The sequence below is a fragment of the Streptomyces asoensis genome (genome assembly GCF_016860545.1).
Taxonomy (GTDB): domain Bacteria; phylum Actinomycetota; class Actinomycetes; order Streptomycetales; family Streptomycetaceae; genus Streptomyces; species Streptomyces asoensis.
On the sequence record NZ_BNEB01000002.1, the window covers coordinates 2,115,802 to 2,173,103 of the forward strand.

The window sequence follows — 57,302 nt, forward strand, 5'->3', positions numbered from 1 at the left end:
CTGATGAAGGTGACGGCCAGGGCGACGGCCTGGAGGGCGGCGCAGCTCAGCACCGCTCTGTCCAGATCGGCGGCCGGAGTGAGGGCGACCAGGATGCCGGCGACGGGAAAGGGAAGCAGCAGGACGAGCATGGTCAGCGACAGTGTGGCCCCGAGCGCCGTGTAAGGGATGACCATCGAGCGCACGGTGCGCAACACGACCGTGAGGCCGCCGTCGCCCGCCATGAAGAGCGCGACCAGAATCGTGTAGGAGAGGAAGGACGACGCTTGCGGTACGCCCAGACAGGCCACCGAGGCGAGTACCGCGGACATGGCTCCCACAGCCCATAGGCCGAAGCGGCCCAGGACCAGACGGCAGCACGTGATCGCGAGCAGAGTGGCCACCGCGGCAGCGGACCACATGGTGCCGACGCTGGCAGGCGAGCGACCGAAGGTCTCCACGACGATGACCGGACTGGCGGATTGCAGCAGACCGAGGGCGAGGTTGGAGCAGGCCAGTCCTCCCACGAGCCACCGCAGAGCGGGCAGTCCCACCAGTGTGCGCAGGCCCGTACGCAGCCCGCCGGCTCCTCCCGTCCTCCCCTTGGACGCGACACGCAGCGGGGTCGGCGGGGTCTGAAGCGCGAGCACGGCAGCGGACAATGACACCGCGCTCAGACATCCGAGCATCCATCCCGGCCCGGCCAGGATGAGGAAACCGGCGAGCAGCGGACCGATGACCGTGGCCGTCTGATCGATACCGACCAGGACCGCTTGTATTCCGTCGGGCCGGGCTTCGCCCCGCCGGACGACGACCGCTCCGACAGCCTCGTTGGCGACGAACCCGAACTGGGAGAGGACGCCGGTCAGGGCGACCAGCACCAATAGGGCCGACGTCTGCGTGGTACCTCGCGGAAGCATCGTCAAGATGACCGCGCAACCCGCCACCACGGTGGCTCGGCCCAGGGACGACAGAAAACCCACGATGGCTGCCCCGCGACGGTCCACGACGTTCCCGGCAAGGACGAACGCCGCGATCCGCGGCGTCCATTCCAGCGCGAACGCGAGACCCGTCAAAGAGGCGGAATTAGTGATCGTCAGGACGAGAAGCGGCATTGCATACGTTGACATCGAAAATGCCAGCGCATCACCCGCACGCGGACCGTAGATCCGCCGGATGAGCCCGCCGGGCGGAAGGGCGGCATGGCGACCGGCAGGCCGGTCCTCGTATGCAGTGAGGGCCACGAATGGGAGGCTTTCGGCGAGGTGTGTCGAATGGGGTGGAGAACGAGAGGTATTGCACGCGCTGAAAGCGGTGCTCGTACATCAGCTGTGCCGAAAACCGTGCGGAGTGAAAGTTCGCGCAAATGTGGCAAGAACGATTAACTGACGCGCCTTCGTCGACAGTTGACGGCTTAACCTTACCTTCCCGTGCAGCTCTTGCGTATCGAGTGGGGTCCGGCTCATGGGTATGAGGTGTTTTCGGCGGGATAATGAACTCATTGCACCGGGGCCCGGATTTCGGTATAAGCCCCCTATCGCCGCCGCGTGCGGAGTGACGGCCTTTCGGGTTCGGGGTCGTTCCTGGCGAGGCTGGTTGCTCCAGGAGTTCCGCAATGCCCGGGTCGTGCCGCGAGGCCGGCGCCGACCCCGCGCAAGGTGAAGACCGGAATCCGGAGTGCCGAGCGGGGGCTGTGCCCGCTGCCGCGACTGCCGGGAGCGGCCTGGGTGCGGCGGGCCCGCTTCGGTCGGAACGAGATCCCTCATGCCCCGTGTCGGAACGTACAAGAGCTGGCTCTGTGGTGCTGGATGTATGCCTTGATTCGGGAGACCTGGGGTCACTGGAAGGCATAGAGGCTGTTCAGAGGCGGGGTGCTGCGTCGATGCGGCTGGCGGCAGGACCCTTGCCATCGACGTAACGTGCGTTACATCTAGCCAAAGATGGTCGTCTTCTGTAACTTCCTCATGCGGCCGACGGACCTCCGTCGGTTCGGACACCTGAGGGGTACGCCAACGATGAACGCTCGCCCTACCCGCTGCTACGCGGCGGTCGCCGCGTCAGCCACAGCTGTCGCACTGCTCTCGGCCTGCGGAAACGGCGATACCGCCACTCCTGCGGCCGGCAGTTCAGCCTCCGTGGCAGGCGTGGCGGTACAGAAGGACCAGATCCTGCACGACGCACTGCCTGCCGCGATCAGGGACGCAGGTGTCGTGCGAGTCGCCACCGACGTGCCGTACCCGCCGTTCGAGATGTTCGCCAAGGAGGGCGAGAGCGAGCTGACCGGTCTCGACTACGACCTCGGCCAGGCGCTCGGAGCCAGACTCGGAGTGCGGTTCACGTTCACTCCGCAGAAGTTCGACGGCATCGTCCCCGGCATTCAGGCCGGGAAGTTCGACGCCGCGATGTCCGCCATCACGGACAACAAGGAACGGCAGAAGGTGGTCGATTTCGTCGACTACTCCCAGTCCGGCTCGGGCATCCTCGTCGCCGACGGCAACCCCGAGAAGATCACCAGCCTTGACGACCTGTGCGGGAAGAAGGTCGCCGTACAGGCGGCGACCAACCAGCTGGACCTGTTGCGCAACCATCAGGACTCGTGCACGAAGGCAGGCAGCCGGAAGATCGACGTCCAGACCTTCCCCAAGGACTCCGACGCCCAGCTCGCGCTGCGCTCGGGCAAGGTGGCCGCACAGGTGCTGACCAAGCCCGCAGCCGGCTGGACGGCCAAAACGGCCGATGCCGGCAAGGTCTTCGACCTGGTGGAGGACCCCGCCGCGCCGGGCGGCTACAACGCCTCACCCAACGGCATCGCGGTCTCCAAACAACTGCCCGGTCTCAGCACCGCCATCCAGAAGGCCCTTCAGTCCCTCATCGACGACGGTACCGCCGGCAAGATCTTCGCGAAGTACGGAGTGACGTCCATCGCGGTGAAGGAAGCCACGAAGAACGCGGCGGTCGAGTGAAGATGACCGACACCACCGCAACCGTTGACCACCGCGCCCCGGCCACACCCGATCTGGAGATCGTTCCGGTCCGCCATCACGCCCGCTGGGTCGCCGTGGCCGTGTCGACATCCACCCTGGCCGGCCTGGTCGGATCCCTGGCCAAGAACGACAACCTGCACTGGGACGTAGTCGGCCGCTACCTCTTCGCAGACCTGATCTTCGACGGGCTGTCCACCACCTTGTGGCTCACCGCCGCCGCCATGGCCGTCGGCCTGGGTCTCGGCGTCCTCGTCGCGGTGATGCGTCTCTCGTCCAGCCCCGTTCTGTACGGGCTGGCCACCTTGTTCGTGTGGGTCTTTCGCGGTACCCCCCTGCTGGTGCAGATCATCTTCTGGGGCTACGCGGCAGCGCTCTACAAGTACGTGATGATCGGCATCCCGTTCACCCACGTCACCTTCTTCCAGGCCGAGACGAACTCCCTGCTCACCCCGGCGGTCGCAGCACTGCTCGCTCTCGGCCTCAACGAGGCCGCCTACGCCTCGGAGATCGTCAGGGCCGGCATCCAGTCCGTCGACCCCGGGCAGGCCGAGGCCGCCCACTCCCTGGGCATGCGGCCCGCGATGACCATGCGCCGCATCGTCCTGCCCCAGGCCATGCGGGTCATCATCCCGCCGATGGGCAACGAGACCATCAACATGCTCAAGATGACCGCACTGGTCTCGGTCATCTCCGCCCATGACCTGATGTCCAACATCCAGGACGTCTACGGCCAGAACTATCAGGTCATCCCCATGCTCGTCGTGGCCAGCATCTGGTACCTCGCCCTCGTGACGGTGCTGAGTCTCCCGCAGGCCTGGCTGGAGCGCCGCTACGGCCGGGGGACCACACGCTCCGGCCACGTTTCCCCGTTGCGGCGCATCTTCCAAGGCGTCACGGGCCTCGTCCCTCGCACCCGAAAGGAGACGGCCCGATGAGCACCCCCATGATGCACGCCGAGAACGTGCGCAAGCGCTATGGCCACCTCGAGGTTCTCAAAGGCATCGACCTGATCGTCGAGCGCGGGCAGGTGTGCTGTCTGCTGGGACCGTCCGGCTCCGGCAAATCGACCTTCCTGCGCTGCATCAACCATCTGGAGAAGGTCGACGGCGGCAAGCTGACCGTCGACGGCGAACCGGTCGGCTACCGCCGCCAGGGCGACACCCTGCGTGAGCTGCGGGAACGGGAGGTCGCCGACCGGCGACGCTCCATCGGCATGGTCTTCCAGCGCTTCAACCTCTTCCCGCACATGACTGCCCTGGAGAACATCACCGAAGCCCCCGTCAAGGTAGGCGGCGTAGCCAGAACCGCAGCCCGCGAGCAAGCCGAACTGCTGCTGGAACAGGTCGGCCTCGCAGATCGTGCCGGGTACTATCCCGCCCAGCTCTCGGGCGGCCAGCAGCAGCGCGTGGCGATCGCCAGAGCGTTGGCCATGAAGCCCAAGCTGATGCTCTTCGACGAGCCGACCTCAGCACTGGATCCGGAACTCGTCGGCGATGTTCTCGATGTCATGCGCCGGCTGGCGGCCGACGGCATGACCATGGTGGTGGTGACGCACGAAATGGGTTTCGCCCGTGAGGTCGCCGATACCGCCGTCTTCATGGACCAGGGCGTCGTCGTCGAAGCAGGAGATCCCCGGCAGGTGCTGGTGGAACCGCGACACGAGCGCACCCGGGCCTTCCTGGCCAAGGTCCTGTGACGAACCGCGAGCGCCACCAGCACCGGCTCACCGAGCTGCTGTCCCTGGCCCGCGCACACCAAAGCCAGTACCTGGACGACCTCGCCGAAATCGTCGCCATCGACTCCGGATCCTTCAGCCCCGACGGCGTCAACAAAGTCGCCGACTGGGTCCAGGCCCGCCTGGAAAAGCTCGGCTTCACCGTGGACCGACAGGCACCCACCCAGCACAACGACCCGCCGCTGGGGGACACTCTCGTCGCCCGCAAACGCGGACGGCTCACCGAGGCGCAAGGCGGACGCAGGATTCTCCTCGCAGCACATATGGACACCGTCTTCGACGACGGCGCCGCCGCCGAACGGCCCTTCTCCCTGGACGGTCCGATCGCCTACGGCCCCGGGGTCTGCGACGACAAGGGCGGCCTTGTAGCGGGACTGACGGCCTTGGCGATCCTCGCCGAACACGCCGCACCGGACTACGCGGAGCTGGTGTTCCTGGCCACCCCGGACGAGGAGATCGGCTCACCGGTCAGCCGCGCCGTCACCGAGGCCACAGCCCGCGGCATGCACTACGCGCTGGGGCTGGAAGGAGCACGGGCGAACGGCGACCTGGTCATCGCCCGCAAGGGCGTCGCCGACTACCGCCTCACCGTCACCGGGCGCCCGGCGCACGCCGGCATCGAGCCCGAGCGCGGTGCCAACGCGGCCCTGGCCGCCGCCCACCTTCTGGTCGCCGTTCAAGCCCTCAACGGACGCCGAGACGGCGTGACCGTCAACGTAGGAGTGATACGCGCCGGTACCCGCACCAACATCGTCTGTGCCGAGGCCGAACTTCTGCTGGAAGTCCGATCCGACACCGTAGCCGGCATCAAGTGGGCCGAGCAGGCCATCGAGGACATGGCCCGTGATCCCGCCGTGGCAGGAACCTCGGTCCGCCTGGAACAGACGGACCTGTGCCCGCCCATGGAAGACACCCCCTCGGCACGGGACCTGCTCACCCGGGCGAAAGCCACCGCCAAAGCCCTCGGCTTCGACCTCGGAGCCACCGCCACCGGCGGTGTCGGCGATGCGAACCTCATCGCGGGTACAGGTGTACCCGTCCTCGACGGACTCGGACCCGTCGGGGGAGCCGATCACACGCCACAGGAATGGCTGGACACCAGCACCGTCGCTCAGCGCGTGACGCTCTTGGCCGACCTCGTCGCCTTCCTCGGCGACATCGGCAACAGCCGCTGACCCTCAGAGCCACGCCCGCATCCCGCCCGACATCCGCCGTGCCCCGCTCGAGCCGGGCGTGGCGGTCAGCCCACCCCCAGCCCGTCTCAGGAGACGACATGAGAAAGCCCACCCCGCCGCGCCTTCGCTCCGGCCTGGCCGCAACCACCGTTCTGGCCCTCGTCCTTGCCGTCGCGCCCGCCACCGACGCTGCCGCCCGGCACCGTACGCAGCCACACCCCGGTTCCCTGGTGCTGGTCGGTGGCGGACTGAAGGACGACAACACCCGGATCTACCGCGAGATCATCGACCGCGCGGGCGCAAGCGACGCCCGCATCGGCGTCCTCACGGCCGCCTCGGTCCCCGAAAGCCAGGACCCCGACGCGGCCGACCCCGACACCTGTAGCAACTCGGTGTGCAACGGCGCCTACTACGCTTCGCTGTTCAAGAAGCACGGAGCCCTGGACGCACAGTGGATTCCCGTCGACCTCGACCACATCGCGAACGCCGACTCCGACGCCGTCGTCGCTCAGATCAACTCCATGACGGGCTTCTTCTTCGGCGGAGGCGACCAATACCGCTACGTCACCACTCTCCTGCACGGGGAGCGGCACACCGACTCCAAAGTCCTGGCCGCCATCCGGGCCAAGCTCGCACAGGGGGCCGTCGTCGCGGGAACCTCCGCCGGCGCGCAGATCGCCGCCGGCCATGACATGGTCACCGGCGGCGACTCCTACACAGCCTTGCGCGACGGCAGCGCGCCAGGATATTTCGAGGATCCCACCACTGCGGGCTACCTCCCCGAAGGCGGCTTCGCCTTCCTGCGCTCCGGCCTGATCGACACCCACACAGGAGCCGAGGGCCGGGAGGGGCGCGCCCTGCGGCTGGCCGCCGACACCGGCCACACCCGCGTCTACACCCTCGAGGAGAACACCGCCCTTGTCGTCGACGACCCCGGTACCGGGCACGAAGATCTCACCGTCCTGGGAGCCAACGGCGTCGGCATCTTCGACCTGCGGCACGTCCACACCCGGCGCCAACCGGCCGGCTGGAGCCTCACCGACGCCACCTACACCTACCTCACCGACGGCGACCGCTACGACGCCCGCCACTGGCAGGCGATACCAGCACGCGACAAGGACCTCCTCCTGCCGCAGACGAACACACCGGTGCCGGCGAACCACGACGTGTTCTACTCGACCGCCAACCCCACCGGCGTTCCCTACTCCTTCCGCACCACCGCCCGGGAGCTCGCCGCGACCCGCGACCCTCGGCAGGCCACGGCGACCACCTACGAAACCGGGCCCCGATTCACGGTGACCTTCACCAAAGACCGTCGCTTCAGCGCCTACAGCCAGGACGACAGCCGCACCCCGCAGACATTGATCGGCATGCGGATCAGCATCACACCCTGTTGACACCGCCTGGCTGGCCCCTGACGTCTGCGCGCGCTGAGTGCCGGATCGCTGCCTGGCCGCCCTGATCAGCCACTAGGCTCTGACCGTGCCTCGTGCATGATCGGAAAGGACACCCCCATGGTCACCGGCACACTCGCCGACGACATCCGCCGAAGGCTCGGCGAACTGAGCCCGGCCGAACGCAAGGTTGCCCGCGTACTGCTCTCCGCCTATCCGGCAAGCGGCTTCGAGACCATCGCCACCATCGCGGAACGCGCCGCGGTCAGCTCACCGACCGTCCTCAGGTTCGTCGCACGGCTGGGGTTCAACGGATTCCCCGACTTCCAGGCAGCCCTGCGTGCGGAACTGGACGAGCGCAACGCCTCGCCGCTGGCGCTCTACGAGGCCGGCGAGGCCGCTTCGAGCGATGACTCCACCACCGGTCTCCTCGCGCGCAGCAGCGGTCTGTTCAGCACTGCGGTCGCGCAGACATTGGCGGAACTGCCCGCCGCGGACGTCGAGAACGCCATCGCCCTGCTGGCCGACCCGAAACGACGCATCACGCTGGTCGGAGGACGCTTCTCCCACCTCTTGGCGCAGTACCTCGGCCTGCACCTGATGCAACTGCGCGACAATGTGCGCTTCCTGCCCGAGCGTGACGTCGAACGCACCGCCGCTCTCGCCGAGTTCACGCGACGCGACGTCGTCGTCGTCTTCGACTACCGCCGCTACGAGGACGAAACGCTCGCCATCGCCCAGCTCACTCAGGAACACGGCGGCAAAGTGATCGTCTTCACGGACACCTTTCTGTCGCCCACAAGCGCACACGCCCAGGTGGTCCTCCCCAGCCGCGTTTCCACACCTTCTCCCTATGACAGCCTCGTGCCGACCATGGCGGTGGTCGAGACCGTCGTCGCGGGCGTGATCAGCACCCTCGGGGAGGAGGCTCACCGGCACATGCAGCGCAGTGAGGAAACCGCCCGCCGTGTCGGCCTGGTCTGACAGGGCGCCCGAGAACTCATACCGGGGAGACCGCACGGCAGAGGGTGATGCGGACCTTCAGCGCGGTGCGGGCGTCCATCGCACGGTAGCCCTCGGGCACGCCGTCCAGGCCGACGCTGCGGTCGAAGACCGCGCCGGGGTCCCCGTTCGGCGACCACGTCGGTGGCACCGAAACCACGGGCGATCGCGGTCCGTGCTTCGTGCCGGCCCAGTGCGGTGATTCGGCCCGCGCCGAGCCGCTGGCCGGCGAGCACGCCGCACAGGCCGACCGCGCCGTCGCCGACCATCGCGAACGCCCGGCCGCACACCGGCCGTCACGGCCGCGTGGTGGCCGGTGCTCATGACGTCGGAGAGGGCGAGCAGGCCGGGCGGCAGCTTCAGCCGCCCTGCGGGCAGGAGGTGTGCAGGCCCTCGCGGCAGAAGTCGCAGGTGCCGTCGGACCACACGAACGGGGCACAGCGCACGAACCCGCCATCGCCGCCGGCCTCGCCGCACTTCGCGGTCTGGGTGACAGCACGGCACAAGCAACGCGAGCTCCCTGGCAGAATCCGAAAAAGATCTTGTCCTCTTTGAATCCAGCTTCCCGCCGCCGATGGAATGCGTCTCCAGCAAACCCGAGCAGCTCTCCATCGGAAAGGAAGCACCCCCCATGACCAGTCGTGTTACGGGCACCGCCCTGACCGCGGGAATCGCCGTCGCACTGTCCGTGGCCGCCGGCGCGCCCGCGCTCGCGCAGCCGCAGGCCTCCGACGACAACCAGGCCACCGTCTCGGTACTGCACGCAGTGCCCGGCCTCACCGTCGACGTCTACGCCGGAGACAAGGAGCTCATCCCCGACTTCAAGCCGGGCACCCTCACCGACCCCATGAAACTCGATGCCGGGTCGTACGACATCAAGATCTTCAAGGACGGAGAAGGGCCCGGCGGCACACCCGCCATCGAGAAGACCGTGGACGTACCCTCCGGCGCCAATGCCACCGTGGTGGCTCACCTGAACGCTCAGGGCGAGCCCGCACTCGACGCCTTCGTCAACGACACCTCCAAGGTGCCCGCCGGTAAGGCCCGGCTCACCGTGCGCCACGTCGCCGCCGCGCCCGCCGTCGACGTGCGTGCCGACGGAACTCCGGTGTTCAAGAACCTGGAGAACCCCAAGGAGGCCAAGGGCGACGTCGCAGCGGGAACGATATCCGCCGACGTGGTCCTGGCCGGCACGAACACGGTGGCCATCGGTCCCGCGGAACTGGACCTCGGCGAGGGCACCAATACCGTCGTCTATGCCTGGGGCAGCGCCGAGGACAAGAACCTGGCCCTGAAGACGCAGACGCTGACCGGCATGCACTCCGCGCCGGACGGAGTGCCGGCCGGTGAGAGCGGGCAGGCCGCCGCCCACAACGAGAGTCTGCCCATCGGCGCCCTCTCCCTGGGCGCGGTCTCCGCTCTGGGCGCTGCCGGATTGCTGTGGCGGCTGCGTTCTTCCACACGGTAAGACGAGCTACGCCGCGTGGGTGCTGCCCCTGGCCCGTCAGATGCAGCACCCATCCGGCCAAGGCAGGGAGACATGTTCTTTCTCGTAGGCAGACCCGGGTCACGACGTTCCGTCCTGGCGGGGCTGGCCCTGGCGCTCGCCGGACTCGTGGTCGCCGCCGTGCTCCTTTCGCGTTCTTCGGACGGTCCCGTCACCAGACCTGCGGACTTCGGTGCAGCCTCCGGCGGGAGCGCCTCCGCGCCTTCCCGTACAGCCCAGCCACCGGCTGCCCCGGCTGCCGGGAACAGCGAGCGGGGCACGCCATCGCCTTCCCCCTCGATCGAGCCCGAGCCCACCGGGCTGATCCTGCCCCGCCTCGGTGTCCGGGCACCGGTGGACGCGGTAGGAGTGGCCCCCGACGGGCAGACGGAGGTGCCGAAGGACCCGCAGCGCGTCGGCTGGTACAGGTTCTCTCCTGCTCCGGGCTCGGCCGAGGGGTCCTCAGTGATCGTGGGCCATGTCGACTCCACCGGGTACGGGTTGGGCGTCCTGGTCGCCCTGAACGAGGTGAGGCAGGGTGATCGGGCGATCGTGCAACGTGCGGACGGCAGCCGTGTCGAATACCGCGTCACGGCGCGCCGCACCGTGGGAAAGAAGGAGCTGGCCGGCTCCGAGGCGTTCCGCAGGGACGGCCCGCCGGTCCTGACGTTGATCACGTGCTCCGGTCCCTACGTGCCGGAAAAGGGCGGGTACCAGAACAACCTGGTGGTCACCGCCGGACAGGTACCTGAATGACCGCGCCGGCATGGGGCGGCTCAGGGGTTCTGGCGGCTAGTGTGGCTGCCGTGAACTCCGCCACCGACGAGGAGCTGGCGCGTGGCTTCGCGGACGGCGACGAGTCGTGCCTGGCCGAGGCGTACCGCCGCTTGGGTGCGTTGGTCTTCACCGTGGCGACGCGGAAACTCGGAGACGCGGAGGAAGCCAAGGACGTCACTCAGCAGGTCTTCGTCGGCGCCTGGCGCGGACGCAAGAGCTACGACCCGCAGCGCGGCTCTCTGAAGACGTGGATCATGGGTATCACGCACAAGAAGATCGCCGACGCCCTGACCCGGCGTTCGCAGCATCAAAGGAATGTGGAAGCGGCCACGGTCGCGGCCACACCAGCGACGCGGGAGCCGACCACCTCATCCGACACCGTGCTCGACCACGTCCTGCTCACCGACGAATTGGAAAAGCTTCCCGAGCAGCAGCAGACGGTACTGAAAATGGCGTTCTACGAGGACCTCACACAGGCTCAGATCGCCGAACGGACCGGACTGCCGTTGGGCACCGTCAAGAGTCATACGCGACGCGGGCTGATCCGCATGAGGAACCGATTGGAGGTGGACGGTGGAACACCTTGACGAAGAGACGCTCGCGGCGATGGCGCTCGGGGAGAGCCCGCCCTCCTCCTCCGCCACGCAACACCTGAGCCGGTGCGACCGTTGCAGGCGGCAGCTCGACGCCTACGCCTACGTCATCACGACCGCCAAGCCCACCTCGGTCCCTGATGACGAACTGCTCGAACCTCCAGCGGGCCTGTGGGAGTCCATCGCCGAAGAGCTGCACATCGCTCCACACCATGAACACCCTGCCGACCCCGGTCACGGCACCCACCGCCCCAGCCCTCCGCACGAGACAAGGAGACATCTCTCGGCGGCCGATGACACCCGTCAGGGCGGCGCGACAGCCACGTCGGCTGCGCGCCGGTCACGCCGGACGGGGCGCTTCGCGGTGACGCTCGCCGCGTGCGCCGCCCTGCTCGGCGCGGGCGCGGGCAGTGCCATCACGTGGTGGGCCACCCAGAACAGTGCGACCAGTGCCCCGGCTGCCACGGACGGCTCCAGGCTCGACTCCTTGCGGACCGGCTCGACGGGTTACGCCCGCCTCGACGAAAGCGACGGGCACCGGACCCTCGACGTCGCCGTGAAGGGGCTGCCGCCGAACCCCGGCTACTTCGAGGTCTGGCTCATGGACCGCTCCCACACCAGGCTCATCTCCATGGGAGTACTGGGACCCGACGGACGGGCCGCTCTGCCCGTACCCGACAACGTCGACCTCTCGGACTACTCCGTGGTCGATGTGTCCGTCCAGCCCTACAACGGCAAACCCGACCACTCCGGCGACAGCATCGTCCGAGGCCCCTACGCCGGCTGACTCCTCCCTGACATGATCCTCTCCGACCCGTGCGCGAACTGGAGAGGATCATGCTGCATCTTCTGTCACTGCACTACACGGCCCCGGAACGAGCCGCAGAGCCCTTCATCCCTGGCCACGTCGCCTACCTGGAACGGCACCACCAGAATGGGACCTTCCTGATCTCCGGTCGGACCGTCCCCACGTCGATCGGCGGCGTGATCATCGCCCACGGCGTCGACCGCCCCGCAATCGAGCAGATCACCGCGCAGGACCCCTTCGTCGTCAACGGCGTGGCGGAATACACCATCACCACGATCACTCCGGGACGAGTCCACCCTGCCCTGGACTCACTGCTGGCCCCGGGCTGTTGACCATCGCCGGCCCTCGCCACCCGGCCACGACGCACCGCGCAGCCGGACGGGAAACGCGAGGGCACAGCCGCTGGATCGCGTGCTTTCGCCCGGCGTCATCCGCACCCACACCCTGGCCCCGCTCCGCGCGAGCGCGTCGGCGCGGGTTCAAAGGAGGTGGTGCCCCGGTGGTCGATTCCGGCCCCAGGAATCAGGGCGGCCGGACAGGCACACGACTACGGCGATGTCCTCACGCCGAACCGAACGCTCAACTTCCGCCCCGAGCGCGGCAACCAACGCCGATCCACATCGTCGTGTCGGCCGTTGTTGGACTCCCGGCGTTCGAGCTGAATATCCATCAAGGGACGTAACTACCTTGCGCAAAGCACGAATAGCCACTGTCCTCGGTGGCATCGCCGCCGCAACCTTGCTCACGATCGGCAACGCCTCGGCCGTCAACTTCGAAATCGACGAGGCCGACGCCACACCGTTTGACGGCAGTGTTCCGTCAGCCATGGCGTGCGCCCACAACTCCGTGGGCAAGGCCTGCTTCCGCGAGGTCGGGGACTGGTTCGAGATTGTCGACGAGAAGAAGGACGATCACGCGACCCTCGCTGCCTGGCGCCTCGTCTACCCCGAGAGCCAGGCGACCATTCGACAAGGCACCATCTGGAACACGGCCGGTTTCCAGACATACCGGTACCAGAACAAGGACCTCCACGAGGGCTACATCCTTGAGCTGCGGGTCTGCGCCGGCGAATGGCACAACAAGCATGTCATCGACAGCTCGTGCAGCGCATGGACGACGACCAAGTCCTGAATGTCGACGGTCACGTAATTCCCCGCGGCTAACTTCACGTAGTTCCCCAGGACGTCGTCCCTCCGCTGGGGGCACCGGCTTCGTGCGTCGGGAACCTGGACGATCGGCTGATCGTCTTCTTGAGCATGCCCCGCGTTCTAATTCTTGGAATCGACCCGCGTGCAGTGCCCGGGATGGACGGAGACGCCATCCGAGCGGCCCTTGAGCAGGAACTGGCCAGATTCGGCGATCACGCCATCGATGCGTCCATGACGCTGATCGAGCTGGACGAGTCGGCCGAGTCGACGATCGTTGCAGCGCTGTCCGAGCACAGCTGGGACGTCGTCGTCATCGGGGGTGGGATCCGCAAGCCGGAGCCGCTCATGCCGCTGTTTGAGCAGGTCGTGAATCTGGTTCGGCGGCATGCGCCGAAGGCGGCGATCGCGTTCAACACGAGCGGCGGTGACAGCGTCGAAGCCGCTCAGCGGTGGCTGTGAGCCGGAGTGTGTCGACGGTGATCCCTCAGGGGCTGTGGCCACGCAACTGCCCAGCCCCTGAGGTGGTTTCGCCTATTTGACCGGGGGCTTGGTCGGGTCGGTAGGGCCCTTCGGTCGTTTGTTGGGTCGGTAGCTGGGGCCGTTCATGATGACTTGGTGGCTGGCGTTGATCAGCCGGTCGAGGAGGGACTCCGCGACGACCGGGTTGGGGAAGAGGGGATACCAGTCGCTGGGTGCCCTGTTGCTGGTGATGATCAGGGACCGGCCCTGCCGCTCGGAGACGAGTTCGTAGAGGTCGTCGGCCTGGGCGGCGGACAGCTGGCGCATGGCGAAGTCGTCGAGGATGAGCACGTCGGGCCGGATCAGTTCGCGGATGCGTTTGTCCCAGGTGCGGTCCGCGTGACCGCCGGCGAGCTCGGCCAGGATGCGGCTGGTCTTGGCGAAGCGGACGTTGGCGCCCTGGCGGATAGCCTGGTGGCCGAGGGCCTGCGCGACGTGTGTCTTGCCGACCCCGACGGGGCCGAACAGGATGACGGACTTGCCGGAGTGGAGCCAGCGCTGGGCGGCAAGGTCGCGGATCTGTGCGGCGGGCAGCTTCGGGGAGGCGTTGAAGTCGAAGCCCTCCAAGGTGGCCTGCTGTTCGAACTTCGCTCTGCGCAGGCGCCGTTCGAGGGCGACGGACTCGCGGCGGGTGATCTCGTCGTGGCAGAGGACCTGGAGGAAGTCGAGGTGTCCGAGCTCGCCTTTCTGGGCCTGGGTGAGGCGGGCGTCGAGTGTTTCCAGCATCCCGGACAGCCGCAGGGTCTTCAGCGAGTCGCGCAGGGCGGTGGTCATCACGCTCATCGCACGGCCTCCTCAGCGTCACCGTGGTCCTGGTCGTCGTGAAAGTCGCCCAGAGTCTGGGTGGGGACGGTGGTGGCGAACAGGCCTTCGGGGCCGTGCAGGAAGGCCGCGGCTCCGCCGTCGCCGGTCTCGGGCTCCGGATCGGTCTCGGTGCCGGCAACCAGGATCCCTTTGACGGTGCGGTAGGAGGGGTCACCGACCGTGATGGCCTTGATGCAAGCGGCTTCCAGACGGGCATCGCCGTACTTCTTCCGCAGTCCGAGGACCCCCTGGGCCGCGCGGAGCCGGTAGAGAGCGTTGACTTCCAGCAGCTGGTCGATGACCTCACGGCAGGCATCGCCGACCTGTGATGCCTGGCCGCGGCACCAGATCGGCGTCCGCATCTGGAAGGCGATCTTCTCGGGCGGGTAGTCGTTCTTGTCGGTCCGTTTGCCCTGCTCCAGGGCGGCGTGGGTCTTGACCAGCTCACCCTCGTGGAAGATCTGGACCATGGTGGCGGTGGAGCGGACATCGCCCCGGCGGCCGATGAGTTTCCAGGGCACCGAGTAGAGGGTGCGGCCGACCTTGACGTGAATATCCGTCCCCACCACAGCAGTTGACCATCTCGCCAGAACGAACGGCGTCTCGGGCAGCGGCACAAGAGCCTTGGCCTCCACCGCCTCGAACACCGACAACGGCTTCGCGCCGCCCAACGGTCGGCACTGCCGTTGGCCTGCGACATTCGTCGCCCAAAGCAGGGCCTCGGCCTGCATGTGCTCCAGCGAGGTGAACCGGCGCCCGCTCCAGAACGAGTCACGGACATAAGGCATGGGCCGCTCGACCCTGGGTTTGTCCTTCGGCTTCGAGGCGCGGGCCGGATCGACCAACGTGCCGTAGTAGGCGGCAAGTTCGGCGTACGACTTGTTGATCTGCGGGTCGTAGAGGTCCGGCTTGTCCACCCCGGTCTTCAGGTTGTCCGGGACCAGACGCCGTGGGACGCCACCGAAGAAGCGGAAGGCTTCCGCATGCGCGAGGGTCCAGGCGTGCTGGTCCATGTGCACCGCCGGGCGGACGAACATGTGCCGCGAGCTGGGGAGCACCATCACGAACGCCCAGATCCGGTGACGTTTCCCGGTGGCCGGGTTGATCCACTGCCCGAGGAAGCCGTAGTCGATCTGGGCTTCCGAGCCCGGCTCGACAACATCCCGCAGCACCGTGATCTTCGAGCGGGCCGCCTCGTCGGGCAGGTTCTCATGCACCCAGCGGCGGAACGTCGACAAGGACACCTTCAACTTCCCCTCGTCCCGGAGCCGTTGGTGGATCGTGGTGACCGTCGTGGTCTCCAGCAGCGACTTGACGTAGTCGCGGTGCGGTTCGATCTCGCCCCACCTGACCTGGTTCAGCTGTCCGGCTGGCCAGCTCTGGGAACCAGCTCTTGAGCAGCTTGGCCCAGTCTGTCTCACTCATCGGCGGGCCGCCCGGGGTGATGCCGGCCTCCTCGGCCGGGGCCAGGTACTTCCTGACCGTCTTGCGGTCCACCCCCAGCGAGGCGGACACCTGGCTCTTGGAGCGGCCTGCGTACCAGTGCACGTAGATCTCGACGATGTCGATCACGGTGAATGTTCTCCTTGCCATCCGGCGTGTCCGTCGACCTCTCGGTTCGCAGGTCGAGGGACCGCGACGTCTCCGAGAGGGCCAGGACCCTCAACCCGAGCACCGGCATGCCCCCGGATCGCGGTTGTCTCCTCTGCCAGGGATGCGCAGGAGCTCGGAACGACGATTGCCGTGGTGGAGGAGCCAGGCGACTGCGCGTTCGACCGGTGGTCTCCAGCGCCGGTAGTCGGCTTGCCAGCCGGGGTCGGTGGTGGCCTGGCGGCGGGCAGCCGCGAGCAGGTCGTGGTGGGGGCGGACGGTCACGATGCGGCCGGCCTTGGCTTTGGTGCACCGCTCACGCAGGGGACGTCCGGTGCACAGGTTCCCGAAAGCCGCCTTGCGCTGGTTGTGCTGCCCGCCGGGGTCCGACAGCGCAACTGTGTGTCCCGCGGGGCAGGTCACCGTGGCGGCGGCGGTGCTGATGACGAAGTCGTCCAGGGTGAAGCCGCCCAGGACAGCCGCCCGTAGCGGCGCGGGTTTGAAAAACAGCAGGTGGCCTGCTGCTTCGAGGGCCTGGCGGGCCTCGCCGGTGGAGTAGGCGGTATCACCGAAGGCGTCCACCGGCCTGTCTTCCCCGGCGAGCAGGTCCACGCCGACGGTGGCCTCGTGGTGCTCGGGCCCGACGCCGGGAGTGAGGGCCACAGCGGTGTATAACGCGGTCTCCGGCTCGATGGCCAGGAAGCGGGCCTCGACGCGACCGGAACCGTGCTGGTGGACGCCGTTCTTGGGGTGAACGAGGTCTGCGCCCAGCGGCCGGTGGGGGCGGCGGCTCCCGCACCACCCCGTGGCGGCCCCTGGTCACCGGTGACCTCGCCCAGCGAAATTTCATGGACCCGAAGGCGCAGACTCCGACGCGGCCGAGGTCGGATCTGGGTCCTGGTCGCTCAGCCTTTCGCCCATGTCAACTCCTTGACGAACTCCGACAGCTCCGGGCGCAAGGCGGCCAGTTCGCGCAGATCGGAACAGAGTTCGTCCGGTTCCCACGGATACCGCATCGCCGGCAGCGCCCGGTTGTACCAAGCACGGGCCTGGCGCGGGCCACCGAGTGCCGCGCAGTACACGGCGACCTTGCCCGCGCCCAACCCGTACCACCGCTCGCTGGTGCCGAGGTCACCGCGCTCCAGGCGCAGCGCCAGGCCGATCTGCCGCCGTCCGTGCTGCTCCTCGCCCGTTGTCAGGAGTGAGAGGCCGTGCTGGTAGCGATACCAGGCCGTGTCCGGCTCCGCCGCGCTGGCCGCTCGGGTGTCCGCGGCGGCCTCTGAGAGGCGGCCGAGCCCGCGCAGTGCCCGGGCGCGGCTCAGCAGCAGAAGGGGCGTGTCCGCTTCCCGCAGCAGGGGCAGAGCCTGCGCGTAAAGCCCCTGGGCCACCATCGCCTCGGCCTGCCGGGCCGACACCTGGGCGTCGTCGGGCCGCAGGTCACGGGCCCGGGTGAAGACGTCGAGCGCTTCGTCGAAGCGGCGCACGCGCAGCAGGAATCCGCCGTGGGCCAGCAACGCGAAGACCGAGTCGTGGTCGAGCTCCACCGCGGCGGCGAGGTCCGCCTCGCCGAGGTCGCCGCGGCCCAGCTGCCACAGCAGGGCGGCCCGTTCGTGGTGAACCGGGACGAGGGCCCGCTCCCGCTCCGCCGGGCCGAAGAGGCGGAGGGTTCGCGTCGCGATGTCCACGGCCGCCGGGCCCTCGCCCAACGCGTCGAGGTGGCGCATCACCGTGAGCGAGGCCCGTACCGTTGCCGTCCGACGCGAGGGGCCTGCGTCGCTCTCCGCCGCCGCGGTCAGCCGGTGACTCGCGGCTTCCACCAGCGCGGCCGGAGCGACGGCCGGATCCTGGGTCACCAGGATCCGCGCCCGGTGCAGCAGCACTTGGGCGAGCAGACCGTCGAGGACCGGGTCGTTCAGCCAGAGGGGGGCGGGTGAGCGCAGGAGTCTCGCGGCGTCGTCGTAGCAATCGGCCGCCGTCGCGTCCGAGCCGAACTCCCGGTGCAAGGCCCCGATCCTGGCGAGAGAACCGGCCAACCGTGCCGGTTCGCCCGGAACACGCGCGGCCACCACCCGGGCCCGGACCGCGGCCTCCTCCAGGGCACGGGGCGCCGCCGGGCACGGCCCGTGGTAGCCGGCCGCGGTGATCAGCTCGTCGGCGAGGCGGGGTTCGACAGCCACGCGGTCGACCCTGACCAGGAAACGAAGCATCCACATCCACGTGGCGTGGGCGGTCCGCGCAGCCGCCGGGTTCGACGCGGCGAGTGCTCGTCGCGCCCGGTGGGCCTCCGCGGCGATCGCCTGGTCCCACTGGTGTGCTTCGGCCAGCGAGGTCAGCGGTCCATGAGCGGCGCGGTCCTCCCATGCCGGCCGGGGCGACACGGGTCGCCACAGAAGCGGAAGGGCCCGGCCCACATCGGTGGCCTCCCACGTGGTGCGGCCCTCGGCGGCCGCGGACCGGGCGGCCGTGGCCAGTGTCCGGGCGGCCAGCGGCGTCAGGGGGAGCGGTCCCCGGAGCGTGTCGGCGGGGTCGGTCGAGCCGGCCAATGCCGCCGCGAGGTGTTCGGGGCCGATCCAGGCCGCGCCCGCCCCCTGTGCATGGGCCTGTGCGGAGGACGTCAATGCGTGTACGGAGGAGGCGGCCGGCAGCCCGGTCGGGGACTGCCGCACGAGGTGCTCGATGTCCACACCGGGGTGCCCTTGTACGCGGGCGGCCTGTCGAGCGGTCAGCAGAAGACGGACGGCGGCCGGTGTGGCGCGGCAGCGGAGCACACGGTCGGCCGCCGTTTCGCCCGGGTCCCCGGACGCGACGGATGCAGACGGGTCCACTTGGGCGAGGATCCCCTCCGGCCCGAGCAAACCCGTGGTCGCGGCCGCATGCCGGGCGGCACGGGCCACGGCGCTGCGGGCGTCAGGAGTGAGCAGTTCGAGAGGGAAGCCGGGACCGCTCCAGCGGATCTCGGGGACCGGGCAGAGGGAGGCGGTCGGGCTGTGCCGGTGCCGAACCCGAAAGTACGCCTCGTCGAGGTCCGCTCCCCCTGTGCCGAGGAGTGCCGCGAGGCCCCCTCGGCGGGAAGCTGTCAGGGTTTCGAGCAGTCGCTCCGCGGCGAGACCGGTCTCACCGGCGTGTGCGGCGGCCGCCCGGGCCCGGCTGAGGGCCGCTCGCAGGTCGCGGTCCGGTTCCGGCACCTTCCGGGCTCCGGGACCGCCGTCGGCTCCGTACTGCGCGCGCAGCGCGCGGCGCAGTCGCCCGGCGTCGAAGCCGCACGGTTCCGTCAGCAGCGCGCACCCCGGCTCGTCGAGCAGGACGAGAAGGAGGTGCCCTGGCGTCACCTGTCCGTGTCCCAGGGCGTGGGCCTCCGCCATGGCCGACAGCACCGGCCAGCACCGCCCGCCGGTGAGCCGGTCGACACGCGTCAGCCAGCCGGGAGGCTCCACCAACAGGCGCGGCGCCACCAGGCGGGGCGGTGCGAGCTCCGTGGGGTCCCGCCGGACCGCCTCGGCCGCGTCGGGCAGCGTCGGACCGCCGGTCGGTCGGGCGGTCGGGGGCTCGGCGCCCGGCCCGCTGGCGGCCGCCGGGATCGGTGCGCGTGTCCCGGCCACGCCCCCCGGCGGCCGAAGAGGCGTGCGAGCAGACGGCGAGTGGGCCACCCCGAGGTCGCGGTGGTCCGAGGTGGCATGGTGGACGGCGGGAACGAGGGCGGGCTCGGCCGGGCCGATCCTGGAGCCGGGTACCGGGCCATGCCGAGGGTGCGTGAGCAGACTGTTCCGGACGCGGACGAGAGCGGGGGCGAACACTGTCGGCTCGACCACGCGGAGTCTCTCGAACAGCCGCTGTGCCACCTGTGTATGGGTGCGGGCTTCCTGAGGGGTGTGCCATCCCTCCCACCAGGCGGCCTCGTCCTGTCCGGCAGCGGTGTCGCTCCAGGTGCGGGTCTCGTGGCGAAGCCTGGCCCACGCGCGCTGGGCCACCGGGTCGGCGAAGACGGCGGCGCGCCTCTCGGGGGCGTGTCGTCTCCCGGAGGTGGGCTGCTCGTCCGTCTCCGTGGGCGAACGGCGGTCCAACTCGTCGCGGTAGATGCGCAGCCGTGCCGTCAGAAGCGGATCATCGAAGTGCTCCGCGAGGTGACAGGCGGCACGGCGGGCGATCCTGTCATCGCTGGCGGGTGCGTACCCTTCGTCGATCCGCTGCCGCATTTCGTCGGCCTGCGCCTCCGTCCACATCCGCACGGCGTGCCGCCAGCGCACCGGCAGACGGACGCGCCACCAGGTGAGGACCCGCAGGGACGTGAAGACCACATGGCGGTACACGCCGGTCTCCTCGGCCGCCCGGTGGAACGCGTCCGCTGCCTCCCCCGGGGAGCCCGCGCGGGCCAGGCGGTGCCCGGCGGCCCGGTGGAGGGCGAACAGGGCGCGCTGGTTGCCCGCCCGGATCCGTTGGCCGCTCAGTGCCTCCGCCACCGACCTGTATTCGTTCTCGGGATCCACGGTCAGCCGCCGGTTCCGAAGATGGATCACAGCAGCCGTCGTGCGCAGCAGTTCATCGGTGTCGCGATTTCTCTGGGTGAACGACTGGGCTGCGCGCAGGGCGCCGCCCGCGCTGTCGCGATCGTCCGACTCGTCGAGGGCCCAAGCACGAAGCGTCTGGGCGCGCACCACGCGCACGGCGTCGGCTCCGAGCGGGAGGGCGGTGGAGGCGACGGCGGCTCCGGCGGCGAGCTCCGCGGCCAGCACGGGACAACCCGAGCGCAACGCGGCCTCCGCCGCCCTGCCGAGCAGGGGGCGCAGACAGTCGTCCCCCGGTGAGTGCGCCGCGAGGATCTCGAGATACTCCTGGAGAGCGGTCGCGGGCCGGCCTCTTCGCAGGTCCCGGTCGGCGTGCGCGATACGGTCGCGCGCCGAGTGGGGACATCGGATCCCTGGAGAGACGCCGAGCGACCGCAACGGGGACGCCGCCCAGAGCCGGAGGGGACGCTCCCACAGTGTGCGGCAACAGACGGCGGCGAGGAACGGCAGGTCCGGTAGGTCGAGCCACAGCCAGGCGGCAGCGGCCGCGGGCACGCCGATGACGTGGTGGCGGGGCAGCAGCCAGGCGACCGCGACCAGGGCGGCCGCGACCGGCCAGGGCAGGTGGAGGAAAGCCCACCACGCCCCCGCCGCCAGCGGAGCCAGACCGAACAGGGAGACACCTACAGTGCGAAGCGTCACGACCGGCCGCCGACCCCGCTGTACGCGAACGACTGCCATGCAAAGGGATGTCCTCTGCGGGTGCGGCGCCACCGCCGCAGGTGCGTCAGCTGCATCTCGCGCAGAGCGTCGACGGGCGCCACGCCCTGAGCAACACGTCGCGCCATGCACCGGGCGGCCCGGTTGAGCTGCTTGGTCTCCGGCACCGTGTACAGGGTGCAGATGACATGCTCCGCGCCGGAGAGCAGGAGGGCGGAGCCGAAGCCGAGCCACTCGGTGACTCCGGTCCGTACGGCCTCCGTGCCGGGCGGGGGCTGGAGGCCGAGGCTCTCGCAGCCCACGGTGATCACGTGGGACGGTACGGGGAAGGCCGGTCCCTCCGCCGGCCCGGCCTCGGTCCGGGCGGGCACCATGTCGGCCATCGCGACGCGGGCCGCGCCGCCCTCCGCTTCGGGACGGACACGTAGCCCGCCGAAGTAGGGATTGTCGGGTTCCGGGTCCACGTGGCCGACCAGATACAGCAGGCCGTGGTCCTGGTGGAGGGCACGGAAGACGGACGACAGCTCGGACTTGGTGCAAGGGCCCTTCTGGATGTGGCGGGCTTCGGGAGGCGGGTGGAACACACCCGTCACTCCGTCCTCGGCATCGGGACGCAGAACGGCCAACCTCATGGGTACCGGACCGCCCCGGGTACGGGGACGGCGGGTGAGGCAGTGGTCGACGGTCGCCCAGCCGGGTACATGCAGCACTCGTGCGGAGTCCACGACGCGGTGATCCCGGCCGGGGATCAACGGGAGGGCCGCGACAGGGATGTGGCTCAGCCCCGCGGGCAGGGAGACCACGAGCGTGGCGGGCTCGGGACCCGACTCGGCGAGCCCGGTGGCCAGCGGAGGCGGCAGGAAGGCCCGGGACACGCGGCTGAGCAGGGCCAGTTCGGGGACGGCTGCGGCCTCCGGGCGGCCTCGCGACGTGTCCTCGGCGGAGCTGCCAGGGTCCGACAACGGTCCCGCGCTCACCCGCTCGCGGAGTGCGGCGTTGCTCTCGCCGGGGCGTCGCACGGGCAGTGCCGCGCGCAGTTCGCCATCCGCGCGCGCCGCCTCGGATGCGGGGCCGATGGACCGGTCGCCGTACGACCAGCGCCCGTCGGGCGACCGTACGGCCCAGTAGTACCTGTCCTTCACGGTGATCGCGCTCCAGTACCAGCAGCGGCCGGCCAGGGCGAACAGCGCCCGGTCGAGGTCGAGAACGCCGTCGGTGCCCGTGGTGCCGGGCAGCAGGCGCCGTCCGCCGATCGCGACGGCGGGAGGACGGCGTACCGGGCTCAAGCCCAGCTCGTACAGGGCCGAGAGGTTGTCCGTCCTGGAGCCGGGCGACGGCCCTGCTCCGACCGTCGGCTCGAGCTCAGTCGCCGTGACTGCGTCCAGCAAGGCCAGATGACGGTCGAGTTCGGATGCGTCGAGCCGTCGGGGCAGCACCTCGCCGCGGGCGGTCTCCAACATCTCCGCGACCAGCGTGGCGGTGTCCGCTCCGGAACCACGGCTCGCCAGGCGCAGCGCCGTGGCGTACGCAGTGAGCTGCATCCGTTCCCACAGTCGGCGCCCGCGTGCCTCTCCCACCCGGTAGCGCGCCTCGTGGACGGCGATGAGCGCGTGGACGGCCTGGGTCAGTGCCGCTTCCTCGTCGCCGTCGAGTTCTTGCGCCCGGGCGAGGGCCAGCCGTGCGGCTACGGCGGCGAGAGGGCGGTCGGCGGCGCGCAGCATGGCGAGTGCCGCCAGCGCGTCGCGTCGCGCGTCATCCCTGGTCGACTCCGTCTCGACCAGCACGAACGCGGCCTGTAGGCGTCGGCGGACCGACTCCTCGTTTGTCTCATGGATGTCGGCGCGGGCGTCCGAGTGATGGGCCGTGGCCCGCAGCGTCTCACGGGCGCCCTCGGCGTTGCCCACCCGCACCATGAGCTGAGCCAGCCACAGTTCGGTCTCGCGCAGCAGCCGCTGGTCGAGGGTGCGCACCGCGATGAGCCGCATGGCGTGGATCTCCCCCAGGAGTTCCACCAACGGAGCCGACTCCAGATGGCCTCGGACGTGTTCCAGCCACAGCCGACGCGCGTGTCGTCGGCAGCGGCGGGGGCTCAGCAACCCGAGGGCCTCCGTCCTTGCTTCGGCGGCCGCGGACTCCTCGCCGTTGCGGAGCCGGAAGCGGGACAGGTCACCCAGACACCAGCCCAGCACGGTGCCTCCCACGTTCCGGGCCTCTTTGACGGCCTCACGGGCGGCGAGCAGCGCCTCGGACTGTTCGTCGCGCAGGAACAGCACATGTGCCCGGGCCATGGTCAGTAGGGGGACGCACTCGGCGGGGAGCCCCTCCGCGGACAACCGCTCGACGAAGGGAGCGCATGCCTGCCGACCGTTCGAAGCGAGGTCCAGTGCCGTGGCGAAGAGCGACCACCGTCCTCTCAGGACCATCGAGAGTCTGGCCCGCCACGGGATGAACCCGAAGACCGGGCCGACCGCGGTCCAGGTCTTACCGATGACACTGCGATGCAGATGCACGGCCTGAATCAAGGTGAGCGCGATGGCGTAGCAGATCGCGTCCAGCCACCACCATGCCGGGTCCAGCCATGCGGCGGTCAGAGGGGGAGCCGCCGCCACCAGTACGGCGGGCCGGGAGACCCGGACGAGGCGCCACAGGGCAGCCAGCGGGCCGCAGGCCAAGCCCATGACGACGACAGCCGGCTGCGCCAGGCCGACGAACCGCAGCAGCTGTGCGACGGCCGTGCCGATGACCAAATGGTCGAGGAGGGCGGGGAGGAGGGCCGCCCGCCAGTGGATGTGCAGGCTGTCCGCGTGCCAGAGACCGATGGTCCTGCCCGTCGTACGACGTCTGCTCAGCATGAGGGTGCCCTTGAGGGAACGAGGCAGCAGGGACAACGCATAGCTCGTGGAGATGCCCGTCATCGCGAGCAGGACGTCCTGGAAGCTGATGGTCTCCTCGGCCGCACGGTCCTCGGCACCGCCCCGTCCGGCCAGCCAGCGCTCGGCCGCCTCCTCGTCGCACATCTCCGGGGCGAGTCGTCCGGCTCGCGCGGATGTCCGCTCAGTTGACATCGCTCTCCTCGCGCCCGGTCCTCGGAGTGTGCCCACGCCGTCGCGCAAGGCCGACGAAGACGTCGTGCAGCGCCTCAATCGCCATGGCACGGTTGTCACGGGTGAAGGAAACCCTCGACAGCGCCGGGTCGGCCCGTTCCACGCGCCTGATCAACAGCAACATACGGAACCCGAAGGCTTCGAGGGCCGTCCAGGCGAGCACCAACCACACGAGGAACGGAGGGACGAGCCACGCGATCAGCACCCGCGCCGCCAGCCACACCGCGAGGGGCGAGCTGCGCAGTGATCTGCTGAACGGCGCATAGGCCAGGATGGGCCACCACCAGCCGTACTCGACTGTACGGAGACCCACGGCGAGGAAGCAGATCGCCCCCAGGGCGTACTCCACAACCAGTGACGCGGTCAGCACACGCACGCGCGACAGGGCCAGAGGTGTGCCGAGGTCCGCTCCCTCGCGCAGTCCTTCGGCCGACATCAGCCTGCTCAGCAGCGGTGAGCCTCGCTTGCCGGTGCGCACGGCGAGGTCGGCCGTGCTCGGCGGCGGAGGCAGCCGGAACGCCTCCTGCCCCGTCTCTCCCGCGCGTCCGTCCGTTCCCCTCATGAAGGCGGCGTCTCCACCGGACCCGCGGGACCGGTGCCGGGCCGCGGCGCTCAGTACGAAGTCGGCGGTGAGTCCGAGGCGGTGGAACGGGGTGCTCCCGGAGACTTCGGCGGTGGTCTCGGCCAACGCGGCCACGAGATGGACCGACGTGACGTGCGCATCGCCGGTCAGCCGTGCCCAGCCGGGCAGTTCAAGCAGGAATTCCCGTAAGTCGTCAGCCGGGAGCGGGGGTTCCGCCGGACCGCCGCCGACCGGGAAAGGGCGGGCTGCCGCCTCCCGGGACCAGCTGAGCCGCTCGGCGGGGATGCCGCCGGCGAGCAGCACCGTGCGCCAGCCGGCGGGTTCCTGCGCCGCGCCCAGAGCAGCGATCAGGTGCTCGTGGCGCACGTGAGGGGAACGGTCGAGCGCCGCCGCGTACTGGGCGCGCAACACCAGGGCGGCGATCTCGGAGCTGACGCGGGCACCACCCCAGCGTTCGCCGAGGACAACGGTCATGAGGAATCTCCCTGGGCGGGCACCGGCAACGGCTCGGGGTCGGCGATGGGATCGGGGGAGGACGGGGGCAGCGGGGGCGACGGCTCCGCCGTCTCCCGCGGCAGGTAGCTGACGGTCAGGAAGGAGAGCCGTCGGGCGCTCACCGCGACCGCGTTGACCTGAGGCAGCACGGATGCCTCGGTCTCTCCCGGGGGGCGGTACAGGATGTCCCCGCGCAGGGTCAGCTCACGGTCCCCGTGCTCCATCGGCACGCGGCTGTAGCTGTGCAGCACACCTGCCAGATATGTGCCGTCCTCCAATACGCAGCCGACGTAGACCTCGGCGTCCGGGTGTTCGCGGAAGAGCAGCCACCAGGAGGAGATCTGCGGTTCCAGCCGACGGGCCCGGTCGTCCCATCGCTGTCTCACGGTTCTCGGGAGCGATTTCGACCAACGGCCCGCACCCGCCGCGTACGCGAGGGCGCAGGCGATGGCCATGGCGACTGCTCCCCAGACCGCGACTGCGTCGAAGTGCACAGTGGCGTAGGCCTGCGGGCGGCCGACGAGCGCGCGGAAGGAGGGCGAGAACCACAGGTCCAGGCGGGATCCGGCCTCCAGCGCGGCCACGACGACGACGTCCACGACGACACTGGCGAAGAGGATCGACACCAGTTCCTGGAACGCCGTGTACACACGGCCGGGCACATGCCGGGCCAGGGCGCGGTGGTAGACGTAGCCGGGAAGAGCGAGAACGAGCAGCAGCATGAGGCCGGCGACGCTGGTGGGGATGGCTGCCTCCTCGGACGGCGAAAATCGGTGACGGATTGTCCACCTCGCCGGGTGCGTCCCGATAGTATGCGGGCAGAATCATCCCCGCTCACCCTCTTTGAGGAGAGAAGTGCCGGAGCAGTACGATGAGTTGACGTCCGTCCCCCTGGAGACCAAACCTCCCGGGGAGGCCTGCGAGCCGGACGGGCTCGAGGAGGGCCGGGACGATCCGCTGGGGGACCCGCTGGGTGATCCCGTCCCGGTGGAGAAGCCTCCCCGCGCCTCGGCGCCCCCACCGCCTCCGCCTCCCGCACGCCCCCGATAGTCGCGGCGCTCGGCGGCACGGGCTGGGGCGGGCCGGAGGTACCGGCCCGTCCACGGTCCTGGGGTATCGCTTTCGGGGGGCGGGTCAGGGCAGCTTGATCGGGGTGGAGTCGTCGCAGTATCCGGCCGTCGAGCCCGCGTTCTTGCAGCAGTAGCCGAGGTGGTGGACTCGCTCCAGCACCTGATCGACCTGGGGCACACCAGGATCGGCTACCTCCGCGGCGAGGAGGATCTGGCTGCTGATCGTGGCCCTGCTCGCCCGGAACGGCGTGCCGTTCTCCCAAGTGTCCGCGCACCGGGCGACGCTCGAAGAGGCATACATGCAACTCACCCGGGACACGGCGGAGTACCGGGGCGTCCCGGCGGGGGAGGCCACGCGATGACAGACACCCCCAACACTGGTGGCCGAGGGCGTCGCGTGCGCCGTCGGCCTGGTCTCCGCCGCGGTCACCGTTCCCCTCGGGGAAGGCAGTGCGCTCGGCAGGGGCTTCCGTGTCTTCCCCGTCACCGCGGCGACCGAAGCGCGCGTCGTGGCCGGAACCGGCCTGCTCTGCGCAGCCGCCGCCGTGCTCGCTCTCGGCGTCGGTGCCCTGCTGCGGCGCAGCGGCCCGGCGGTCGCCCTCGTCACCGCGTCGATCGTGCTGCCCTTCCTGCCGGCCACCTCCGGCGTACTGCCCCCGGACATCTCCCGGTGACTGCTGCGGGCCACCCCGCCCGCGGGCTTCGCCGTCCAGCAGACCCTGCCGCAGTACACGCAAGTGCTCAGCGTGTACGAGCCGTCGACCGGCTACTACCCGCTCGCCCCCTGGGCCGGCCTCGCCGTGCTGTGCGGATACGCCGTGCTCGCCTTCGGCCTGGCCGTGGTGCGGCTGCGCGGGAGGGACGTATGAGCCTCCGAAGCGGTGCACGACCCACGAGCACGGCCGACGGGGTGTGGCGAGAGGACTTCGCCCGCGCCCTGCGCGCGGAGTGGACGATGCTGCGCACCGCAGGGGAAACGGGCAGGTTGCTCCTGATCGGCCTCGTGCTGACCGCGGCCGTCGGCGGCGGCAGCGTCAAGGCCGTGAAGTGCCCGGACGCGGGGTGCGGCCAGGACGCCGTCAAGCTCGCCCTGACCGGCGTCACTGTCGGGCAGGCGGTCATCGCCGTCTTCGCGGTGCTGGCCGTCAGCGGCGAGTACGCCACCGGGATGATCCGGACCACGCTCATCGCAGTGCCGAACCGGACGCCCGTCCTCACCGTGAAGGCGACGATCCTCACCGCGGTCGTCCTGGCCTCCGGCACGGCTGCCGTCCTGGCCTCCCTCCTCGCCGGCCGCCACATCCTGCCCGGCAACGGCTCCACCGAGGCGCACGGCTATGCCCCACTCTCCCCGGCCGACGGCCCGACCCTGCGGGCGGCCGTGGGCTCCGTCCTCTATCTCGTCCTGATCGCCCTGCTCGGCCTCGGTGTGGCGACGGGGGTACGGGACGCGGCGAGTGCCGTCGGGATCGTGCTCGGGCTGCTCTACCTCTTCCCGACCGTCGCGCGGGTCGTCGGTGACCCGGAATGGCAGCGTCACCTCCACCAGATCTCGCCCATGACCGCCGGGCCGGCGATCCAAGGCACCGCCCGCCTGCACGGTCTGCCCATCGGTGCGTGGGCCAGCCTGGGCGTGGTCGCCGCGTGGGCCGCGGCCGCGCTGCTGGTCGGCGGCCTGGTCCTGCACAGGCGCGACGCGTAACTGAATCGGGCCGACCGCGAGTGCGGTGATGTCGGATCCCCATGACTTCAGAACGAGAAAGAGGCTGAACGGCCCGCCGCATCGTCCCGTACGACCCAAGACCCGGCCGGTCCGGTGCCCGCAGTCTGGTGCCGCAGACATCGGCGGACATCCCGGGAGGGCGACGGACATGAGTGTGCGCGTGGGCATCAACGGCTTCGGCCGCATCGGACGCAACTACCTCCGCGGCGCACTGGAGCGCGCGGAGAGCGGCACCGGAACGCCGATCCAGGTCGTGGCGGTCAACGACCTCACCTCGCCGGCCGCGCTGGCGCACCTGCTGGCGTACGACTCCACCTACGGACGGCTCGGACGCACGGTCGAGCACGACGAGACCTCCCTGACCGTGGGCGGTCACCGCGTCCGCGTGACAGCCGAACGCGACCCCGCCGCACTGGGCTGGGCAGATCTGGGGGTGGACGTCGTCATCGAGTCGACGGGACGATTCCGCACGCGTGAGCAGGCCGGTCGGCACCTGGCGGCCGGTGCTCGTAAGGTGCTGCTGTCCGTGCCCGGCAAGGATGTCGACGCCACCGTGGTCATGGGTGTCAACGAAGGTGCCTATGATCCCGACCGTCACCACGTGGTCTCCAACGCGTCCTGCACCACCAACTGCGCGGCTCCCATGGTGAGGGTGATCGACGACTCCTTCGGCTTGGTGAAGGGTCTGATGACCACCATCCACGGCTACACCAACGATCAGGTGGTACTCGACGGGCCGCACAAGGATCTGCGGCGTGGCCGCAGCGCCGCCCTCAACATCATCCCCACGTCCACCGGTGCCGCCCGCGCCGTCGGCCTCGTCCTGCCGGAGCTTGCCGGAACGCTTGACGGAATCGCCGTACGGGTCCCGGTCGAGGACGGGTCGCTGACCGACCTCAGCCTGATCCTGGAGCGGCCGGCGAGTGTCGAGGAGATCAACGCGGCGTTCCGTGAGGCCGCCGACGGACCGCTGAAGGGAATCCTGCGCGTCTCGGACGCGCCGATCGTCTCGCGCGACGTCGTCGGCGATCCGGCCTCGTGCGTCCTGGACGCTCCGCTGACGCAGGCGCACGGAGAACTGGTGAAGGTCTTCGGCTGGTACGACAACGAGTGGGGCTACACCAACCGGCTGCTCGACCTCACCCAGTACGTCGCCGACCGGCTTCCGCGCAACTGACAACTTCACCCCCGACTCCCGCGCACTCTGGAGGACCGAACCATGCGCATCGTCGTCGCCCTGGGCGGCAACGTACTGCTGCACCGGGGCGAACGCCCCGACGCCGCGGTCCAGCAGGCCAACGTCGAACGGGCCGTCATCGCCCTTGCCCCACTGGCCAAGGACAACGAACTCGTCATCACCCATGCCAACGGCCCCCAGATCGGCCTGCTCGCCATGGAGAGCGTCAGCGACCCCGCCCTCAGCGCCCCGTACCCGCTGGACATCCTCGGCGCGCAGACCCAGGGCATGATCGGGTCGCTGCTGGCCCGGTCCCTGCGCGGCGCCCTGCCGGGGAGGCAGGTCGCCGCGCTGGTCACGCACACCCTGGTACGCACGCACGATCCGGCCTTCCAGCGGCCCACCGAGTTCGTCGGCCAGGTCTACCCCAGGGATGTCGCGCATGCCCTCGCCCGCAAACGCGGCTGGCACGTCTCCAGGGACACCGCAGGATGGCGCCGCATCGTCCCGTCCCCGGCTCCCCAGGGCATCGTCGAGACCGACACCGTCCACACGCTCCTGGACAGCGGTGCACTGGTCGTCTGCTGCGGAGGCGGAGGCGTCCCGGTCACGTCCGACCGCATCACCGGCGAGCTCACCGGTGTGGAAGCGGTCGTCGACAAGGACCTCACGGCCGCCTTCCTGGCCGAGGAGCTGAAGGCGGACTTCCTGCTGATCCTCACCGACGTCCCGAACGTGTACACCGACTTCGGTACGCCGCGCCAGCGGCCCCTTCTCGATGTGACACCAGCGCAGTTGCTCGACCGGGCCGGTCCCGCAGGGCCGATGAGGCCCAAGGCCGAAGCCGCCGCACGATTCGTCGATCGGACCGGCGCTCTGGCCGCGATAGGCGCCCTCGACGCCGCGTACGCGATCGTCCACGGCACATCCGGAACTCTCGTACGACCGCAACTGGTCTTCGAATAGCGGGCATCAGTGCGGTCGGGGCAGGGGAGACGGGGCCCGCCGGCCGAGGGGCCGCGACCCATGGTCCCTGCCGGCCCCAGCGCACGAAGCGGAGACTCGAAGCACCTGACGGAGGTTCGTGCGCACATCACGGTCGGTGGCGCGGGACCCCACCTGATCGACGCTTCGCGTGACGCGGCACTGATGGTCGTGGGCCGAAGGATCCGCCGGTCGGCGACAGGCACGCACATCGGGCCGGTGACCCAGGCGCTGCTGCACCACGCGGCCGCGCCGGTGGCCGTGGTCCCGCACGTATGACCGGCGGACCGGACGCCGGGCGTTCACGCATGCGAGACGGGCGGGCAGTCCCTCAACAGGGTCTGCCCGCCCGTCTGAGCCTGCCGCCCGTCAGCCGTAGAACGCGGTGCGCATGATCCCCTGCATGTCGTCCAGCATCGGCATGCGAGGGTTGGCGGGCGCGCACTGGTCCTCGTAGGCGTTCAGGGCCTGCTGGGGGAGCGCTTGCAGGTACGTCCGCTCGTCGATGCCGAGTGCCTGGAACGTCGGCTCGATGCCCACGGCGTCCCGGAGGCGCTCCACGGCCCGGGCGAGCGACTCCACGCCCTCCTCGGGACTGGTGGCGGGCAGTCCGAGGGTGCGGGCGATGTCCTGGAAGCGCTCGGGAGCACGGTAGTGCTCGTACTTGGGCCAGCCGGTCAGTTTGGTGGGGACGGTGCCGTTGTAGCGGATGACGTGCGGGAGCAGGAGCGCGTTGGTGCGGCCGTGTGCGACATGGAAAGTGGCGCCGAGGGTGTGGGACATGGCATGGACGATGCCGAGGAAGGCGTTGCCGAAAGCCATACCGGCTATGGTGCCGGCGTTGTGCATCTTCTCCCGAGCCTCGGGTGACCCGTCTCGGTCGTTCACGGCGGCTTCCAGGTGGCCGACGACAAGGCGGATCGCGTGCAGGGCGAGGCCGTCCGTGAAGTCGTTGGCGTACACGGAGACGTACGCCTCGATGGCGTGGGTGAGGGCGTCGAAGCCGCTGTCGGCGGCGAGCGTGGGCGGCAGCGCGGTGGTGAGCAGAGGGTCGACGATGGCGACGCTGGGGGTGAGGGCGTAGTCGGCCAAGGGGTATTTCTTGCCGGTGGCCGGATCGGAGATGACGGCGAACGGGGTGACTTCCGCACCGGTGCCGGAAGTGGTGGGCACGCACACCAGCCGGGCGAGCTTGCCGGGGGTCGGGAAACGAAATGCGCGTTTGCGGATGTCGGAGAACTTCTGCCGCATGTCCGTGAAGTCGATCTCGTTGCCGGCGGCGTGCTGCTCGTACAGCAGCCACATCACCTTGGCCGCGTCCATCGGGGAGCCGCCGCCGAGCGCGATGATCGTGTCCGGGCGGAAGTCGCCCATCAGGCGGGCTCCGTGCCGCACCGAGTCGATGCTGGGCTCGGGTTCGACGTTGTCGATGATCTGGAGGGTGACCGGTTCGGGGCGGCTCCGCAGGACCCGGCTGACGCGGTCCACGAAGCCGAGCCGGGTCATGGTGGCGTCGGTGACGACGGTGACGCGGTGGACGTCGGGCATGGCAGTCAGGTAGCGGATGGCCTGCGGCTCGAAGTAGATCTTCGGGGGCACCTTGAACCACTGGAGGTTGTTGCGGCGGGTGGAGACTCGTTTGACGTTGAGCAGCTGGGCGGCGGAGACGTTGTTGGAGACCGAGGTGCTGCCCCAGGAGCCGCAACCGAGTGTCAGCGAGGGCAGAAGGCCGTTGTAGATGCCGCCGATGGCGCCCTGCGAGGAGGGGGCGTTGACGATGACGCGAACGGTCTTCATCCGCATGCCGTATGCCTCGGCCAGTGCGGTGTCCTCGGTGTGGATGACGGCGCTGTGGCCCTGTCCGTGGAAGGCGACCATGTCGGCGGCCAGGTCGAAACCGTGACGCTCGTCCCGGGCGCGGAGCACGGCCAGCACGGGGCACAGCTTCTCGCGGGTCAACGGCTCGTCCGGTCCCACCCGTTCGGCCTCGACGAGGATGACCGAGGTGTCCTCCGGTACGGAGAACCCGGCCTGCTCGGCGATCCAGGCGGGGCTCCGGCCCACGGCGGCAGCATTGACCTTCGGTTCGCAACCGGCCTCCGAGCCGCCGGAAGCGGGAAAGAGGAACGACTCCAGCTTGCCCTTCTCCTCCGCGTCGGCGAGGTGGGCGTGCAAGGTGCGGAACTCGGCCACGGCCGCGTCGTAGATGTCGGTGTCCAGGATGACGGCCTGTTCGGAGGCACAGATCATGCCATTGTCGAAGGACTTCGACAGGACCAGGTCGTTGACGGCCCGGTGCAGTTTTGCCGTGCGGTGCACGTAGGCGGGCACATTGCCGGCGCCGACGCCCAGGGCGGGCTTGCCGGCCGAGTAGGCGGCCTTGACCAGGGCGTTGCCGCCGGTGGCGAGGATCAGGGAGACGCCCGGGTGCCGCATCAGCAGGCCTGTCGCCTCGATGGACGGTTGCTCGATCCACTGCACGCAGTGTTCCGGCGCGCCTGCGGCGACGGCGGCGTCCCGCACGACACGGGCGGCCTCGGTGCTGCACCGCTGGGCGGACGGGTGGAAGGCGAACACCACCGGGTTGCGGGTCTTCAGGGCCATCAACGCCTTGAAGAGTGTGGTGGAGGTCGGGTTGGTGACCGGGGTGACCGCGGCCACCACGCCCACCGGTTCGGCGATCTCGATCATGTCCTCGATGTCGTCACGGCTGATGACTCCGACCGTCTTCAGACGCCCCATGCTGTGCGTGACGTGCTCACACGCGAACATGTTCTTGGCGGCCTTGTCCTCGAAGACTCCGCGTCCGGTCTCGTCGACCGCAAGACGGGCCAGCGCGGTGTGGTGGTCGAGGGCGGCGACCGAGGCCTTCTTGACGATGTGGTCGACCTGTTCCTGGGTGAAGGCCTCGTAGTCCGAGAGTGCCTTCAGACCGGCCGTGACCAGACGGTCCACGGCGACCGCGGTGTCCGACGGGACCGCGCTTTCGGTCGTGGCGCCGGTCCGCGCGTCGTTTCGGGTCATGGTGGTCTGCCTCCGTCGTCGGGACCGCCGTGCGAATGCGGCGGCGCAGGGCGGGAGCGTCTCCCGGGCCGGAGATCGCTTCCCGCATCCACTCTCACCTGGACCCCGGGGCGGTCGGAGGCGTCGAAGGGCCCTTCCCGGGACCGTCCGGCCCTGATCGAGCGGGGACTCTCGGCCCGGCCGCGGCTCGCCGCGCCCCCGGGTGCGAAGGGGCGGTGGCGGGCGGGTCCGGCAGCGCGCAGTCGTCCATGTCGAACGCCAGAGCGCTCACCACCCCGACCACGCCCTCCAGCCGCCATACCGAGTGCACGGCGTCCGGGACCTGGCTGCGCAGTCGTACGCGGCCGTCGAGTGTGACCACTCCGTCGTGGACGCCGACGGTGACGGCGCCGGGGCGCAGCTCCAGCCGGCCGGCCAGGACCTCCTCGGTCACCTGGTGCCCGATGTCGTCGTCCGTCCGCAGGAAGACGCGCAGCAGATCCCGGCGGGTCGCGATGCCGACGAGCCGGTCCTCCTCGTCGATCACGGGGAGGCGTTCGACGCCGCGGCGTTCCATCAGCCGTGCCGCTTCCGGGACGGTCTGCTCCGGGTGGACGGTGATCGCAGGTGTCGTCATCAGGTCGTTCGCGGTGACGGCTCCCTCGGGGTCCGTCCGCGCACGGTGTGCCTGCGCGCGGACCAGGTCGGTTCCGGAGAGGACACCGATCACCTTGTCGTCGTCGTCGACCACGGGCAGACCGCTGATGTGGTGGCGATCGAGCAGCCGGACGAGGTCCTTGAAGGACGTCGTACGCCTGGCCTGGACGACGTCGCTGGTCATCACTTGACCGACGGTGTGAGATGTCATGCCGGGTCACTCCTGAGCTGTCTTGGCGTCGCAATGGCGGGGAGCACGCGCTGGGGGTGCCGTAAGTCCCGTCACCTGCTGTCGCCGCTGTCGGTCGCCTCCAGCGCGGCCCGGCCCGCCTCGAGGCGGGCGACCGGTACGCGGAACGGAGAGCAGGAGACGTAGTCCAGTCCGGCCGCGTGGAAGAAGTGCACGGAATCGGGGTCACCGCCGTGCTCGCCGCACACCCCGATCTTCAGATCGGGACGTGCGGCCCGGCCTTCGTCGACCGCGATCCGCACCAGGCGACCCACTCCGTCTCGGTCGAGGGTCTCGAACGGCGAGGCGCTGAAGATCCCCTTGTCGAGATACGCGGAGAAGAAGGCCGCCTCGACGTCGTCCCGGGAGAACCCCCAGGTGGTCTGGGTGAGGTCGTTGGTGCCGAAGGAGAAGAACTCCGCCTCCTTCGCGATCCTTCCGGCCGTCAGCGCGGCCCTGGGCAGCTCGATCATGGTACCGACGGGGCAGTGCACGGTGACGCCGGACTTCCGGGAGACGTCGTGCAGGACCCGTTCCACTTCCTCGCGTTCGATGCGCAGTTCCTCGACGGCGCCGACCAGCGGCACCATGATCTCCGCTCGTGGGGAACCGCCGGCCCTGGTGCGCTCCACGACGGCTTCGGCGATCGCCCGTACCTGCATGGCGACGAGGCCCGGCACGACCAGGCCGAGCCGGACGCCACGGAGCCCGAGCATCGGGTTCTCCTCGTGCATGCGGTCGACGGCGGCGAGGAGTTCCGTGTCGCGGGGATCGGGCAGAGTGCCCCGGGCCTCGGCGGTGGCGATGCGCACGGCCAGGTCGGTGCGGTCGGGCAGGAACTCGTGCAGAGGCGGGTCGATGAGCCGGATCGTTACGGGCAGGCCGTCCATCGCCGCCAGGATGCCGGTGAAGTCCGCGCGTTGCAGCGGAAGCAGTGCAGCGAGCGTGTCCTCGCGTTCGCTCTCGTCGCAGGCCAGGATCATCGCCTCGACCAGCTTGCGGCGCTCACCGAGGAACATGTGCTCGGTACGGCACAGCCCGACGCCCTGTGCGCCGAAACGGCGGGCCCGGGCGGCGTCCTCGGGGGTGTCGGCGTTGGCACGCACCTCCAGGCGCCGGACGCTGTCGGCCCGCGCCAGCAGGCGGGCGACCGCGTCGGCCACGCCGGTCGTGTCCTCGTCTGTGGAGCCGTTCTCCAGGAAACGGATGACCGCCGAGTCCGTCAGCGGTACCGGACCTGCGTACACACTGCCGGTGGAGCCGTCCACGGAGACGACCGTCCCCTCCTCGACGACCGTGCCGTCCGAGGCGGTGAAACGGCGTTGCTCGATGTCGACGGCGAGTTCCTCGGCGCCGCACACGCAGACCTTGCCCATGCCGCGGGCGACCACGGCCGCGTGACTGGTCTTGCCGCCGCGGCTGGTGAGGACGGCCTGGGCCGCGATCATGCCGGGCAGGTCGTCGGGGGTGGTCTCCTGGCGGACCAGGACCACCTTTTCGCCTGCCGCCGCGCGCCGTACCGCCTCGGCGGAGTCGAAGACCGCGGCACCGACCGCGGCACCGGGCGACGCGGGAAGCCCGCGGGCCAGCGGATCGCCGGTCTGTGAGGTGTCGAAGCGGGGGAACATCAGTCGGGCCAACTGGTCCCCGCCGACCCGCGCAAGAGCCTCGTCCGAGGTGATGAGTCCCTCGTCCGCGAGTCCGGTGGCGATCGCGAAGGCGGCTTCGGCGGTGCGCTTGCCGACCCGTGTCTGAAGCATCCACAGGGTGCCGCGCTCGATGGTGAACTCGATGTCGCACAGGTCGCGGTAATGCCGTTCCAGGGTCTCCATGTGGGCGCGCAGCCGGGCGTGGGAGCCGGGGTCCAGGTGTTCCAGGTCGGTGAGCGTGACCGTGTTGCGGATGCCGGCCACGACGTCCTCGCCCTGCGCGTCGGGCAGGTAGTCGCCGTACAGGCCGGGCCGCCCGGTGGCCGGGTCGCGGGTGAAGGCGACTCCGCTGCCGGAGTCGGGCCCGAGGTTGCCGAACACCATGCGCTGAACGTTGACAGCCGTGCCGAGGTCGTCGGCGATGTGCTCCCGCCGCCGGTACAGGCGGGCACGTTCGCCGTTCCAGGATGCGAAGACGGCCAGGACCGCCCGGCGCAGCTGCTCGGCGGGCGACTGCGGGAAGTACTCGCCGGTCTCCCGGTGGACCAGTTCCTTGAACGTCCCGACCAGTCCGGCGAGGTCACCTGCCGTCAGATGTACGTCGTCACGGACACCGCGTTCCGCTTTGAGGTCGCCGATCGCACGCTCGAAGTGCGCTGACTCGACGCCCATCACGATGCTTGCGAACATCTGCACGAGACGGCGATAGGAGTCCCAGGCGAAGCGCTCGTTGCCGGAGACCTTCGCCAGGCCGAGGACGGACTCGTCGTTGAGGCCGATGTCGAGGATCGTCTCCATCATGCCCGGCATGGAGAAGCGGGCCCCGGAGCGGACGGACAGCAGCAGCGGGTCGTCCGGCTGTCCCAGCAGCCGGCCCGCGGTCGTCTCGACGGCGGTCAGGTGCGCAGAGATCTCCCGCCACAGGCCGGCGGGCTCGCCGCCGGTGCTCAAGTAGGCCCGGCACGCCTCGGTGGTGACAGTGAAGCCGGGCGGCACGGGCAGGCCCAGCCGGGTCATCTCGGCAAGGTTCGCTCCCTTGCCCCCGAGCAGGTCGGCCATGTCCCGGCGACCCTGGGTGAAGTCGTACACGTAACGGGCCATGACGCGTTCTCCTCCGACGAATGGCTTGGTCCTTCCAGCGTGGGACGGGCCCGCCGCCCCACGCGAGGTGCCGGCGGTCCCCACAGGGGAGGACGACCGGCCCTGGGTCCCCTCCGCGTCGAAGGAAGTCCGGCGGCAACGGGCCGCGTCGCGCGGACCGCCCCGCATCGCGGGAGGGCCGAAGGTCCTGGCCGGGGGTCCCCAGAGGGCCCGAAGGGCCCACCACGGTGCCCTGTCCGGCACTCCTGGACGCGCGTGTCCGGGGCCAGGATCGACAGCGAACAGGCAGATCCGACGAGAGGACCCGTGATGACGGCGACGGCGACAGCCGGCCCCCGCACAGTCGACGCCTGGCGGCAGTTCGCCGGAGAAGGGTGGCGCAAGCGCGTCGACGTGCGCGACTTCGTCCAGGCCAACTACACCCCGTACGAGGGTGACGCGTCCTTCCTCACCGGGCCCACGAACCGCACCCGGGCGGTGTGGGAGAAGGTCAGCAGCCTGTTTCCGGAGGAGCGCCGCCGCGGGATCCTCGACGTGGACGCCACCACACCCTCCACGATCACCTCGCACGCTCCCGGCTACATCGACCGGGACCGCGAACTGATCGTCGGACTGCAGACCGACGCCCCGCTCAAGCGCGCGATCATGCCCAATGGCGGCATCCGCATGGTGGAGAACAGCCTCAAGGCCTACGGCTACGAGCCCGACGCCTTCGTCACCAAGGTCTTCGGCACCTACCGCAAGACCCACAACGACGGCGTCTTCGACGCGTACACGCCAGCGATGCGCGCCGCCCGCAGGGTCGGCATCATCACGGGGCTGCCCGACGCGTACGGCCGCGGCCGGATCATCGGCGACTACCGCCGTGTCGCGCTCTACGGCACCGACCGGCTGATCGAGGCCAAGAGGGCCGATCGCGCCGCCCTGGACGCCCGCCCCTCCGGCGCCGACGTCATCCGCGACCGCGAGGAGCTCGCCGAGCAGCTCAGGGCTCTGCGGGAGCTGACCGAGATGGCCGCGGCCTACGGATGCGACGTCTCCCGTCCCGCAGCCGATGCACACGAGGCCGTCCAGTGGCTGTACCTCGGCTACCTCGCCGCGGTGAAGGAGCAGAACGGCGCCGCGATGTCGCTGGGCCGTACCTCCACCTTCCTCGACGTCTACCTCCAGCGAGATCTGGACGAAGGCGTTCTCGACGAGACACGCGCGCAGGAGTTGATCGACGACTTCGTGATCAAGCTGCGGATCGTGCGGTTCCTGCGCACTCCCGAGTACGACGCCCTGTTCTCCGGTGACCCGACCTGGGTGACGGAGTCCATCGGCGGTATCGGGCTGGACGGCCGCCCGCTGGTCACCCGCACCTCCTTCCGGTTCCTTCGGACCCTGTACAACCTCGGCCCCGCGCCCGAGCCGAACCTGACCGTGCTGTGGTCGCCGCGACTGCCCGAGGGGTTCAAGCGGTACTGCGCCCAGGTGTCCATCGACACCAGCGCCGTCCAGTACGAGTCCGACGATCTCCTGCGGCCGCGCACCGGTGACGACACCGCGATCGCCTGCTGCGTGTCGGCGATGGCGGTGGGACGTCAGATGCAGTTCTTCGGGGCACGGGTCAATCTGGCCAAGGCGCTGCTCTACGCGGTCAACGGCGGCCGCGACGAGATGACCGGGGAGCAGGTCACCCCCGAGATGCCCCCGCTGACCGGCGACCACCTCGACCACGCGGAGCTGTCGGCGGCGTACGAGCGGGTCCTCGACTGGCTGGCGCAGACCTACGTCGACACGCTCAACGTCATCCACTACATGCACGACAAGTACGCCTACGAGCGGATCGAGATGGCCCTGCACGACTACCCGGTGCACCGCTTCATGGCCTGCGGCATCGCGGGCCTGTCCGTCGCCGTCGACAGTCTGTCCGCCGTCAAGCACGCCCGGGTGAAGGTGTTCCGCGACGCGACGGGACTGGCCGTGGACTTCGCGACCGAAGGAGAGTTCCCGGCGTACGGCAACAACGACGACCGCGCCGACTCGATCGCCGTCGACCTGGTGGAGTCGTTCATGGCGAAGGTGCGCAAGCACCCCACCTACCGGGACGCCGAGCACACCCAGTCGGTACTGACGATCACCTCGAACGTCGTGTACGGCAAGCACACCGGCAACACTCCTGACGGCCGCCGTGCCGGACAGCCCTTCGCGCCCGGCGCCAACCCGATGAACGGCCGCGACAAGCACGGGGTCGTCGCCTCCGCGCTGTCGGTGGCCAAACTGCCGTACGAGGCGGCCCGCGACGGCATCTCCCTGACCACGACGATCACTCCCGAGGGCCTCGGACACGCACCCGAGGAGCGGGCCGGCCACTTGGTGGGAATCCTCGACGGCTACACGACGGCCGGAGGCTTCCACATGAACGTCAACGTCCTCGACCGGGCCACCCTGGAGGACGCCATGGAACACCCGGAGAAGTACCCGGAACTGACCATCAGGGTCTCCGGATACGCGGTGAACTTCGTCCGCCTGACCCGCGAGCAGCAACTGGACGTGATCAGCCGCACTTTCCACGGAACGCTGTGAACACGGCGCACACCACGGACCCGGGACAGGTCACCGGCCGGATCCACTCCTGGGACCTGTCCACCGGCGTCGACGGCCCCGGGACCCGGTTCGTCCTCTTCGTCAGCGGCTGCCCGCTGCGCTGCCTGTACTGCGCCAATCCCGACACCTGGCACATGCGCGACGGCCGGAGGGTGACGGTCGACGAGATGATGACCGTGATCGAGAAGCACCGGCCGTTCCTCACCACCGCCGGCGGCGGCGTGACAGTCACCGGCGGCGAGGCACTGCTCCAGCCGGCCTTCACCGGAGCCCTGCTGCGCCGCTGCAAGGAGGCCGGACTGCACACCGCCATCGACACCTCCGGCTTCCTGGGCGCCCGAGCCACGGACGAACTCCTCGCCGACACCGACCTGGTCCTGCTGGACATCAAATCCTTCGACATCGCCACCTACCGCAGACTCACCGGCGGTGACCTCGCCCCCACTCTCGCGTTCGCGACGCGACTCGACCGGCTCGGCGTCCCCATGTGGATCCGGTATGTCCTGGTGCCCGGCTGGACCGACGACTTGGTAGCGGTCGACGGCCTGGCCGAGTTCGTCTCCGGCCTGGAGGCGGTCGACCGCGTCGATGTCCTGCCGTTCCACAAACTCGGCGCTGCCAAGTACGAGGCGCTGGGCATCCCCTTCCCGCTGAAGGACGCTCCGGCCCCGGATCCCACTCTCACGGAGCGGGTCCGCGAACGGTTCGGCGCACACGGAACGGCGGTCTACTGACCGCGCGTCCGCGTGCACCCGGGGGAGCGTCGCGACCCCGGGTGCAGGGCGAGCGGCGCCGCCCGGGCGCTGGTGACAGCCCCTTCGCGCCGACCGCTCCCTCGTCGAACGTGTTCGTTACGATCGGTGTATGAGTGCGAGAAGAGAGCCGGTCGGTCGGCGGGAGCGTCCGGTCAAGCCCGCCCTGTCCCGGCGCTGGATCGTGGACACGGCCGTGCGGATCATGCGTGCCGAGGGGTTGGAAAAGGTCACCATGCGCCGCCTGGCACAGGAGCTGGACACCGGCCCGGCCTCCCTGTACGTCTACGTCGCCAACACCGCCGAGCTGCACGCGGCCGTACTGGACGCGCTGCTGGGGGAGGTCGACCTGAGCGGCGATGAGAGCGGTGACTGGCGCGATCAGCTCCGCGCCGTCATGACGTCGTACACCCTGGTGCTGTTCGAGCACCCCCAGCTGGCGCGGTCCGCTCTCGTGGCCAGGCCGAGCGGCGAGAACTACCTGCGGCTGGTGGAACGGATCCTCGACCTGCTCGCGCGCAGCGGCGCCCCTCGCGCCCAGGTCGCCTGGGGGGTGGACAAGCTGCTCCAGGACGCCACCGCCACCGCCGCGGAACATTCGACGCACGAGCACGACCCCACCTCCGAGGACGACTGGAACGCCACTGTGCGCGCGCTGCACGCCGTGGAGGGGGCCACGCACCCGGCGATCGCCGCGCATATGCCGGATCTGATCGGCGGCGCAGCCCAGGACCGGATGCGCTGGAGTTTCGACGTCCTGGTCAACGGCATCACGAGCACTCCGGTGCCTCACCAGGCGGACTGAGTCCTTTCCGGGTCCGGTGTGCTGCCCGCGCCGGACCCTGGGAGGGGCGGTGCCGCGAGCCTGTGAACGAACTTGTTCGCTACGAACATGTTCGTTATCGTGGGCAGTGGCCCGAGAGGCGGCGGTAGCGCCGCCGCGCGGTGCGGTCGGCCGCCTGTCGGCGCCGTCGGCAGCCGCCTTCCGGCGCCTGCTCGCATCCCCTAGGTGAAGAGGTCCTCGATGAGCGCTCCCCATCTCCCCGTCGCCATCATCGGCGGCGGCCTCGGTGGCCTGACCGCCGCCCGTGTCCTGCACGTCAACGGCATCGAGTCGGCGATCTTCGACCTGGAGCCCGGTCCGGAGGCCCGTACGCAGGGCGGCATGCTCGACATCCACGAGGACAACGGGCAGAAGGCCCTGCGTGCCGCCGGTCTGCACGACGACTTCCTCAAGATCGTCCACGAGGGTGGCCAGGCGATGCGCCTGCTCGGCCCCGACGGCACCGTCCACGTCTCCACCGAGGACGACGGCGACGGCGACCGCCCCGAGGTCGACCGTGGCGATCTGCGCGACCTGCTGCTGAACTCTCTGCCCGACGGAACGGTCCACTGGGGCCGAAAGGTCACCGGCGCCCGTCCGCTGGGCGAAGGACGCCACGAGGTGGCGTTCGCCGACGGCTCCGCCGTCACCACCGACCTCCTCATCGGCGCCGACGGCGCCTGGTCCCGCATCCGGCCGCTGCTCTCCGACGCCCGGCCCGCCTACACCGGCATCTCCTTCGTCGAGACCGACCTCTACGAGGCCGACACCCGCCACCCGCGCAGCGCCGCGATCATCGGCGGTGGCTTCTTCATCGCCCTGGGAGACGAGCGCGGCTTCCTCGCCCACCGCGAGACCGACGGCAGCCTGCACGTCTACGCCGCCCTCAAGGCCGACGAGGGCTGGCTCGACACGGTGGACTTCAGCGCCGACGCCGCCGCCAAGGCTGCCGTCCTCGCCCGCTTCGAGGGCTGGGACGAGGGTCTGCGCGCTCTGGTCGCCGACGCGGAGACGATCACCCCGCGCCGCATCCACGCCCTGCCCGTCGGTCACCGCTGGGACCGCGTCCCCGGTGTCACCCTGCTCGGCGACGCGGCCCACGTGATGTCCCCGTTCGCCGGGGAGGGCGCCAACCTCGCCATGTACGACGGTGCCGAACTCGCCTTGGCCCTTGCCGCCCACCCGGGCGACACCGAGGCCGCGCTCACCGCGTACGAGGAGGCCCTCTTCCCTCGCAGCGAAGCCTCCGCCGCGGAGTCCGCCGCGAGCCTGGACAGCATGTTCGGTACGAACGGCCTGGAACGGATGATCGGCTTCTTCACCACCGGCCCCGCCGGCCCGTGAGACCGCGTACCTGAGAGCCCAACCGGTCCGTCGACCGGTCGGCACGCGCCGACGCGACCAGTGCACCCGGACGGCCCGAGGGCCTCACGCTCGTGGCGCGGCCTTCGTGCCCGAAGCGTTCTCGGCAGGGCGCACATGCGCCTTCCGCAGGTCGCCGTAGTGCTGCTCGAGTCGCGGGTCCATGATCCGCCGCCACAGCGGGGGACACCAGGCGACGACGATCATCGTGGCGTAGCCGGAGGGCAGTTGGGGCGACTCCTCGAAATGCCGGAGGGTCTGGTAGCGCCGCAACGGATTGGCGTGATGGTCGGAATGGCGCTGTAGCTGAAACAGGAAGAGGTTGCTGACCGTGTGGTTGCTGTTCCAGCTGTGCCGTGGCGATACGCGTTCGTAGCGGCCGTCGGCGAGGCGCTCGCGGAGCAGTCCGTAGTGTTCGAGGTAGTTCACGGTCTCGAGCAGACAGAATCCGAGCACGGCCTGGAGGAGCAGGTACGGCAGCACCGCCGGGCCGAACGTCGTCGTCAGCGCGGCGAAGAGAACGACGGTCAGGGACCAGGCCGTGAGGATCTGGTTGTGACGGCTCCACGTGCGCCGGCCCCGGCGCTGCAACCGACGGCTCTCCAGGTGCCAGGCCGAACGCAGGCTGCCCGCGACCGCACGAGGCAGAAACCGCCAGAAGCTTTCCCCCAGCCTTGAGCTGGCCGGGTCTTCCGGTGTGGCCACGCGGATGTGATGGCCGTGATTGTGCTCGACGTAGAAGTGGCCGTAGCCGCTCTGTGCCAGCGTGATCCGGCTCAGCTGCCGTTCCGATCGGTCGCGCTTGTGGCCCAGTTCGTGGGCGGTGTTGATGGCCACACCGGCCACCACGCCGGTCGTCGCCGCGAGCCCTGTCCCCTCGCCGACCGAGAGGGCGCCGCCGGCCCAGCGCGTGCAGGCCCAGATCAGCGCGCCGTATTGCAGCGGCAGGTAGAGGTAGGTGCACCAACGGTAGTAACGGTCCGATTCCAAGCGCTTCATGACCGCCTCGGGAGGATTCTCACCATCCTCTCCGGTGACGTGGTCGAGTACCGGCAGGAGGACGAACGCGAAGACGGGACCCCACCACCACCATGCACCCTGGCCGGTCACGGCCACGAGCGCACCCGCCTGGAGCGGCAGTGTCGGCACCGCGAGGGCGAGAAGCCACAGGTAGCGCTTCGGATCACGCCACTCCGGGGCATCAGGTGCGCGTCGAGCTTCCACGAAACCTCCTCGCAGGACGGTGCGCTTGCGCCGCCCCGCCCGGGACCGGACGGAAGCGCACCTGGGGGGAGGTCCGAGCGTGGCAGTGCCACGTCTCGCTGACAAAGGCGGCGCCGAGTAAACGTTCTGATGGCCCGTCAGGCAGGGGGGTCGACGGTCTTGCCGGTCTTGACCGGTCACTTCCATGCCGAGTACACACTGCGGGCATGAACGTCGACGCATTGATCCAGGGTCCGGAGTCTCCGCGTGTCGCGTGGCGCAGCCAGGCGCGCGAGCGGATTCTCGACGAGGCCTGGGAGCTCGCAGGGCACCAGGGCTGGGACAAGGTCAGGGTCGCCGACCTCGCGGAGCGTGCCGAGGTCTCCCGTCCCTCGATCTACAAGCTGTTCGGCGACCGGGCCGGCATCGGGCAGGCGCTGGTGAAACGCGAAACCGAACGCTTCCTCCTCGGCCTGGCAGCCGTTCTCGACGCTCACCGAGAAGACCTTGCCACCTCGCTGCGTGCAGGGGTGGCACATGCCCTCGACGAGGGCGTCCGCAACCCTTTCATCGGCGCCGTACTCACTGCCACGCGGGGTGGCACCGACGCGCTCCTCCCCTTCCTGACGAGCAGGCCGGACCCGGTGTTCTCCTCGGCTCGTACCCTGGTCGCCGCCTGGCTGGGGGAGATGGCGCCGGACGCCGCACCTCGACGCCGGGACGCGGCCGCGGACGTCGTCGTCCGCCTCACGCTCAGTCATATGACGCTGCCGGCAACCGAACCCGGCGATGTCCCCGACCTGGTGACGCGCACCGCCTGCGCGGTACTCGGCCATGAGGAACCCGTACGGCCGGCCCCGTTACCCGCGACACCCGTGACGCGTCGAGGATGAGCAGTCCATGGCACTGACCGAGCACGTGATCGCACTCGTCCGAGCTGCTGCCGTGGCGAAGCCGATCCAGCTCAGAGCACCTGGAGCGAGCCGCGTCCACGCCGTTACCGGTGCTCAGTGGCGGTACGCGACGGTCGCGGTCTCGAAGAACGACCGGATCAACGGGTTGGTGTCTCCCGCGTTGCACACCGCCACCACTTGGCTGGGCGCCATGTCGATCAGCGGTACCACGGTGAACTCGGCGGGCAGGTCGTGCCCGAGCGGAGCCAGGCCGACCGTGCCGCTCCACAGCACAGCCTGAAGGCATTCCTGGACGGCACGCACCACTGGCCCCTCACGCGGACTCCCACCGTTCCAGTACGACTGCCAGACGGGGTCGGTGCCCTGCGGGAACGTGAACCAGCGGCGGTCGCGCAGCTCGGCCAGCCGCAGCCCGTCGCGGCGGGCCAGTGGATCGTCGGCCCGCAGGACCACGCCGACCGGGTCGGACCGCAGCGCACGCACCGTCAGGGCCGTCTCGTCGAAGGGCGCCCGCGTGAGGGCGACATCGACCAGGCCGGCGCGCAGTCCGCACGTCGGGTCGGTCAGATCGGTGTCACGGATGCGGACGTCGACTCCGGGGTGGCTTCGGCGGTAGGCGGCGGCCAGCCTGGCCACCCCCGGGTCACCGCCGTCACCCAGGATGCCGACGGTGATAGTCGCGACGCCGGCTGCTGCGCTCACACGCACCCGGACGCGGTCGGCGTGGTCGAGCAGGGCGCGCGCCTCGCCGAGCAGCACCGCGCCCACGGGAGTGAGTGTGACGCCGGTGGGCGAGCGAGCGAAGAGCAGAGCTCCGACCTCGGCTTCCAACTGCTTGACCGCCCGGCTCAGCGGCGGCTGGCTCATATGCAGCCGCGTGGCGGCCCGGCCGAAGTGGAGTTCCTCGGCGACCGCCACGAAGTAGCTCAGGGTCCGTAGCTCCACGCTGTAACGATACTCACGAGGTATCGACTCCGCCGAACGGGTCTTGGACACCGGAGCGGTCCCGGCGGTCCACTCGTCAACATGACCGAAGAAGCGAAGACCGGCGAGCCGCAGGGCGACCCCGTCGTATCGGCGGTGGGTCCCCGCGACGGCGAGACGATCGTTCGGACACCATCGACAAGCCCACGCAAACCGGGGCGCCGTGAACGGGAATCATGAGTACCGCCTACTGGATCGTCGCGGGAACGCTCGCGCTCTTCTACTCCTACGCAGGCACGCTGAAGGTGATCCGCAGCCGCGAACAACTCCGACCGATGATGACGTGGGTCGACCGCGTGCCCTTGCCCGCCCTCCGAGCGCTGGGAGCGGTCGAGATACTCGGGGCGACCGGTCTGATGCTGCCACCGCTGACCGGGACCGCGCCCTGGACGGCGTCGGCCGCAGCCATCGGCTTCGTCGTGCTCCAGACCGGTGCGATCGCCGTTCACCTCACCGGCGAAGACCGCCGGATCACCCTCAATGTCGGACTCGCCGCCACCGCGGCCGTGACCGCCTGGTTGGCCACCAGGCTGTGATCGTGGCCCCGTCATCGAGGCACGGAGGCGACTGCTCGGCCGGCCGCCTCACGGCCGCGGTGGTCAGCCGTACGCGTGGCGGGATCCGAGACCGGGGGAGGGGTGGCCCGGCATGCCGGGATCAGCCGCAGCGGCGACCGGAGTTGATGCACGAGACCGCCTGCCTCATGAGCCGGTCGCTCATCACGTTGATGAAGTCGTTGTGATCGGTGATGGCGTTGTGCTGCTGACCCTGGAAGCCGTCGACGGCGAAGTTCGGCGCCGCGGGTGTCTTGTAGACGAGGCGCATCGTCAGCCGGGGGACGGCCTTGAAGCCCTCGGCGCAGTTGCCGCGTGCGTCGGGGAAGGCGACGTGGCTGCGGTGGTCGGCGCTGTCGGTGTTGCTGCCGTCCCAGCAGCTCTGGAAGGCGAAGCTGCGCACCACTTTGCTGCCGCGGGGGCAGATCGGGTACTTGTCGGTGAGTTGGACCTTGTTCTCGAAGCCGGTGCAGCTCCAGTGGGCGTTGGCGTTCTTGGTTCCGTTGGTGAACGCCTTGGCGTCACCGGTGATGATCCGCAGGAAGCGGGGCATCGCCACGACCTTGCCGGTGGGGCTTCCCTGGTAGGTGATCGTGACGGTGGAGGGCACGAGGATGGCGCCCCTGTTGCCCTCGGCGCCACCGCCGAGGGCGTTCCCGTCCGGCCCCCGACGGCTGGTGTCACGCAGGACGGGCCAGTAGTACGCGGACTGGTCGCCGTTGGTGCAGGTGGTGCGCTGGGCGCTCAGTGACTCGTTGGTCGAGTTGAAGTCCACCTTCTTGTTGCCCACATAGTCGTGGACGTGATGGGCGCCGTTGCTCACGCCCGGAGCCACGATGTCGTTGTCCGAATTGTGCTGCCCTCGTTCGTTGGTTCCGCAGCGCGAGGTGAAAGCCCCGGTCGAGGCGCCGGCGGTCCTGCGGACCGCGCGAACGTTCGGGGCCACCTTCGTGATGTCCACGAAGTCGGCCGCGGTGGGCCCGTCGTTGCCCTGTTGTCCGGCACCGGAGCCGCTTCCTTGCTGACCGGAGCCGCCGCCCGCGCCCTGGGAGCCGCCTGGCCTGCGGCTCGCCTCCCCGGCGCCTGACGGCTGGGTGCCGGGTGCGGCGAGGCCGAGGTTGCAGACGGCGAGGCCGTCCAGCCCCGCGGGCTTGGCGGCCGACCGCCCGATGGCGATGCTGATTCGATCGATGGTCGCCTTCCTCTTGTCCGCCAAGGGGCCGAGGATCGCGTTCTGCACAAAGTCGGGGCCGCCTTGTCCCTCGGTGTCGACGAGTCGCCGGCCGGCCTCCGCGGTCTGACGGTCCAGCAGGTGCAGGTTCCGCTCCACCTCGGCCTCGGCCTGCCGGGGGACCGTCGGCAGTTTGCTCCTCACGTCCGGACAGCTGATCGTCCGGGCCGACCGGGTCGTGGGGGCGGCCGCGGTGACGTCCGACGCGTTGGCGGCGTAATTCACGGCCACCAGGCCACCACCCCCCGCCAGTAGGGCCGTGACCGCTACGAGGGCGTTGCGGCGGCTTCGGCCGCGCCTGTGATCTGCTCGCATGAGAACTCCCGATTGCGCTGTGTGGATCCCTGACCCGGCGGCGACACGATCACTCGCCGCTGAGATGCTCGAGCCTCGCCCGAGGGAGCAGCACCCGGCAGCACTTCACGATGTGCGTCATGGACACGTAAGAACTGACGTCGAGAACGGACTCGGAGCCGTCGCAAGCAGCGGGAGCCCCGATTCAGCTCTCCGCGGGTCGGTCCCGGCTCCGGCGGAAGCGGGCACTGAAGGGGCCCGGTGGCCGAGGGATGCCCGTGCCCCGGTGCCCGGTCGGAGCCGCTCGTCGGTGGTGGAGAATGGTCCCATGCACGCCCAGTTCGACTATCCCGCGCTCCGTCGCGTCCTGGTGGGGGAGTATCCCTTGTGGGACGAGGCCCTCGCGCTCCTCAACCGGGACCTCTCGGTGACTCTTCCCGAGCAGGGGCCCCTGCAACTCGTGGCCCAGCCTTCCTACGAGGAGGGCGAGCCGGAGTGCGTCTACGTTGCGCTGGCCAGCGGGGAGTGGCACGGCGGTCACCTGTACCCGAAAGCGGCCGAAGACCTCGCTCATGCCTTGGCGATCGTCGCCGACGCCGCGCAGGACACCGTGTCCGAGTGTCTGTGGCAGGCATGGCCCCTGTGCGTCGAACACAAGCTGGGCCTGCATGCGCGCGAGGTGGACGGGCAGCTCGCCTGGTGGTGTGCCGGAGGGACGCCGGCTGACGGATCGCCCCACATCCGCGCGGCCGTGGGCTCGCTCGACACCCACTGAACCGACCGCACCACCGTCAACCGTGCTTCACTGTCTGTTCGTTCCGTCGCCGAAGCGTGCCCGCACCGCGGGGTCGTCGAGCAGGCGCTCCGGGTAGCCGGGGCCGGTGTGCACGGACATGTCCTCGTGGCGCAGCGGTTCGTCGCAGGAGGGGCAGACCACCTGTGCCTGGGTGTCGTGGCCGCAGGCGGTGTGGCGCATGACCACCGGGACGCCTTCCGCGCCGGACTGCCACCGGTCGCCCCACGCGTTGATCGCGGCCAGGACGCCGAAGAAGTCCCGGCCCTTGTCCGTCAGCAGGTACTCGTGGCGGACGGGCTCGCTCTGGTAGGCGCTCCGCGTGAGCAGCCCCGCCGTCTCCAGGCGCCGCAGCCGGTCGGTGAGGGTGTTGCGGGCGATGCCGAGCGACTCGACGAAGCCGTCGAAGCGTGTCTCGCCGTAGAAGACCTCGCGCAGCACGAGCAGCGTCCAGCCGTCGCCCAGGATGTCGACGGTGCGGGCGATCGAGCAGGGCCAGCCGTCGAAAGAGGTCCGCCTCATACCGCTCACCCTATCAGTCTCATCATGAGATGCACTTGTGCCGAGCGCCGTCCGTGACTACCGTCCAGTAAGTCTCGTCATGCAACTCAGGAGGACTGATGAGTTCCACGTCCACGGAGACGGCCGAGGTCACCGTCGAGCGCGACGGGCACGTCCTGTCGATAGGACTGAACCGCCCGGCCAAGCGCAACGCCTTCACCCGGCGCATGCTCACGGAACTCTCGAGGGCGTACGGCCTGCTGGAGTCCGACGACGACCTCTGGTGCGGCGTGCTGTTCGCCCACGGCGACCACTTCACCGCGGGTCTGGACATGCTCGACGTCGGTGCGGAACTGGCCTCGGGAACGTTCGACGCCCCCGCGGGCGGCCGGGACCCCTGGCGCCTGGACGGGCCCTGGACCAAGCCGGTCGTCGCGGCCGCGCAGGGCTGGGTGATGACCCTCGGCATCGAACTGCTGCTCGCCGCGGACATCCGTGTGGCCTCCCGGGACGCGCGCTTCGCCCAGTACGAGATCCGCCGCGGCATCTACCCCTTCGGCGGCGCCACCTTCCGCTTCCCCCGGCAGGCCGGCTGGGGCAACGCCATGCGCTGGATCCTCACCGGGGAGGAGTTCGACGCCGCCGAGGCCCACCGCATCGGACTGGTGCAGGAACTCGCCGACGACGGCCCGGCCGCGATCGAGCGGGCCACGCAACTGGCCCGGGTCATCGCGGAGAAGTCGGCCCCGCTCGGAGTCCGGACCGTTTTCGAATCGGCCCACCTCGCCCATGAGCACGGCGAAGGTGCCGCGATCGAACGGCTGCGCCCCGACATCGCCCGCCTCATCGCCACCGCCGACGGCGCTGAAGGCGTCCGGTCCTTCGTCGAGCGCCGAGACGCCGTCTTCACCGGCCGCTGACTGCTCGCCGCCCGAGCGACGCGATTCGGCGGCCGTACCCCACTCCGGAACCATCCCGGCCGTATTGACGTGCAGGTAGGGGAGTACCCGGGACGCCGCCCGGGTCGTGAGATGTCTGCGCAGGCCGACGGATGGATGCGGGTACGGACCGGATGGATGCAATCCACGACGACGTGGCGGAGTTCGCCCTGCTGCTGGCGCGTCTGAAGGACCGCACGGATCGCAGCTACGCGGCGCTGGCCCGCCGTCTGGGCGTGAACGCCTCCACCCTGCACCGCTACTGCGCCGGAGAGGCCGTGCCCCTGGACTTCTCCCGGATCGAGCGGTTCGCCGTACTCTGCGGTGCCTCCGCCGAGGAACGCGTGGAGTTGCACCGCCGATGGATCCTGGCAGTCGCGGCACGGCAACGATCACGCCTGTCCGAGGCCCGGCGCTCACCGCGGCGCCAGGGCACGGCGAGCCCGGCGGCCGTGTCCACGTCCGTCGGCCCCGGCGTCCAGGTGGACGCGACACCCGGACAGGCCGCGCCCACCGTCCCGGTACCGGGGTGGGCGTCGCCGGCCGCCAGGCCGGCTGCCGCGCCGCGTCCTCGACGACGTCCCGTGCGTTCGCTCGTGCTGGCGGCCGCGTGCGCCGTCGCGTTCGCCGGCCTCACCGCATCCGCTGCCGGGCCTCCCGTCGGCGGCGGTGGTCCGGCGTCCTCCGCCTCCACCACACCGAAGCCCTCGGCACCGGCCGCGCAAGGCGGCGGCGGCCTCCAGAAGGACCAGGCGGACGAGGCCCAGCCGCCGGCCCCGCTCACCTGGACCGTCAAGTCCCAGGTCTGGCAGCTCGATTGCGACCATGACTACGTCATCGCCAAGCCGCCGGAGCAGGTCCCGCCCCCGCCGACGTCGGCGGACGCAGAGGGATGGGCCGCGTCCCAGGCGGCAGTCCACGGACGCACCACCAATCTGCGGATCTCGGTGCAGGGACGCGGCGCCGCCGCCGTGGTCCTCGAGGCACTGCACGTGCGCGTGGTCGACCGGGTCACCCCGGCCGACCGCTCGGGTGCCGCCTACTCCATGTACGAAGGGTGCGGAGCCGTCCTCGTCCCCCGCCACTTCGCCGTGAACCTCGACTCCCGCCGACCGCTGGCCCGTCCGACGCCCGGCAACGACCCGGACCGACCGGCTCCCGCGGTCGGCTTCCCCTACCGGGTGTCCCTGCGGGATCCTGAGGTCCTGATGCTCGCCGCACGCACCGTGACCTGCACCTGCGCCTGGTATCTCGACCTCGACTGGTCCTCGCAGGGCCGGACCGGCACGGTGCGCATCGACGACCACGGTCGCCCGTTCCGTACCACCGGCATCGAAGGGCTGCCGCGCTACTGGTATCGGGACCACCGCTGGATCCCCATGACCTGAATATGTGTCAAGGCATGTCCCGGAAGCGGTGAGTGGCCACGCCGCGGCCGTTGCGGAGGTGGTGCTAGCAGGTGGAACTGCTGGAGATCTTGATGCCGTTGACGACGTAGGCGTTGGCGAACACCGTCTGGCTGTTCGGCGAGAGACAGATGGATCCCCCGCTCTGGAGCCGCAGGTACACCACGTCGTCGTTCCGCGTGTTCAGAACCCCGTAGTGCGGGCGGGGCGTGACCGACTGGTAGGAGCTGGTGACGTCCTTGTACTTCGAGAGCGGCGTGCCCGCGAGCAAGGCGTTGTTGTCCACGTAGAAGCAGACGTACGGGTAAGGGCAGCCCTGGGTGGGGCCCTCCGCGTGCGCCGCGGACGCGCCGGTCAGGGACATGGCCGCGACGGCGACACTCACCCCCGCGAAGCTGGCGGTCTTCCGGATGGCAGGCTTCATCGTTCCTCCAAGAACTCGGGTCGTCTTGCGCATCGGTGTGTCGGGGCCGTCACTTCGACATGATGAAGTCCAGGGCGAAACCGGAAGCGGTCGTCCAGTAGGTGACGAGCTGGCCGTCGTCCGCGTACAGCGTCGGGGCGGGCATGGGGACGTCGATCGGCCGGCCCACTTGACTGCCGGGCTGACGGCCCTGGAGACCGAGGGCCATGCTCTTCGCCTCGTACTCGTCCCTGGCCCCACCACTGACGAGCACCGCGGCATAGGCCTCCTCACCGGGAGCGAGAGTCACGGGAACCCCCGGGTCCGGGTCGCTCTCCTCGATCACGGGAACGGTGGTCCGGGCATCGGCCCCGAGCCGCAGCAGGGGGTGGCGATACAGGTTGCACTTCTTGTCGCCGGCGTTCTGGACGATCAGCAGGAGGTGCCTGGCCTCCTTGCTGTCCGCGGGCTCCTTGACGGCGGACACGCCCAGAGCCTCCTGGGAGCAGGCGGCGACGGCACCCTTTCCGCCGCGGGTGTCCGAGCCGTGCGCCACCGAGTCCCCGGCCGCGCCGCCGCCCGCTCGCGGGCCGGTGGCGGCGGCCTGTGCCGAGAGGCCACTCCCGAGAGCCAGGACGAGACCTGTGGCCACGGCCAGACGGCGGCCTCCGAAAGACTTCACGCTCATGTGCATGCTCCGTTTCCGATCGCTGTGAGGTCGCACGTGCCGGTGCCGGTGCCGGTGCCGGTGCCGGTGCCGGTGTGGGTGTCTTGGGGCAGCCGGGCCGCTCGGCACTTCAGCCGGTGCGACAGCCACAGCCTCGGATGCCAGCCGTGCCTGGGACAACAGCCGCCGGCCCCCTGCAACGACGGGACGATCCCACCCCCGATGACCTGCATGAATGACGAAGCCTGGGATGCCTCCCCGGGATGCGGTACCGCTGCGGACGCGCCCATCGGGGCCGGCGGCCGTCAGCCGCACCCAGGAACTCATGGCCGTCCGTCCTGTTCCTGTGCCGCCACGAGTGCTTCGACTCCGTCGAGGATCCGGTCGAGGCCGAAGTCGAGAGGGTCGGTGGCGGGTGCGTCGAAGGCGCCGTCGGCGACGGCCTTGACGAGAGCGGGGAAGCTGTCGGCGCAAGGTCTGGTGCCGCTGCGCGCCGCCCAGTCCCGTCGGCTCCAGGGCGGCGAGCGCCGTGTCGAGCCATCGCAGCTGTCGGGGGCCCATGATCTGGCGGCGCATCGCGGTGGCGGTGAGCAGCCAGGGGTGCGCCGAGCAGAGGGCGGCGCACTGCCGTGTCCACTCCCGCACGGTCCCCCGCCAGTCGCCGTGCGCCGCCCGGGACAGGTCCGGCGCGTCGGTGAGCACCTCTTCCACCAGCAGCTCGACGAGTTCGTGCTTGCCGGGGACGTACCGGTACAGCTGGCCCGGCTGGAGAAAGCCGGCAAGAGGAAGGAACTCGTCGCGATCACGGCCATGGGGTCGGACCGGACGGCGTGGACCGTGCAGCAGTGGGCGCACTACGCCAAGACCGTCGGTCGGTGATCACAGGCCGAACGGCCGAGCAGGCGTGAGGGGGCGGCGGGGGGTGGTGGTCAGGGGCCGGGAGGCTCGGGGTGGGGCGTCGGCAGCAGTCGGGACGCGGGGACCGACCGGCCTGTGCCTCCGGGCTCGTGGCACACCCGGGCGTAGCCGTACGCGCGGCTCAGCGGAGTTCTGAACTGATCTGCCGGTGCTGAGCGGTTCGAGCGTCGGCCGACGGCAGCGTGCTCTTCTCCCGTCGCCCGTCCGGCAACGTGCCGGTCTTCGGTGCCGCACCCGCACCCCGCCACAACGCGGACCTCGGCGTGCGCCAGCCCAGCCGCACGGCCGACAGCCGAAGCGCGAAGGCGAGCAGCCCGGCCGCCACCGCGGTGGCCACCCTGAGGGTGGAAGTGGCGTGCAGCAGGATCACCAGTCCGGATCCGAGCAACGCGGGCACGACGTACAGATCGCGGTCCCAGGCGAGCGACGACGGTATCTCACGCGCCAGTACCGAGCAGGCGACCCCGCCGCCCACGGCCGTGGTCACCCCGATGGCGACGGAGGCCGGGGAGTTCAGGCCGTGATCCAGGGCTTTGACGGTGCCGGTCACGCAGAAGATGCCCAACGCGCCCGCATCGGCCACGTGCCACCCCAGTTTCCAGGACTGGGCCCGCGAACTGAAGAACACCAACAAGGTCGCCAGGAAAGGGGCGGTCGCGCAGCCCAGGTCGGTGAACGCGACAGGTTCGACACGCAGCACCAGGTCCCGGAAGAGCCCGCCACCCACACCCGCGGACTCGGCCAGCAGCAATGTGCCGAAGAAGTCGAAGTCCTTGCGTGTGGCGATCAGGGCCCCGTGGACGGCGAAGGCGAAGATCCCGGCCAGATCGAGCGGATACTGAATGGCGCCCGCCAACTCGTGCATTTCGGAGATCACTTGAAGCTCCCTGGGCTCGGCCCGACGTCGGCCCTGCGATCCGGTGTGTCGTACGGCGAACGGCGCATGACGGAGATAGGAATCCTGAGAGGCTGGATCGGGGACTGCATGGACAGGTGCTGTGCTCGAAAAGTCGTCCACGCATCGGTGGGACGGTCGTGGGGACGCTCCCCGCGACGGCATCGGCCTTGGCTGACACGGCACGCTATCGAGGCGGCCAGTGGTCTCGCCCGCCGTGAGCAGAGAATGAGGTGCACTTGGTCCGTCACGGATCGGCCTGGCCCGTGACGAACCGAACGGTGCCGAGAATTGTCCGTCCAGGATGACGGACGAGGTGGAGGCTCCGCACCGGTCGGAACCTCCGCGCGCCGCCTCTCGATCAGGTCAGGCGGGCTCCGGCTGCCGCGAGGCGGGCGTGCCAGTCGCGCATCAGTGCCGCCGCGCCACCGTTGAGCAACTGGTCCACTGCTCCGCCGACCGCACCCGGCGACGCTGCGCCGTGTCCGGCGTCCTCCAGGGCTTGCCGCTGCTCCGTGCTGGGCGCGGGGGACAGCGAGGCGCCGCGCCCGACGAGGGCGTGACGCCGCCCGTCGATGGTCAGCACGAGAGTGCCGAACCGCGTCAGGCGGCCGGTGACGGCATGCGGGTCGACGTGCGCGACGGTGCCGAGGGACCGGTCCCGCACGTGCAGGCTGCCGGGGCGCAGCGTGACCAGGACGGGTTCGCAGCGGGCGCCGTTCCACAGGCTGCGCCTCCAGTGGACGATGCCCGAATGTCCCGTGTCTGTGCTCATGCCACCGATCATGGCATGCACACGGGACGGTCCACAGCCCGCCCGTCCGAGGGCGGTCTCTCCGGCCCTACTCGTCGAGGAACTGATAGGCGGCGCTCGGGACTGTGATCACCACGATGCCGTCGCGAACCTGCCACTCGCTCATGCCGTCGGTCTCGTGGCTGACGAGGAACAGTCCGGTGATCCGGTCGTTGTCGTCGTCGGAAGCCGGCACCCGCGCCACACGACGCAGTAGCTCCAAGAGCCAGTCGGTGGACTGCGCGCGCATCTCGGCCCCGAAGAAGACCCAATGGGTGAAGTTGTACTGCCTTTCGGGAAAGGCCCAGCCACCACTGTAGGTCCGATCGGGATCGTCCGCTCCGACGATCTCCTTCACCTGGATGAGCTGCCGGTCGTCGCACTCCAGCCAACCCCTGATCCGGACGAAAACGCCCACGACGACCGCCCCCATTTCCAGGCGCCACCCGCCAGGCGCCATCTGCCGGACGCCGACTCCGACGGCGTCGCACTCTAGGCATGACCGGATTGATCTGGCAAAACCCTTTACGCACCTCCTGAACGCGGGCCGTAAGCGCGCGCGGGGCGTTCACCGACGAGGACGGCACCCCGCGAGCGTCCCGCATCCGACAGCCGCGGAAGAGCCGAAGTATTCACAGCGGCAGCAGTCAGCGAAGCAGGCGCAGGAGGAGACGTCATGGCCAGGTGGACCCCGCGTCCCGATGGTGGTCGGCCGGAGGGGCGTGAATGCGTACACATCGAAACAGCCGAACCGGAGGCCACGCCGCAGAGCGTCGTGTGCCGGCAGTGCGTGGTCCTCGGTCACGACTGGGTCGCCTTGCGGGTGTGCCTCACTTGCGGATACGTGGGCTGTTGCGACAGTTCGCGCCACGGTCATGCCACTGCCCACTTCGAATCCAGCGGACACCCGCTGATGCGCTCCGCCGAGCACGGCGACGAATGGGCCTGGTGCTTTGTGGACGAGCTGTATCTCCAGCCGTGTGACGTCAGTCGAGCGTCCACTGGTTGATCTGGTCAGGCCCGGTGCCGGGCAGTCGGTGTGCCTCAGGTCGATTCGCGGACGACCAACTCCGTACGGAGGATGACATGGCGGTACGCCACCGACGGCTCCTCGATGTCCTCCAGGAGCAGCCGGATCATGGCCCGGCCCATCTCCTCCAGTGGTTGACGCACCGTTGTGAGCCGCGGTCTCGTGCGCTGGGCCAACGGGAAGTCGTCGAAGCCGATCACGGCGACGTCCTCCGGCACGCGCCGTCCCGCCGCGCGCAGCGCTTGGAGAGCCCCTGCGGCCGTGGTGTCCGACGCGGCGAGCACGCCGTCGATGTCCGGGTGCCGTGCGAGCAGTTCCGTCATGGCACGGCGTCCGCTGTCCTGCGTGAAGTCACCCTCGGCCACAAGGGACTTCTCGCCTGTCAGGCCGGCCAGTGCCAACGCGTCCTGATAGCCGCGCAGTCGGCACTGGCCGGCGTCCATGTCCAGGGGGCCGGTGATGGTGGCGATCGTCCTGCGCCCCCGTGACACCAGGTGGGAGACGGCACTGCGGGCCCCGCCCACATTGTCCGCGTCCACGTAACTGACGTACTCGTCGCCCGATCGGCGACCCAGCATCACGGTCGGCAACCGGGCCTCGGCGAGCATGTCCGGCAGTCGGTCCCCGGCACGCACGGACAGCAGCAGGACGCCGTCGACCCGGCTGCCGCGCGCGTACTCCAGGAAGCGCTTCCGGTCGGCGTCCGAGCGGACCAGGGTCAGCATCAGCTGCATCCCGATGTCCGCCAGCGCGTCGCCGAGGGAGCGGACGATCTCGGAGAAGAAGGGTTCCGCGAACATTCTCCAGTCGGGTTCGGTGAGGACCAGAGCGACGGCATTGCTTCGCTGGCCGGCCAGGGAGCGGGCCGCGAGATTGGGGACGTACCCCAGTTCCTCGATGGCTTGCTGCACGGCTCGGCGCGTCGATGCCTTCACGCCGGTCGCGTTGTTGATGACGCGGGAGACCGTGCCCCGCCCCACCCCGGCGAGGGCGGCCACCTCTTCCAACGTCGGCGTGCCGGGGCGTCGCGTGCCCATGACCACCTCCCCCATGAGAGAGCCGATCTTACGGGCCGAAGGAACCGGGCACACGCCTTCCGTGCGGAACCCGCGCTGTGTCAGCCATGGGGATATGGGGTGCTGCACGGTGCGGATGCCCTACCTGTTGCGCTCTTCGTCGGATAAGGCGGGAGCTCCGGGAGGGGACGATCTCCGGGAGGGGTGGCACTCCGGAGAGGGGAGAAGGTCCGGGAGGCGAGGAG

The 57,302-nt window shown here is 69.9% G+C and carries 51 protein-coding genes and 4 pseudogenes (1 of these 55 running past the window's edge); 30 read left to right on the top strand and 25 right to left on the bottom strand.

Annotated elements, in window-relative coordinates; all coding sequences use genetic code 11:
• Nucleotides 1-1,223, bottom strand: partial view of an MFS transporter gene (locus Saso_RS12360; RefSeq protein WP_189919372.1) — the 5' portion only. The gene continues 46 nt to the left of window position 1, outside the view; only the first 1,223 of its 1,269 coding nucleotides appear in the window; its start codon is at nt 1,221-1,223; the stop codon falls past the left edge of the window.
• 900 nt (nt 1,224-2,123) lie between these two features.
• Here Saso_RS12360 and Saso_RS12365 point away from each other — a divergent pair.
• The 6 genes from Saso_RS12365 (at nt 2,124) to Saso_RS12390 (ending at nt 8,251) form a co-directional block, all read left to right on the top strand.
• A complete protein-coding gene (locus Saso_RS12365; RefSeq protein ID WP_229901144.1) occupies nt 2,124-2,942 on the top strand; it encodes an ABC transporter substrate-binding protein in 819 nt (272 codons plus the stop codon).
• 2 nt (nt 2,943-2,944) lie between these two features.
• A complete protein-coding gene (locus tag Saso_RS12370) occupies nt 2,945-3,898 on the top strand; it encodes an amino acid ABC transporter permease (protein ID WP_189919376.1) in 954 nt (317 codons plus the stop codon).
• A gap of 8 nt (nt 3,899-3,906) precedes the next feature.
• Nucleotides 3,907-4,659 carry an amino acid ABC transporter ATP-binding protein gene (locus Saso_RS12375; protein WP_189919569.1) on the top strand — a complete coding sequence of 251 codons (753 nt, stop codon included), beginning with the start codon at nt 3,907-3,909 and terminating at the stop codon, nt 4,657-4,659.
• Complete coding sequence (locus tag Saso_RS12380; RefSeq protein ID WP_189919378.1) at nt 4,656-5,873, top strand: M20 family metallopeptidase; 1,218 nt, start codon at nt 4,656-4,658, stop codon at nt 5,871-5,873. The genes Saso_RS12375 and Saso_RS12380 overlap by 4 nt, the downstream gene beginning before the upstream one ends.
• 98 nt (nt 5,874-5,971) lie before the next feature.
• On the top strand, nt 5,972-7,270 hold the full coding sequence (locus Saso_RS12385) for a cyanophycinase (protein WP_189919379.1): 1,299 nt from the start codon (nt 5,972-5,974) through the stop codon (nt 7,268-7,270).
• Between the two features lie 117 nt (nt 7,271-7,387).
• Complete coding sequence (locus tag Saso_RS12390) at nt 7,388-8,251, top strand: MurR/RpiR family transcriptional regulator (RefSeq protein ID WP_189919380.1); 864 nt, start codon at nt 7,388-7,390, stop codon at nt 8,249-8,251.
• A gap of 16 nt (nt 8,252-8,267) precedes the next feature.
• Here Saso_RS12390 and Saso_RS39045 read toward each other — a convergent pair whose 3' ends face one another.
• Nucleotides 8,268-8,420: a hypothetical protein gene (locus Saso_RS39045; RefSeq protein ID WP_372442434.1), complete on the bottom strand. Its 153-nt coding sequence runs from the start codon at nt 8,418-8,420 to the stop codon at nt 8,268-8,270.
• Nucleotides 8,392-8,706 (bottom strand): annotated as a pseudogene (locus Saso_RS12395) (IMP dehydrogenase); the annotation flags it as partial. The gene Saso_RS39045 and the pseudogene Saso_RS12395, both read right to left, overlap by 29 nt.
• Nucleotides 8,707-8,900: 194 nt before the next feature.
• Between Saso_RS12395 and Saso_RS12400 the strand changes: the two are divergent.
• The 7 genes from Saso_RS12400 (at nt 8,901) to Saso_RS12430 (ending at nt 13,540) form a co-directional block, all read left to right on the top strand.
• Nucleotides 8,901-9,737: a DUF4397 domain-containing protein gene (locus tag Saso_RS12400; RefSeq protein WP_189919381.1), complete on the top strand. Its 837-nt coding sequence runs from the start codon at nt 8,901-8,903 to the stop codon at nt 9,735-9,737.
• 72 nt (nt 9,738-9,809) lie between these two features.
• The gene (locus tag Saso_RS12405; RefSeq protein ID WP_189919382.1) at nt 9,810-10,511 is read left to right on the top strand and encodes a class F sortase; all 702 of its coding nucleotides are present in this window, start codon (nt 9,810-9,812) and stop codon (nt 10,509-10,511) included.
• A complete protein-coding gene (locus tag Saso_RS12410; RefSeq protein WP_189919383.1) occupies nt 10,508-11,119 on the top strand; it encodes a sigma-70 family RNA polymerase sigma factor in 612 nt (203 codons plus the stop codon). Before Saso_RS12405 ends, Saso_RS12410 begins: the two co-directional genes overlap by 4 nt.
• The gene (locus tag Saso_RS12415) at nt 11,106-11,912 is read left to right on the top strand and encodes an anti-sigma factor domain-containing protein (RefSeq protein ID WP_189919384.1); all 807 of its coding nucleotides are present in this window, start codon (nt 11,106-11,108) and stop codon (nt 11,910-11,912) included. Before Saso_RS12410 ends, Saso_RS12415 begins: the two co-directional genes overlap by 14 nt.
• Before the next feature lie 29 nt (nt 11,913-11,941).
• Complete coding sequence (locus tag Saso_RS12420; protein ID WP_230426619.1) at nt 11,942-12,265, top strand: YciI family protein; 324 nt, start codon at nt 11,942-11,944, stop codon at nt 12,263-12,265.
• Nucleotides 12,266-12,620: 355 nt separating this feature from the next.
• The gene (locus tag Saso_RS12425; RefSeq protein WP_189919388.1) at nt 12,621-13,064 is read left to right on the top strand and encodes a hypothetical protein; all 444 of its coding nucleotides are present in this window, start codon (nt 12,621-12,623) and stop codon (nt 13,062-13,064) included.
• Nucleotides 13,065-13,189: 125 nt separating this feature from the next.
• Nucleotides 13,190-13,540, top strand: coding sequence for a hypothetical protein (locus Saso_RS12430; RefSeq protein WP_067253547.1), 351 nt, complete (start codon nt 13,190-13,192; stop codon nt 13,538-13,540).
• 72 nt (nt 13,541-13,612) lie between these two features.
• Here Saso_RS12430 and istB read toward each other — a convergent pair whose 3' ends face one another.
• The 8 genes and pseudogenes from istB to Saso_RS12470 all read right to left on the bottom strand — a co-directional run bounded on the left by istB (nt 13,613) and on the right by Saso_RS12470 (nt 26,769).
• Nucleotides 13,613-14,383: an IS21-like element helper ATPase IstB gene (gene istB, locus Saso_RS12435; RefSeq protein ID WP_189919390.1), complete on the bottom strand. Its 771-nt coding sequence runs from the start codon at nt 14,381-14,383 to the stop codon at nt 13,613-13,615.
• A gap of 62 nt (nt 14,384-14,445) precedes the next feature.
• Nucleotides 14,446-15,976: pseudogene (istA, locus tag Saso_RS12440) on the bottom strand (IS21 family transposase); the annotation flags it as partial.
• Between the two features lie 90 nt (nt 15,977-16,066).
• On the bottom strand, nt 16,067-16,657 hold the full coding sequence (locus Saso_RS12445; protein WP_189919392.1) for a transposase: 591 nt from the start codon (nt 16,655-16,657) through the stop codon (nt 16,067-16,069).
• A gap of 242 nt (nt 16,658-16,899) precedes the next feature.
• Nucleotides 16,900-21,198, bottom strand: coding sequence for a tetratricopeptide repeat protein (locus Saso_RS12450; protein ID WP_189919394.1), 4,299 nt, complete (start codon nt 21,196-21,198; stop codon nt 16,900-16,902).
• Entirely contained in the window at nt 21,195-24,281 is a 3,087-nt protein-coding gene (locus Saso_RS12455; protein WP_189919396.1) for a CHAT domain-containing protein, read from the bottom strand. Before Saso_RS12455 ends, Saso_RS12450 begins: the two co-directional genes overlap by 4 nt.
• Nucleotides 24,271-25,377 carry a hypothetical protein gene (locus Saso_RS12460; RefSeq protein WP_189919398.1) on the bottom strand — a complete coding sequence of 369 codons (1,107 nt, stop codon included), beginning with the start codon at nt 25,375-25,377 and terminating at the stop codon, nt 24,271-24,273. Before Saso_RS12460 ends, Saso_RS12455 begins: the two co-directional genes overlap by 11 nt.
• Nucleotides 25,374-26,207, bottom strand: coding sequence for a DUF6338 family protein (locus tag Saso_RS12465; RefSeq protein ID WP_307822227.1), 834 nt, complete (start codon nt 26,205-26,207; stop codon nt 25,374-25,376). Before Saso_RS12465 ends, Saso_RS12460 begins: the two co-directional genes overlap by 4 nt.
• Before the next feature lie 325 nt (nt 26,208-26,532).
• Entirely contained in the window at nt 26,533-26,769 is a 237-nt protein-coding gene (locus Saso_RS12470) for a hypothetical protein (RefSeq protein WP_189919402.1), read from the bottom strand.
• Nucleotides 26,770-26,848: 79 nt separating this feature from the next.
• Here Saso_RS12470 and Saso_RS12475 point away from each other — a divergent pair, with 79 nt between their 5' ends.
• The 6 genes and pseudogenes from Saso_RS12475 to Saso_RS12495 all read left to right on the top strand — a co-directional run.
• The gene (locus tag Saso_RS12475) at nt 26,849-27,142 is read left to right on the top strand and encodes a hypothetical protein (protein ID WP_189919404.1); all 294 of its coding nucleotides are present in this window, start codon (nt 26,849-26,851) and stop codon (nt 27,140-27,142) included.
• Between the two features lie 72 nt (nt 27,143-27,214).
• Complete coding sequence (locus Saso_RS38750) at nt 27,215-27,337, top strand: hypothetical protein (protein WP_268253201.1); 123 nt, start codon at nt 27,215-27,217, stop codon at nt 27,335-27,337.
• Nucleotides 27,334-28,170: an ABC transporter permease subunit gene (locus tag Saso_RS12480; protein WP_229901146.1), complete on the top strand. Its 837-nt coding sequence runs from the start codon at nt 27,334-27,336 to the stop codon at nt 28,168-28,170. The genes Saso_RS38750 and Saso_RS12480 overlap by 4 nt, the downstream gene beginning before the upstream one ends.
• A 169-nt stretch (nt 28,171-28,339) precedes the next feature.
• Nucleotides 28,340-29,368 carry a type I glyceraldehyde-3-phosphate dehydrogenase gene (gene gap / locus Saso_RS12485; RefSeq protein WP_189919407.1) on the top strand — a complete coding sequence of 343 codons (1,029 nt, stop codon included), beginning with the start codon at nt 28,340-28,342 and terminating at the stop codon, nt 29,366-29,368.
• Between the two features lie 42 nt (nt 29,369-29,410).
• Nucleotides 29,411-30,334: a carbamate kinase gene (locus Saso_RS12490; RefSeq protein WP_189919409.1), complete on the top strand. Its 924-nt coding sequence runs from the start codon at nt 29,411-29,413 to the stop codon at nt 30,332-30,334.
• 111 nt (nt 30,335-30,445) lie between these two features.
• Nucleotides 30,446-30,631, top strand: a pseudogene (locus Saso_RS12495) (universal stress protein); the annotation flags it as partial.
• A gap of 90 nt (nt 30,632-30,721) precedes the next feature.
• Here Saso_RS12495 and adhE read toward each other — a convergent pair.
• The 3 genes from adhE to ppdK form a co-directional block, all read right to left on the bottom strand.
• A complete protein-coding gene (gene adhE, locus Saso_RS12500) occupies nt 30,722-33,376 on the bottom strand; it encodes a bifunctional acetaldehyde-CoA/alcohol dehydrogenase (protein ID WP_189919411.1) in 2,655 nt (884 codons plus the stop codon).
• A 94-nt stretch (nt 33,377-33,470) separates the two neighbouring features.
• Nucleotides 33,471-34,223 carry a CBS domain-containing protein gene (locus Saso_RS12505; protein WP_189919413.1) on the bottom strand — a complete coding sequence of 251 codons (753 nt, stop codon included), beginning with the start codon at nt 34,221-34,223 and terminating at the stop codon, nt 33,471-33,473.
• Nucleotides 34,224-34,294: 71 nt separating this feature from the next.
• On the bottom strand, nt 34,295-36,991 hold the full coding sequence (ppdK, locus tag Saso_RS12510; protein WP_189919415.1) for a pyruvate, phosphate dikinase: 2,697 nt from the start codon (nt 36,989-36,991) through the stop codon (nt 34,295-34,297).
• 309 nt (nt 36,992-37,300) lie between these two features.
• Here ppdK and pflB point away from each other — a divergent pair, with 309 nt between their 5' ends.
• The 4 genes from pflB to Saso_RS12530 all read left to right on the top strand — a co-directional run bounded on the left by pflB (nt 37,301) and on the right by Saso_RS12530 (nt 42,499).
• Nucleotides 37,301-39,559 carry a formate C-acetyltransferase gene (pflB, locus tag Saso_RS12515; RefSeq protein WP_189919416.1) on the top strand — a complete coding sequence of 753 codons (2,259 nt, stop codon included), beginning with the start codon at nt 37,301-37,303 and terminating at the stop codon, nt 39,557-39,559.
• Nucleotides 39,556-40,314 carry a pyruvate formate-lyase-activating protein gene (pflA, locus tag Saso_RS12520; RefSeq protein WP_189919418.1) on the top strand — a complete coding sequence of 253 codons (759 nt, stop codon included), beginning with the start codon at nt 39,556-39,558 and terminating at the stop codon, nt 40,312-40,314. Before pflB ends, pflA begins: the two co-directional genes overlap by 4 nt.
• Before the next feature lie 130 nt (nt 40,315-40,444).
• The gene (locus tag Saso_RS12525) at nt 40,445-41,137 is read left to right on the top strand and encodes a TetR/AcrR family transcriptional regulator (RefSeq protein ID WP_189919420.1); all 693 of its coding nucleotides are present in this window, start codon (nt 40,445-40,447) and stop codon (nt 41,135-41,137) included.
• Nucleotides 41,138-41,356: 219 nt separating this feature from the next.
• Nucleotides 41,357-42,499 carry an FAD-dependent oxidoreductase gene (locus Saso_RS12530; protein ID WP_189919423.1) on the top strand — a complete coding sequence of 381 codons (1,143 nt, stop codon included), beginning with the start codon at nt 41,357-41,359 and terminating at the stop codon, nt 42,497-42,499.
• 84 nt (nt 42,500-42,583) lie between these two features.
• Here the strand turns inward: Saso_RS12530 and Saso_RS12535 are convergent, their stop codons facing one another.
• The gene (locus Saso_RS12535; protein ID WP_229901147.1) at nt 42,584-43,741 is read right to left on the bottom strand and encodes an alkane 1-monooxygenase; all 1,158 of its coding nucleotides are present in this window, start codon (nt 43,739-43,741) and stop codon (nt 42,584-42,586) included.
• Between the two features lie 206 nt (nt 43,742-43,947).
• Between Saso_RS12535 and Saso_RS12540 the strand changes: the two genes are divergently transcribed.
• Entirely contained in the window at nt 43,948-44,613 is a 666-nt protein-coding gene (locus Saso_RS12540; RefSeq protein WP_189919426.1) for a TetR/AcrR family transcriptional regulator, read from the top strand.
• A gap of 114 nt (nt 44,614-44,727) precedes the next feature.
• Here Saso_RS12540 and Saso_RS12545 read toward each other — a convergent pair whose 3' ends face one another.
• A complete protein-coding gene (locus Saso_RS12545; protein WP_229901148.1) occupies nt 44,728-45,579 on the bottom strand; it encodes a LysR family transcriptional regulator in 852 nt (283 codons plus the stop codon).
• 215 nt (nt 45,580-45,794) lie between these two features.
• Here Saso_RS12545 and Saso_RS12550 point away from each other — a divergent pair, with 215 nt between their 5' ends.
• Nucleotides 45,795-46,154, top strand: coding sequence for a DoxX family protein (locus Saso_RS12550; protein WP_189919428.1), 360 nt, complete (start codon nt 45,795-45,797; stop codon nt 46,152-46,154).
• Nucleotides 46,155-46,275: 121 nt separating this feature from the next.
• Here the strand turns inward: Saso_RS12550 and Saso_RS12555 are convergent, their stop codons facing one another.
• A complete protein-coding gene (locus tag Saso_RS12555) occupies nt 46,276-47,634 on the bottom strand; it encodes a DUF1996 domain-containing protein (RefSeq protein WP_307822221.1) in 1,359 nt (452 codons plus the stop codon).
• 391 nt (nt 47,635-48,025) lie between these two features.
• Between Saso_RS12555 and Saso_RS12560 the strand changes: the two genes are divergently transcribed.
• Nucleotides 48,026-48,472, top strand: coding sequence for a hypothetical protein (locus Saso_RS12560; protein WP_189919432.1), 447 nt, complete (start codon nt 48,026-48,028; stop codon nt 48,470-48,472).
• 27 nt (nt 48,473-48,499) lie between these two features.
• Here Saso_RS12560 and Saso_RS12565 read toward each other — a convergent pair whose 3' ends face one another.
• A complete protein-coding gene (locus Saso_RS12565; RefSeq protein WP_189919434.1) occupies nt 48,500-49,012 on the bottom strand; it encodes a winged helix-turn-helix transcriptional regulator in 513 nt (170 codons plus the stop codon).
• 98 nt (nt 49,013-49,110) lie between these two features.
• Here Saso_RS12565 and Saso_RS12570 point away from each other — a divergent pair, with 98 nt between their 5' ends.
• The gene (locus Saso_RS12570) at nt 49,111-49,911 is read left to right on the top strand and encodes a crotonase/enoyl-CoA hydratase family protein (protein WP_189919436.1); all 801 of its coding nucleotides are present in this window, start codon (nt 49,111-49,113) and stop codon (nt 49,909-49,911) included.
• A 152-nt stretch (nt 49,912-50,063) separates the two neighbouring features.
• The gene (locus Saso_RS12575) at nt 50,064-51,317 is read left to right on the top strand and encodes a helix-turn-helix domain-containing protein (protein ID WP_189919438.1); all 1,254 of its coding nucleotides are present in this window, start codon (nt 50,064-50,066) and stop codon (nt 51,315-51,317) included.
• A gap of 64 nt (nt 51,318-51,381) precedes the next feature.
• Here the strand turns inward: Saso_RS12575 and Saso_RS12580 are convergent, their stop codons facing one another.
• The 3 genes and pseudogenes from Saso_RS12580 to Saso_RS39050 form a co-directional block, all read right to left on the bottom strand.
• On the bottom strand, nt 51,382-51,759 hold the full coding sequence (locus tag Saso_RS12580) for a hypothetical protein (protein WP_189919440.1): 378 nt from the start codon (nt 51,757-51,759) through the stop codon (nt 51,382-51,384).
• A 49-nt stretch (nt 51,760-51,808) separates the two neighbouring features.
• The gene (locus Saso_RS12585) at nt 51,809-52,426 is read right to left on the bottom strand and encodes a DUF4232 domain-containing protein (protein ID WP_189919442.1); all 618 of its coding nucleotides are present in this window, start codon (nt 52,424-52,426) and stop codon (nt 51,809-51,811) included.
• Between the two features lie 519 nt (nt 52,427-52,945).
• A pseudogene (locus tag Saso_RS39050) lies at nt 52,946-53,116 on the bottom strand (TetR family transcriptional regulator); the annotation flags it as partial.
• On the opposite strand from Saso_RS39050, the gene Saso_RS38235 reads away from it, so the two are divergent.
• Nucleotides 53,069-53,284: a hypothetical protein gene (locus Saso_RS38235; protein WP_229901149.1), complete on the top strand. Its 216-nt coding sequence runs from the start codon at nt 53,069-53,071 to the stop codon at nt 53,282-53,284. The pseudogene Saso_RS39050 and the gene Saso_RS38235 overlap by 48 nt on opposite strands.
• A 160-nt stretch (nt 53,285-53,444) precedes the next feature.
• On the opposite strand, the gene Saso_RS12595 is transcribed toward Saso_RS38235, so the two are convergent.
• From Saso_RS12595 to Saso_RS12605, 3 genes are all read right to left on the bottom strand, one after another.
• Nucleotides 53,445-54,188, bottom strand: a complete 744-nt coding sequence (locus Saso_RS12595; RefSeq protein WP_372442433.1) for a trimeric intracellular cation channel family protein — start codon at nt 54,186-54,188, stop codon at nt 53,445-53,447.
• Nucleotides 54,189-54,579: 391 nt separating this feature from the next.
• Nucleotides 54,580-54,993 carry a hypothetical protein gene (locus Saso_RS12600; protein WP_189919446.1) on the bottom strand — a complete coding sequence of 138 codons (414 nt, stop codon included), beginning with the start codon at nt 54,991-54,993 and terminating at the stop codon, nt 54,580-54,582.
• Between the two features lie 67 nt (nt 54,994-55,060).
• Nucleotides 55,061-55,429 carry a hypothetical protein gene (locus Saso_RS12605; protein ID WP_189919448.1) on the bottom strand — a complete coding sequence of 123 codons (369 nt, stop codon included), beginning with the start codon at nt 55,427-55,429 and terminating at the stop codon, nt 55,061-55,063.
• Between the two features lie 258 nt (nt 55,430-55,687).
• Here Saso_RS12605 and Saso_RS12610 point away from each other — a divergent pair, with 258 nt between their 5' ends.
• Complete coding sequence (locus Saso_RS12610; RefSeq protein WP_189919450.1) at nt 55,688-56,020, top strand: UBP-type zinc finger domain-containing protein; 333 nt, start codon at nt 55,688-55,690, stop codon at nt 56,018-56,020.
• Between the two features lie 35 nt (nt 56,021-56,055).
• Here Saso_RS12610 and Saso_RS12615 read toward each other — a convergent pair whose 3' ends face one another.
• Nucleotides 56,056-57,078, bottom strand: a complete 1,023-nt coding sequence (locus Saso_RS12615) for a LacI family DNA-binding transcriptional regulator (RefSeq protein WP_189919452.1) — start codon at nt 57,076-57,078, stop codon at nt 56,056-56,058.
• Nucleotides 57,079-57,302 lie beyond the last annotated feature (224 nt).

Bases quoted from the DNA above. Each gene is read 5' to 3' on its own strand.
- Saso_RS12615 (WP_189919452.1), bottom strand. From the start codon at position 57,078: ATGGGCACGCGACGCCCCGGCACGCCGACGTTGGAAGAGGTGGCCGCC.
- istB (WP_189919390.1), bottom strand. From the start codon at position 14,383: ATGAGCGTGATGACCACCGCCCTGCGCGACTCGCTGAAGACCCTGCGG.
- Saso_RS12375 (WP_189919569.1), top strand. From the start codon at position 3,907: ATGATGCACGCCGAGAACGTGCGCAAGCGCTATGGCCACCTCGAGGTT.
- gap (WP_189919407.1), top strand. From the start codon at position 28,340: ATGAGTGTGCGCGTGGGCATCAACGGCTTCGGCCGCATCGGACGCAAC.
- Saso_RS12430 (WP_067253547.1), top strand. From the start codon at position 13,190: ATGCCCCGCGTTCTAATTCTTGGAATCGACCCGCGTGCAGTGCCCGGG.
- Saso_RS12560 (WP_189919432.1), top strand. From the start codon at position 48,026: ATGCACGCCCAGTTCGACTATCCCGCGCTCCGTCGCGTCCTGGTGGGG.
- Saso_RS12405 (WP_189919382.1), top strand. From the start codon at position 9,810: ATGTTCTTTCTCGTAGGCAGACCCGGGTCACGACGTTCCGTCCTGGCG.
- Saso_RS12530 (WP_189919423.1), top strand. From the start codon at position 41,357: ATGAGCGCTCCCCATCTCCCCGTCGCCATCATCGGCGGCGGCCTCGGT.
- Saso_RS12460 (WP_189919398.1), bottom strand. From the start codon at position 25,377: ATGACCGTTGTCCTCGGCGAACGCTGGGGTGGTGCCCGCGTCAGCTCC.
- Saso_RS12610 (WP_189919450.1), top strand. From the start codon at position 55,688: ATGGCCAGGTGGACCCCGCGTCCCGATGGTGGTCGGCCGGAGGGGCGT.
- pflB (WP_189919416.1), top strand. From the start codon at position 37,301: ATGACGGCGACGGCGACAGCCGGCCCCCGCACAGTCGACGCCTGGCGG.
- Saso_RS12400 (WP_189919381.1), top strand. From the start codon at position 8,901: ATGACCAGTCGTGTTACGGGCACCGCCCTGACCGCGGGAATCGCCGTC.
- ppdK (WP_189919415.1), bottom strand. From the start codon at position 36,991: ATGGCCCGTTACGTGTACGACTTCACCCAGGGTCGCCGGGACATGGCC.
- Saso_RS12480 (WP_229901146.1), top strand. From the start codon at position 27,334: ATGAGCCTCCGAAGCGGTGCACGACCCACGAGCACGGCCGACGGGGTG.
- Saso_RS12570 (WP_189919436.1), top strand. From the start codon at position 49,111: ATGAGTTCCACGTCCACGGAGACGGCCGAGGTCACCGTCGAGCGCGAC.
- Saso_RS12540 (WP_189919426.1), top strand. From the start codon at position 43,948: ATGAACGTCGACGCATTGATCCAGGGTCCGGAGTCTCCGCGTGTCGCG.
- Saso_RS12490 (WP_189919409.1), top strand. From the start codon at position 29,411: ATGCGCATCGTCGTCGCCCTGGGCGGCAACGTACTGCTGCACCGGGGC.
- Saso_RS12575 (WP_189919438.1), top strand. From the start codon at position 50,064: ATGGATGCAATCCACGACGACGTGGCGGAGTTCGCCCTGCTGCTGGCG.
- Saso_RS12505 (WP_189919413.1), bottom strand. From the start codon at position 34,223: ATGACATCTCACACCGTCGGTCAAGTGATGACCAGCGACGTCGTCCAG.
- Saso_RS12525 (WP_189919420.1), top strand. From the start codon at position 40,445: ATGAGTGCGAGAAGAGAGCCGGTCGGTCGGCGGGAGCGTCCGGTCAAG.
- Saso_RS12390 (WP_189919380.1), top strand. From the start codon at position 7,388: ATGGTCACCGGCACACTCGCCGACGACATCCGCCGAAGGCTCGGCGAA.
- Saso_RS12595 (WP_372442433.1), bottom strand. From the start codon at position 54,188: ATGCACGAGTTGGCGGGCGCCATTCAGTATCCGCTCGATCTGGCCGGG.
- Saso_RS12600 (WP_189919446.1), bottom strand. From the start codon at position 54,993: ATGAGCACAGACACGGGACATTCGGGCATCGTCCACTGGAGGCGCAGC.
- Saso_RS12550 (WP_189919428.1), top strand. From the start codon at position 45,795: ATGAGTACCGCCTACTGGATCGTCGCGGGAACGCTCGCGCTCTTCTAC.
- Saso_RS12385 (WP_189919379.1), top strand. From the start codon at position 5,972: ATGAGAAAGCCCACCCCGCCGCGCCTTCGCTCCGGCCTGGCCGCAACC.
- Saso_RS12370 (WP_189919376.1), top strand. From the start codon at position 2,945: ATGACCGACACCACCGCAACCGTTGACCACCGCGCCCCGGCCACACCC.
- Saso_RS12410 (WP_189919383.1), top strand. From the start codon at position 10,508: ATGACCGCGCCGGCATGGGGCGGCTCAGGGGTTCTGGCGGCTAGTGTG.
- Saso_RS12470 (WP_189919402.1), bottom strand. From the start codon at position 26,769: ATGTATGCCTCTTCGAGCGTCGCCCGGTGCGCGGACACTTGGGAGAAC.
- Saso_RS12585 (WP_189919442.1), bottom strand. From the start codon at position 52,426: ATGAGCGTGAAGTCTTTCGGAGGCCGCCGTCTGGCCGTGGCCACAGGT.
- adhE (WP_189919411.1), bottom strand. From the start codon at position 33,376: ATGACCCGAAACGACGCGCGGACCGGCGCCACGACCGAAAGCGCGGTC.
- Saso_RS12455 (WP_189919396.1), bottom strand. From the start codon at position 24,281: ATGTCAACTGAGCGGACATCCGCGCGAGCCGGACGACTCGCCCCGGAG.
- Saso_RS12580 (WP_189919440.1), bottom strand. From the start codon at position 51,759: ATGAAGCCTGCCATCCGGAAGACCGCCAGCTTCGCGGGGGTGAGTGTC.
- Saso_RS12565 (WP_189919434.1), bottom strand. From the start codon at position 49,012: ATGAGGCGGACCTCTTTCGACGGCTGGCCCTGCTCGATCGCCCGCACC.